Source organism: Sphingomonas aracearum (genome assembly GCF_003345355.1).
GTDB lineage: Bacteria > Pseudomonadota > Alphaproteobacteria > Sphingomonadales > Sphingomonadaceae > Sphingomonas > Sphingomonas aracearum.
In genome coordinates this window covers 1283332-1341002 of the sequence record NZ_QQNB01000001.1, presented here as the reverse complement: position 1 = coordinate 1341002, position 57671 = coordinate 1283332, and the positions used below count along the sequence as shown (strand labels likewise).

The window sequence follows — 57671 nt, the reverse complement described above, 5'->3', positions numbered from 1 at the left end:
CAACCGCTTCCGCCTGTCGCCCGATCACGCCCCCTCGGCCGGTGCGATCATCGGCGTGCCGCTGGGCGAAGGTGCCGGCCGCGTGACCTTCACGCCGTCCGTCACCTGGCAGAGCCGCGTCTATTTCGACGACGACAACGATCTGCCCGGCCTGCAGCAGCCGCCGCGCGCGCTGGTCGCCGACAACCTCCGCGACGAAACGCAAGGGTCGTACGCGCTGGTCAACGGCCGCATCGGCTACGAACTGCCGAGCGGCATCCAGATCGAGGCATTCGTCGAGAACGCGTTCAACAAGAAGTATATCAACGACGCCGGCAACACCGGCGACGGGCTCGGCCTGCCGACCTTCATCGCCGGCAACCCGCGCTTCTACGGCGTGGCGGCGACGTTCCGCTTCGGCGGCCGCCGCTGATGCGCGTTTCGCGCCGCGCCGCGCTCGGCCTGTTCGGGGCCGGCGCGCTCGCTCCGGCTGCGGCGTCGGCCGCCGAGGCGGTCGCGGTCGCCTTTGCCCACGGCGTGGCGAGCGGCGATCCCACCGCGCGCGGCGCGATACTGTGGACGCGCGTCACTCCGCCCGCGGCGCACAATGCGGCGGTGCCGGTCACCTGGCACGTCGCCGAGAACGGCCGCACGGTGGAAACCGGCACGGCCGAGGCCCGCCCGGCACGCGACTTCACCGTGAAGGTGGAGCCGACGACGCTGCGCCCCGGCCGCGACTATACCTATTGGTTCGAGGCGAACGGCATCCGCTCGCCGGCCGGGCGCTTCCGCACGCTGCCGCAAGGGCGCACCGCCGACGCGGTGTTCGCCGTGGTGTCGTGCCAGAACTTTCCCAGCGGCTTCTACAACGCCTATGCGGCGGTGGCGAAGCTGGAGCGGCTGGACGCCATCCTGCACCTGGGCGATTACATCTACGAATATGGCCGCGACGGCTATGGCGGCGCGACGGGCAGGAAGATCGGCCGCGAGGTCGAGCCTGCGCACGAGATCGTGACGCTCGCCGATTACCGCACCCGCCACGCGCAGTACAAATCGGACCCGGACCTCCAGGCCGCGCACGCCCGCGCGGCGATGATCGCGGTGTGGGACGATCACGAAACGGCGAACGACAGCTTCGTCTCAGGCGCCGAGAACCACCAGCCGACGCGCGAAGGCGACTGGGCCAGGCGCAAGGCCGCGGCGATGCAGGCCTATTTCGAGTGGATGCCGATCCGCGATCCGGTCGCCGGGCGCCCGTGGGAGGCGATCAACCGCAGCTTCCAGTTCGGCGATCTCGCCACCGTGGCGATGGTCGAAACGCGGCTTCTGGCGCGCAGCCAGCAGGCCGACCAGCAGGCGAAGGATCCCGCCGCCGTTCTCGCCATCCGCAACGATCCCGCGCGCGAGATGCTCGGGCCCGAGCAGCGCGGCTGGCTGGAGGGCGAGCTTGCCGCCTCGGTGAAGGCGGGCAAGCCGTGGCAGGTGCTCGGCAACCAGGTGGTGATGGCCCGCGTGCCCGGCCCGATCCCCGACCAGCTGCTGCCCGCCGACCGGCTCGCCGCGCTCAACGCCAGCCCCTATGCCGCGCTGGTGGCGCACGCCGTTGCCGGCTACCGCGCCGGCCTGCCGTTCAATCTCGACAGCTGGGACGGCTATCCGCCGGCGCGCGAGCGCCTGTACGAAAGCTTCCGCCGCGCCGGCTCGCGCCCGATCGTCCTGTCGGGCGACAGCCACGCCTTCTGGGCCAATGCGCTCGCCGATGCGCAGGGCCGGCCGGTCGCCAGCGAGTTCGGCACGTCCGGGATCACCAGCCCGTCCAACGGCGATTCGCTCCCCGGCCTGCCGCTCGGCGCGCTGCTGGAGGCGGCCGGCGAGGAGGTCGTGTTCTGCGACCAGAACGCCAAGGGCTTCATCGTCCTGACGCTCACGCCCGAGCGGGCGGTTGCCGATTACCGAGCGGTATCGACGATCCTGGAAAAGGCACACACCGTCTCCACCCTCGCCCGCTTCGAGGTAAGCGCGGCGGATCGAGCGCTGCGCAAGGCCTGATCGAACCCGGGAAGAAATCGGAGCGCCTCCCCGGCGAAGGCCGGGGTCCAGGTGGGAAGGCTTCGGTGACGAAGCGCAACGTGCCTCCCAGACGCTTCCCGACTGGACCCCGGCCTCCGCCGGGGAACAGCAAGCAAGATACGAGTAATTCGGTTCACGCCCCGGTGACCCTGCGCCTCCGCCCATGCGGGGACAGCTGACTACGCCGCCACGGGGAACCGCAGCAGCCGGTCCTCCACCGGCACCAGCGCCTGCGCGGGGCCGCCCAGCGCGCGGCGGATCTCCGGATGATCCACGTCCAGCCCGCCGGTCAGCGCGCCGAAGGCAGGCAGGATCAGCTTGGTCCGCGTTTCCAGGAAGCAGCGCCGCGCCACCGGCTTGCCGCGCACAACAAGGCGCAGCTTCGGGTGGAAATGGCCGGACAGTTCCGGCCGGACCTCGCCGGGGTCGGCTTCGTGGCGCAGCACCAGCCCGTCCACCACCGCCTCGTCCATCACCTCGCCGCCGCAATGATCGACCAGCCCGGCATCATGGTTGCCGGTGATCCACACGAAACGGCGCGACGCGGTGAGCGCGCGCAGGGCGTCCTGCGCCGCCGCGGGCAATCGCGTGCAGCCGGCCGCGTCGTGGAAGCTGTCGCCCAGGCACCAGATCTCGCGCGCGTCGTGCGCGTCGGCCAGCGCGGTCAGCTCGCCCAGCGTCTGCAGGCTGTCATACGGCGGCAGCATCTGCCCGCGCATCGCAAACCAGCTCGCTTTCTCGAAATGCAGGTCGGCGACGAGCAGCGCGGCCCTGGCCGGCCAGAACAACGCGCCCGAGCGCAGCGCGCACAGCTCCTGCCCAGCGAACGAAAAGCGAACCATGGGCGGCGCTATAAACGCCGAATGCGCTTCGGATCAACGGCTTGGGTGCGGCGCAACAAAGGGCTTGCACGCGCGTATCAGGGGCGTAAAGCGCGCCGTCCTTTTCTGGGAAGTCCCCCAATGTCCGCACCGGACGAGTCTTCCACCGTTGACCGGCATCCTGGCCTGCTCGCGCTCACGGTGGGTGCGATCGGGGTGGTGTTCGGCGACATCGGCACCAGCCCGCTTTACGCCTTTCGCGAGGCGCTGAACCTGTCGGCCGCCGACGGCGTGGTGCCGTCCGAGATCCTGGGCGTGCTCAGCCTGGCGCTCTGGGCGCTGATCCTGGTCGTCACGGTCAAGTACGTGCTGTTCCTGATGCGCATGGACAATCAGGGCGAGGGCGGGGTGCTGGCGCTCACCGCGCTTGCCCGCCGGGCGCTCGGCATGCGCAGCCGCATCGCGCTGGTGCTCGGCGCGTCGGGCGCGGCCCTGTTCTATGGCGACGCGATCATCACGCCGGCCTTGTCCGTGCTGTCGGCGGTGGAGGGCCTGCGCACCATTCCGGGCGGCGCGGATGCGATCGGCGAGCACACGATCATCACCATCGCCATCGTCATCCTGGTCGGGCTGTTCCTCCTCCAGTCGCGCGGCACGGCGCATGTCTCGCGCCTGTTCGGGCCGGTGTGCATCCTGTGGTTCCTGGTGATCGGCGGGCTGGGCGTGTGGCACATCGCCGACGAGCTTTCGATCCTGCGGGTGTTCTGGCCCGCCTACGGCGTTTCCTTTCTCGCCAACCACGGCGTGCTGGGCCTGTTCGTGCTCGGTGCGGTGTTCCTGACGGTCACCGGCGCGGAGGCGCTGACCGCCGACATGGGCCATTTCGGCATCCGCCCGATCCGCCTCGGCTGGTTCGCGCTCGTCTTTCCCGCGCTGGCGCTCAACTATCTCGGCCAGGGCGCGCTGGCGCTCTCCACGCTGGAGGCGGCAACGGCGCGCGGCATCAAGTTCCAGAATGCCGACTGGTTCTTCCTGATGGCGCCCGACGCCCTGCGCCCGCTGCTGGTGATCCTGGCCACGCTGGCCACGATCATCGCCAGCCAGGCGGTCATCACCGGCGCGTTCAGCCTCACCCAGCAGGCGATCCAGATCGGGCTGTTGCCGCGCCTGCGCATCCGCAACACCTCCGCGGCCTTTTCCGGGCAGATCTACCTGCCGGCGATCAACTGGCTGCTGCTGGTCGGCGTGCTGGTGCTGGTGGTGCAGTTCCGCACTTCCTCCGCAATGGCCGCGGCATACGGGATCGCGGTGACCGGCACCATGGTGGTCACGACCCTGCTGGCGTACATCGTCGTGCGCCATGTCTGGCGCTGGTCGCGGCCATCGGCGCTGGCGGTGATCCTGCCGTTCCTCACGCTCGATTCGATCTTCTTCGGCGCCAACATCCTGCGCGTGATCGAGGGCGGGTGGGTGCCGCTGGTGGTGGCCGCGGCGATCGGCTTCCTCATTTACACCTGGGTGCGCGGGCGCGGCATCGTGCGCGCGTTCGAGCAGCGCCAGTCGATCCCGCTCGCCGATCTCGCCGCCGCCCTCGCCAAGCGCCCGCCGGAGCGGGTGGAGGGCACCGCCGTGTTCCTTACCGCCAATCCCGAACACGCGCCGGGCGCGCTGCTGCACAACCTGAAGCACAACAAGGTGCTGCACGAGAAGAACCTGATCTGCACCGTGCGCACCGCCGATCGCCCGTCCGTCGCGCCGGAGGACCGGGTGAAGGCCAAGCCGATCGACGACAATTTCGTCGTCATGGTGCTCACCTACGGCTTCATGGAAACGCCGGACGTGCCGCGCGACCTGGGGCTCGCGGCGGCGGCCAAGCAACGTGCGCTCAATCCGGCCAAGATCAGCTACTTCATCGGCCGCAACACGCTGAAGCCCGATGCCGACCAGGGCATGCCGCTATGGCAGGACCGCATCTTCATGTTCCTGCAAAGGAACGCCAGCGACCCCACCGACTTCCTGCGCATCCCGCCGGGCAAGATCCTGGAGCTGGGCGAACAGGTGACCGTCTAGCGCCGCGGCGGCAAGCACCCTAGGCTCTCGCCCACGTCACCCGGGGAGATCCTGCCATGGCCACGCTGCTTGCCGTTCTTTCGCTCGCCGTCGCACCACAGGCGGCCGAGCGCCCCGTGCCCGCCACCCAGGGCCAGGACGCGGTCTGCCTGGCCGCCTTCGCCATGCTCGCCGCCAATCCGGCGGCAAAGGAAGCGGGCACGATGGGTTCGATCTACTTCATGGGCAAGCCCCTCGGCCGCGATCCGGCGGTGGACCTCAAGGCGGTGATGACCCGCACCGCTCCGACGCTGGAGGCCAAGGGGCGGCTCGAGACCGAACTCAAGCGCTGTGCCGCCGAGCTGAAGGCAACCGGCAGCTACATGCAGGCGGTGGGTGGTGCGCTGAAGGCGCCGGCGCCGTAGCGGCTCATCCCGCGAACGCCTTCACCAGGTCGAACAGATAGTCGCGCCCCTCGAACAGCGAGCGCACGCGGATGCGCTCGTTCAGGCCGTGCGTGCCGTTGCCGTCCGGCTCCACGAAGAAGCCGGGCACGCCGTAGACGGGGATGTCGATCGCTTCCAGGAAGATGCCGTCGGTCGCGCCGGTGGACATGGTGGGCACCACCGGCACGTCGGGGAAGTGGCGGGCGGCGACGCTGCGCACCGGGCCGGTGATCTTCGGGTCCAGCGCCGGCGGGATGGCGGTGGGGCGCACCGGCTGGTTCACCGTCACGCGCACCTGCGGCCCCGCCAGCCGCTGCAAGGTGGCGAGCGTGCCGTCCACCGTTTCGCCCGGAAAGATGCGGCAGTTGACGTTGGCGGTGGCGCGTTGCGGCAGCGCGTTTTCCGCATGGCCCGCGTTCAGCAGCGTCGCCACGCAGGTGGTGCGCAAGGTGGAGTGCAGCGCCTTGTCGCGGCTGACGATCGCGTCGGCGGCCTTGTCCTGCGGGTTGGCGAGCAGCCGCGTGATCGCCGCGCCGACCTCCGGCGCCAGCCGCGCGCGGCTCGCCTCGAAGAACGCGCGGGTGGTGTCGGTGAAGCGCACCGGGAACGCATGGCCCTGCACCGCCTTCAGCGCGTCGGCGAGCTGGTAGATCGCATTGTCGGGCACCGGCTGGGAGCTGTGGCCGCCGGGATTGGCGACGGCAAAGGTATAGTTCTGCGCCGCCTTCTCGCCGACCTGCAACGCCATCACCGCGTGTCGCCCGCTCGCATCGTTGCGCCCGCCGCCGCCTTCGTTCAGCGCGAACTCGGCGGCGACCAGGTCCGGTCGGTTCTTCGCCAGCCACTCCGCGCCGTTCCACGCAGAGGTGGTTTCCTCGCCGCAGGTGAGCGCCAGCTTAACCGTGCGTCGCGGCGGCGCCTTGCCCGCCTTCAGCCGTGCCAACGTGTCCACCCAGACGGCGGCCATCGCCTTGTCGTCCACCGCGCCGCGCCCGTAGAGGAAGCCGTTCTCCTCGACGAGCGTGAACGGATCGCGCGCCCAGTCCTCGCGCCTGGCCTCCACCACGTCCAGGTGCGCGAGCAGCAGCATCGGCTTCAGGCTCCGGTCGGCCCCGGGCAGCACCGCGACAAGCCCGCCGTCCTTGGGGTGCTCGGGCACGGCAAAGTAGGTGATGTCCGCCGCGCCGAACCCCGCCGCCTTCAACCGCGCGCCCATCTTCGCCGCGGCCTCGGTGCAGCTGCCGGCGGAGAGGGTGGTGTTCGTCTCCACCAGCTCCTTGTAGGTGGCGAAGAACGCCTGCTGGTCGGGCGTGCGCGTCTGCGCGGTGGCGCCAGCGGACGCGGCGAGCGCGGCCGTCGCCGCCAACCAGAGCCCCTTGGTCATCCCTGCTCCCCCGGCTTGCCGCCCCGCCTACAGGAAGCGGCTGCAGCGGATGTTCAACGCGCCGCAGACGTTCGCCGCATTGGCGGGCCGCGGCAAGGAAAACCGTATCTCGCGGTTGGTGAAATCCACCGTCACCTGGCGGAACATGCGCAGCGTGTTCATGCCCAGCAGCAGGGCCGGCGTGTCCGTCAGGCCGAACCGGGCGAAGGGCGTCGCCTCGGCAAAGGCCACAGCCGCGCCCCCCAACGCCACGCCGCCGATCTGCAGGTCGTTCAGCACCGCCATGTCCCCGAACAACCGCTCGCCGTTCACCGCCAGGAACTCGACCGGTCCGAGCGACGCCGGCGGCTTGCGCGCCAGCCGGCGCAAGGCGGCATTGGCGATCGTCACCGGCGATCCGGTGTCCACGATCACCCGGATGCGCTTGCCCCGCCAGGACGCATCGGTGACGATCAACTGCCCGTACAGGCTCTTGGCGCGCACCACGATCTCGTCCGCGCGCCGGGCCACGCGCCGGCGCGGCGGCGTCGGCGTGAGCTGCATGGTGTCGCGCGCCAGGTCCAGCGTCAGGCTTTGCCCCTGCAGCGCATCGATCCCGAGCATCCCGGCCGCGCCCAGGTTCGCGCGGGCCAGCACCGGCGCCTCGATCCTGCGCGCGGCGAGATCCACCCAGTCCCGGGCGGAGACGGCGAGCGTCGGCACGATCACCGTTTCCACCGGCCCGCTGCCGATCATCGCGGTCATGTTGACCTGACGCCCGGCGGGCAGGCCGAGCTCGGCCGCCAGTTCCCGGCTCAGCACCGAGCGTTCCGCGCCGGTGTCGATGATGAAGTCGAACGGGCCGGCACCGGCGACGCGCACCGGCACGGTCATGCGATCCGCCGCGTCGCCCAGTTGCGTGAAGGCGGTGGGCGCGGGCGGAGCGGCAGGCGGGGGCGCCTCCTGCTGCGCGGCCAGCGGCACCGCCGCCATGAGCAGCGCCGCCGCCAGCGCCGGACGCATCCTCTCCATCGCGGAAGGATGCGCCCGTTCCGGCCCTGTCGCAAGGGCCCAATCTCGGCCGTTCAGTCCAGCCGCATCGCCTCCGCCGCCAGCGCTTCCGCCTCGATCAGCAGCGCGTCGTCCGCGCTGCCCGTCGCCACCCGCTCGCGCCCGATCAGCGTCAGCACCGGCACCGCGAGCGGCGAGACGCGCGGCAGGTCGACATGCAGCATGGTGCCCTGCGCGCGCTCGATCAGGTCGGCCAGCCGCCCCACGTCCGTCATGCGCGCGCGGGCATCCTCCCACGCGGCTTGCAGCAGCAGGTGCGTCGGCTCGTACTTGCGCAGCACGTCGTAGATGAGGTCGGTGGAGAAGGTCACCTGCTTGCCGGTCTTGCGCTTGCCGGGATGCTGCCGCTCCACCAGCCCGCCGATCACCGCCACTTCCCGGAACGCGCGCTTCAACAGGTGCGACTGCTGCACCCAGTCGACGAATTCATGCTCCAGGATGTCGGGGGAAAACAGCGCCGCCGGGTCCGTCACCGGCTTCAGCCCGTAACAGGCGATGGCATAATCGTTGGCGACGAAGCCGAGCGGGCTCAGCCCCGCGCTCTCCATCCGCCGCGTCAGCAGCATGCCGAGCGACTGGTGCGCGTTCCACCCCTCGAAGCTGTAGGCGACCATATAGTGCCGCCCCTCACGCGGGAAGGTCTCCACGAGCAGCTGACCGGGCTCCGGCAGCGAGGAGCGGTAGCGCTGTACCTCCAGCCATTCGCGCACATCGTCGGGAAAGCGCGGCCATTCCGCCGGCTCCGCCAGGAAGCGCCGCACGCGCGTGGCGAGATTGGTGGAGAGCGGCATGCGGCTGCCGCCATAGGTCGGGATGCGCGCGGGCCGGCTGGTCGCGCGGACGATCAGGTCCTCGGTGTCCATGGTCACCACTTCCAGGCTGAGCCCGGCGAAGAAGAAGGTGTCGCCCGCGCTGAGCGTCGCCCCGAACCCTTCCTCCACCTTGCCCAGGCTGCGCCCGTTCTTGAAGCGCACATTGAGCATCGTCGCTTCCACGATGATGCCCGCGTTCAGCCGGTGCTGCGCGACGAAGCTGGGATGGCTCACCCGCCAGGTGCCGTCCGGCTCCTGTGTCAGCCGCTTGAACCGGTCATAGGCCTTCAGCGCATAGCCGCCGTCGCGGATGAAGCCGAGCACGCGGCCGAACAGCTCTTCGGTCAGCGCCGAATAGGGCAGGGCGGAGCGTACCTCCGCCAGCAGTTCCTCCTCGCGGAACGGCGCGGCACAGGCGCACGCCATCACATGCTGCGCCAGCACGTCCAGCGCGCCGGCGCGGAACAGGTCCGGGTCCAGCTCGCCCGCCTCCACCGCGTCCAGCGCGGCGCGCGCTTCCAGATATTCGAAGCGGTTGCCGGGCACCAGCACCGCTTCCGAGGGCTCGTCCAGCCGATGGTTCGATCGCCCGATCCGCTGCAACAGCCGCGACGAGCCCTTGGGCGCGCCCATCTGGATCACGCAGTCCACATCGCCCCAGTCCACGCCCAGGTCGAGCGACGCGGTGGCGACCAGCGCACGCAGCCGCCCCGCCGCCATCGCCGCCTCCACCTTGCGCCGCGCCTCCAGCGAGAGCGAGCCATGGTGGATGCCGATCGGCAGCTGCATCGCGTTCGCCTTCCACAGATCCTGGAAGATCAGCTCGGCGAGACTGCGCGTGTTGCAGAAGATGATGGAGGTGCGGTGCGTCTCGATCTCCGCCATCACCTGTTCGGCGGCGTAGCGCCCCGAATGGCCGGTCCACGGCACGCGGCCTTCCGGCAGCAGGATGGCGATGTCCGGATCGGCGCCCGCCTCGCCCTGCACCAGCGACACCGCGTCGATGTCGCCATCGGGCGCCAGCCACGCACGATAGCCGTCCGCATCGGCAACGGTGGCCGACAGCGCGATCCGGCGCATCTGCGGCGCGATCGCCTGCAACCGCGCCATGCACAGCGCCAGCAGGTCGCCGCGCTTGCCGGTGGCGAACGCATGCACCTCGTCCACCACGATGCGGCGAAGGCCGGCGAACATCAGGAAGCTGTCCGGATAGGACAGCAGCAGCGACAGCGACTCCGGCGTTGTCATCAGGATGTGCGGCGGGCGCGAGCGCTGGCGCGCCTTGCGGTCGGAGGGCGTGTCGCCGGTACGCGTCTCCACGCGGATGTCCAGCCCCATCTCCTCCACGGGCGTGAGGAGATTGCGCTGCACGTCCACCGCCAGCGCCTTCAGCGGCGAGACGTACAAGGTGTGCAGCCCGTCCGTCGGTGCCTCGATCAGCTCGACCAGGCTCGGCAGGAACCCCGCCAGCGTCTTGCCCGCGCCGGTGGCCGCCACCAGCAGCGCGTGGCGCCCGGCGCGATCCTCAGCCAGCATCTCGCGCTGGTGCCGGCGCGGGCGCCACCCGCGGCCGGCGAACCAGTGGTCGAGAACCGGCGGCAGCGCGGGGCTTACGGCGTCGTCGTCCGGTCCTGCGCCGCCTGCTCCTCGTGCATCCGCCGCGTCGCCGCTTCCGTCCGCTCGAACTCGCGTTTCGTCTGCTTGTTGCGCAGCATCGCGAAGGCCAGCGCCGCGATCAGCACGATCGGGCCGATGATCACCACCAGCCCCCAGAATCCCTCCGCCATGCTCCAACTCCTTTGTCACCGTTTCACCCTCCCAACGTTCCATGGGCAGGAGCGATCCGGGAAGCGGGGCAGGGGGAGCGGGAACCGGTGCGTCACCTCATGCATATGGGGAGGATGACAAGGCTTGGCGACTGGGTGGAGCCACATCCCCACGGCATCTACGTCAAGCCGGCCGATGCGTGGATCGATCCGTCCGAGCCGGCGGCGCGCGCGCTCATCACCCATGGCCATGCCGATCATGCGCGCGGCGGCCACGGCACCGTCTGGGCGACGCCCGAGACGCTGGCGATCATGGATGCGCGTTTCTATGCCGGGCAGGACCAGCAGCCGGTCGGCTACGGCGACATCGTGCGGCTGGGCGACGTCGTCGTGTCGTTCGTGCCGGCGGGCCATGTGCTCGGCTCCGCGCAGATCGTGCTGGAGCATCGCGGGGAGACGATCGTCGTCTCCGGCGACTACAAGCGCCGCGCCGACCCGACCTGCGCGCCGTTCGAGCCGGTGAAGTGCGACGTGTTCGTCACGGAGGCGACCTTCGCGCTGCCCGTGTTCCGCCATCCGGAAACCGGCGACGAGATCGACAAGATGACAACCGCGCTTGCCGCCAATCCGCAGCGCTGCGTTCTCGTCGGCGCCTATGCGCTGGGCAAGGCGCAGCGCGTCATCGCCGAACTGCGGCGGCGAGGCTTCGACGATCCGATCTACCTCCATGGCGCGTTGCAGCGGCTGTGCGACCTGTATGTCGAGCTCGGCGTCGATCTTGGCGAGCTGCGCCCCGCCACCGGCGCCAGCAAGGCGGAGCTGGCCGGGCGGATCATCGTCTCGCCCCCGTCCGCGCTCAACGATCGCTGGTCGCGCCGCCTGCCCGATCCGATCACCGCCATGGCATCGGGCTGGATGCGGGTGCGCCAGCGCGCGCGGCAGAAGAATGTGGAACTGCCGCTGATCCTCTCCGACCATGCCGACTGGGACGAGCTGACGGCCACGCTCACCGAGATTTCGCCGCAGGAGGTGTGGGTCACGCACGGGCGCGAGGAAGCGCTGGTTCATTGGTGCATGACGCACCAGATCAAGGCGCGCGCGCTGGCGCTGGTGGGATACGAGGACGAGGACGACTGAGCGCCTTGCCCGCCCGCGCACGGCTAACCGCTGCTTAACCATCGTTGCGCTATTGCTGCCGGTCGGGCGGGAACCGGGGGGTGGAGCGGAGTGGAAATCGCGCAGGTGGTGGGCCGGGCGGCCAAGATGTCGGGGGATCTCGGCATCCGCACGCTGGACCTGCAGGCGGACATCGCCGAGCTGGCGACCCGCGTCACCGAACAGGCCGGCACCATCGAGGCGATCGGCCGCGACGCGGTGCGCCTCGCCAGCGACGGCGCCGACGTCGCCGATGCGGCCGAGGAGGCGCGGCAGAATGCCGGCGCCGCCCGCGCGGTGCTCGACGATTCCAGCCGCCAGCTCTCGCAGGCGACGGGGCAGGTGGTCGAGCTGATCGACCAGGTCAGCGGCATCCATGCCGCGCTCGGCGCCTTCAACGTCGCGCTGGAAACCGTCGGCCAGGTCACCGCCGTTATCAGCCAGATTGCCGCGCAGACGAACCTGCTCGCCCTCAACGCCACCATCGAGGCGGCGCGCGGGCGACGCGGGTCGCGGCTTCGCGGTGGTCGCCAGCGAGGTGAAGAAGCTCGCGCACGAAACCGCCACCGCCACGCAGCAGATCGACGCCTCCGTTCGCGCGCTGACCGGCGAGGCCGGCGGCATGCTCACCCGCATCGCGCAAGGCGTGGAAACCGCGCGCACCGCGCATGGCGGCACCCGCGACATCGAGGGGCTGGTGCTGCGGCTTGGCACGCTGATGCGCGGGCTTTCCGACAACAGCGAGGCGGTGGCCGACCGCATCGGCTCCATGGTGGATGCGGTGGGATCGGTGCGCGCCGGCCTTCATGCATTGTCCGCCGCGTCCTGCGACAATGCCAGCGGGCTGCGCCGCCTGTCCGGCCGCGTGTCAACGGTCAGCGACGATACCAACACGCTGTTGCAGGTGTTCGCCGCCAGCGGCGTGGAGATCCCCGACAGCCCCTATATCCGCTTCGCCCTGTCCGTCGCCGCCGACGTGGCGCAGGTGCTGGAGGCGGGCATTGCCGATGGCCGCATCACCGAGGCGGCGCTGTTTTCGGAAACCTACACGCCCGTGCCCGGCAGCAGCCCGCCGCTGTTCACCCATCCGGTGCAGGCGTTGCTGGTGCCCGCCGCCCGCCCGCACCAGGAGGCGGCGCGCGGCTACAAGGGCTTTTTCGGCATGACCTTCACCGATCGCAACGCGTTCGGCGCGGTGGCGATGCCGGAGCGCGCGGAGGCGCAGCGTCCGGGCGAGGACGCCTGGAATTACGAAAACGCGCGCCAGGGCCTGATCTTCGATTTCCCCGACACCCGCGTGCAGTGCCGCATCACCCAGCCCTTCTGCCTCAAGGCCTATCGCCGCAGCGTGGCGAACGGGGGCGTGCTGCTCCTGAAGCAGGTGATCGCCTCCATCCATGTCCGCGGCCGGCACTGGGGCATCCTGCAATTCGCCTATGAGGACCAGGGCTAAGACCCTGAACCGCTACAGGTCGCGCCGCCCGAAGTTCAGCCGCCGCGTCACGTTGTAGTCCAGCACGGTGATGACGAAGAACGCCGCCGCCTGCTTCACCCGCCGCCACGCGGTCATGTGCGTCTTGTACAGCTCCGGCGTGATCTCCACCGATTGCGCGATCTCCCCGTCCACATAGGCGCGGACATGGTCGGCGAACGCCTTGTCGTCGATGCGCAGCATGATCTCCATGTTCAGGAACATGGAGCGGATGTCGAAATTGGCCGAGCCGACGAACGCCACGTCGTCCACCACGAACAATTTGGTGTGCAGCTTGGTGGGCAGATATTCGAAGATCCGCACGCCCTTGCGCAGCAGCCCGGCATAGGTGAAGCGCGAGGCCCAGATCGCGGCCTCATGGTCGTTCTTGTTGGGCAGCACGATCCGCACCTGCCCGCGCTGGCCGAGCCGGTCCAGCCGGCGCAGCATCGCCGGGTTCGGCGCGAAATAGCCGGCGATCAGGTCGAAGCGGCGCGCGCGGCGCATTTTCTGCCGCATCTGCCGCGCCCAGGGCGACAGGTGCCGGGTCGGCCCGCCCAGCACCCAGCGCGCGCGCCCGGCCGGCTCGCTCCATTGCTTCAGGATGCGCGTGAGCCGGCGCAGCGGCGCCTTCGGCTCCTTGATCCAGTTTTCCAGCGCGTCGTAATAGCCGGTCAGGCGACCCGCGGCAGGCCCCTCCACCAGCAGGCCCAGGTCACGCCACGCCTGCTCGGCCGCCGTGCCGAAATAATCGTCCTCGATGTTGAAGCCGCCGACGATGCAGCGCGGGCTCTCGCTCTCCCCGTCCGCCAACGCCAGCTTCTGGTGGTTGCGCAACAGGTAGCGGCGGCCGAAGCGCGGCTCGAACCGGCACACGTCGCACCCGGCGGCGCGCAGCGGATCGAAGAAGCCGTCGCGCGCCGCCGGCTCGCTGCCCAGCCCGTCGACGATCAGCGACACCTCCACGCCGCGCGCGGACGCGTCCAGCAGGGCCTGGCGCACCTGCCGCCCCGCATCGTCGTCGAGGTAGATGTAATAGAGAATACGCAGCGAGCGGCGCGCGCCGGCGATGAGCTCCAGCAGCCGGCGCAACCGCAAGGGACCGTGATCGATCAGCGTCAGCCGGTTGCCCTCCACGGTGAAGCTCGGCTGCTGCGGCGGGAGGGGCGGGGGCAGGGCCATGCGGCGGGCATGACCGGCGCCCCGGGCACGCGCAACCGCAAAATCTTGACTCCGGCGCCGTGCTTCCCTAGCTGCGGGCCTCCCCTTCATTTTCAGGAAGTGTGCATGGCGCGCGTCACCGTCGAGGATTGCGTCGACAAGATCCCGAACCGTTTCGATCTCGTGCTGCTGGCGGCCCAGCGTGCGCGGCAGATTTCGGGCGGCGCGGAGCTGACCCTCGATCGCGATCGCGACAAGAACCCGGTTGTCGCCCTGCGCGAGATCGCCGAGGAGACGGTGCGCCCGGATCACCTGCACGAGGCGCTGGTCGGCGGCCTGCAGAAGGTGCAGATCGACGACGACGACGAGGTGGATGCCGTGGGCTCGCTCTCGGCCTCGGCCGAAGCGCTCCGCCTCACCGCCGCCGCCCCGCCGCGCAACCAGAATCTGGGTGCCGATTACGAGTGAGGCCCGGGATTAGCGCAGCTAATCCTGGATCAGCCGAACTCCGGACGACGGGCGGCAAGCCCGATCGACGACGCGGCTTCGCCGCGGCGCCGGAAGTGAGGCCCAAGTTCAACGCGTCAGCGTCAGCCGAGGACCGGCCGATATAGCCTGTCCTGAGCGCCTGCCTTGCAGGCAGCCGGACGGCGGCCTCGCCGCGGCGCCGACCCGATAGCCGAAAGGCCGCAGCAGCAATGCCGCGGCCTTTTGCATGCCCCTCTCCGCACTCCTCCGGGAACCCGCCAGCCGCCCCGGGCGATCTACCCCCTCCAAAGGAGGTCGCCCATGCCCGATCAGCCCAGCATGACGCGGCGAGCCGCACGGTGACCCCGCGCTGGCCCGAGCGGCTGTGGATCGTGCGCCACGGCCAGAGCGCCGGCAACGTGGCGCGCGACGCGGCGCTCGCCGCCGGGCTCGACCGGATCGCGCTTTCCGCCCGCGACGTGGACGTGCCGCTCAGCGCGCTCGGTGCCGAGCAGGCGCGCGGGCTGGGCGACTGGTTCGCGACCCTCCCCGAGGGCGAGCGCCCGGACGTGGTCTTCGCCTCGCCCTACCTGCGCGCGGTGCACACCGCCCGGCTGATCCGCGACGCCGGCGGCCTGCAGGGCGACGAGCCGATCTGCATCGACGAGCGCCTGCGCGAGAAGGAGTTCGGCATCTTGGACGGCCTCACCACCGCCGGCATCCGCAATCTCCTGCCCGAGCAGGCCGAGTTCCGGCATCTTCTCGGCAAGTTCTACCATCGCCCGCCCGGCGGCGAGAGCTGGTGCGACGTGATCCTGCGCCTGCGCTCCGTGCTCGACACCATCGCCCTCCACCATGCCGGCCAGCGCGTGCTGATCGTCGCGCACCAGGTGGTGGTGCTGTGCCTGCGCTACATTCTCGAACGGATGGAGGAGGCCGACATCCTCGCCGTCGACGCGCAGGGGGATGTCGCGAACTGCTCGGTCACCGAATATGCGCTGGAGGCCACCGCGGTCCAGGGCGGCCGCCTGGCGCTGGTGCGCTACAATTATCTCGCGCCGGTGGAGCGCAGCGGCACTCCCGTGACGGAGGAAGCCGACCAGCCCAAGGGGATCCGCGGATGAGCGAGCCCGTCCGCCTCACCGGCCGCTGGCTGCACGATCATCCGCTGCCGGGTGTCGGCGCGGGGCTGGACAAGGAGGGGCGCGGCCTTGCCCTGATCGCGGGCGGCTCGCGCTTCGTTCCCGGTGCCCTGCGGCTGACGGCCGAGGCCGCGCTGCGCGCCGGCGCGGGCAAGGTGCGCATCGCCACGGTGGAGGCGCTGGCCGCTCCGCTCGGCGTGCTGGTTCCCGAGGCCGGGATGATCGCGCTGCCCGGCACCGAGGAGGGGGAGATCGATTGCGCCGCCGCCGACCGGCTCGTGGCGCAGGCCGGCCGCTGCGATGCGCTGGTGCTCGGCGGCGGGATGCGGGACACGGACGACCTGCCGCCGCTGATCGGCCGGCTGGTGGAAGCGCTTGGTCCGGGTGCGTCCGCGTTGTTCGACGCCGGGGCGCTGGCCGCGCTGAAGGCGTGTCCGGACGCGGGCCGCCCGCTCGACGGCCGCCTCGTCCTCACGCCCCACCATGGCGAGCTGTCCACGCTGACCGGCGCTTCGGCCGAGGCGATCGACCGCGATCCGGCGGAGCACGCGCTCCGCGCGGCGCAGCGCTTCGGCGCGGTGGTCGCGCTCAAGTCGGACGAGACGTTCATCGCCGCGCCGGACGGAACCTTGCTTCTCTACAGCAGCGATGCGGCGGGCCTGGGCACCGCCGGCTCCGGCGACGTGCTCGCCGGGATCGTCGGCGGCCTTCTTGCCCGCGGAGCACCCGCGCTGGTCGCGACCGCCTGGGGCGTCTGGCTGCACGGCGAGGCGGGCAAGATGGCCGCGGCCGGCATCGGCCCGCTCGGCTTCCTTGCCCGCGAACTCGGCGCCTTTGTCCCCGCCTTGATGGGATCGCAATCGGGCCGCTCCTGAGCGATGCGGCTTTTCTGGCGCGTTTATACTTGACAACACGAACCCATATGGCTATACGCCGCAGCAGTTCAGAACCGCGGCAAGGACCACCGCGAGGCTGAGCGAAAGCAGCCGGTGGTGGTGCCGTCACAAGCACCATGCCCGGCGATCGACCGGCGCGGAGCCATCCGGGACTAAAGTCGGATGTCCGTTCATCAGGGTCGGGGAAGGTTTGAAGACGTCCGGAAGGACGGTGTGGCTAGGTGAGAGCAGCCAGACCATCCTTCCATGCCAGAGCCGGTGCGGCAGAGTACCGGGGGCGTCGCCGATACCCGGCAGATACAAGAAGTCTCGACGCTTCGTAGTGTAGCGAGTGTCTCAAAAGTCGTCGAGCCCCGGGTGCAAAACCGTGGCTAGGACGCGCCGGTCGATCCCTTTCCCCTCGTGTTCACGGGCCGCGTACACGCGCGCCCGCTATTCGTCGTTCGATCCTCCCCGCCCTGCGGGGAGCGGGACCAGCCAAAGGCTGGTGGAGGGGCGTCCCCGCAAGCGCCCCCCCCTCGTCGTTCCGATCCTCACCGCCCCGCGGGGAGGGGGACCAGCCAAAGGCTGGTGGAGGGGCGCCTCCGCAAGCGACCGCCTCCCGTCATTCCGATCCTCCCCGCCGCGCACGCTGCGTTTGCCGTTTGGAACAGCCCCGCCGCGGCGAAGCCGCGTCGTCAGCCGGGAGCTTCGCCCCGCTGGCCGTGGGCCGCTCCGCGACGCGGAGTAGCGGGGCTACTCCGCTGAGCGGCCCTTGAACCCCTGCGCCACCACGTACCATTCGCTGGAGCCCTTGCGGCTCGCCGGCGGCTTGGCGTGCTTCACCGTCGCGAAGTTGCGCTTCATCTCCGCCACCAGCTGCGCGTCCGCGCCCCCGGCGAACACCTTGGCCACATAGGCGCCGCCCGGCACCAGCACGTCCACGGCAAAGGCCAGCCCCGTTTCCACCAGCGCCATGGTGCGCAGCGCGTCCGTCTGCGCGTGGCCCACCGTGTTCGCCGCCATGTCGGACAGGACGAGGTCCGGCGCGCCGCCCAGCGCCTCCATCAGCGCGGCCGGCGCGGCATCGGCCATGAAGTCCATCTGCAGGATCGCCACGCCGTCGATCGGATCGACCGGCAACAGGTCGATCCCCGCCACCGCGGCCTTTGGCACCTTTCGCCGCACCACCTGGCTCCACCCGCCCGGCGCGATCCCCAGGTCGACGATCCGCTTCGCGCCCTTCAGGAAGCCGAACCGCTCGTCCAGTTCGATCAGCTTGTAGGCCGCGCGGCTGCGATAGCCCTCCGCCTTGGCGCGGCGGACATAGGGATCGTTCAGCTGCCGCTCCAGCCAGCGCGTGGACTGCGCCGAACGCTTGCGCGCCGTCTTCACGCGGGTGTGCAGGCCCCCGCCGTCGCGGCTCATGAGTGCGCTCCTTCGGCCGTGCAGCCGGTGCGGCAGGGTTCGAGGTCCATCATCGGGCACTTCCCATCAATCGCTTCAGGATGCCCTCGCGGATGCCGCGATCGGCAACGCCCAGCCGCTCGGCCGGCCACAGGTCCAGGATCGCCTCCAGGATCGCGCAGCCGGCGACCACCAGGTCGGCCCGCTCGGTGCCGATACAGGCAAGCTCGGCGCGCTCGGCAATGTCCATGTGCGACAGGTCCTCGCTGATCTGTCGCATCGCGCTCGCCGGCACGATCAGCCCGTCCACCGCCGAGCGGTCGTAATGCGACAGGCCCAGGTGCACGCTCGCCAGCGTCGTCACCGTGCCCGACGTGCCGAGCAGCCGCGGCCGCCGGAGGTTGCGCGGCAGGCGCGCGGCGAAGCCGGCGAAGCTCTCCTTCACCAGCGCGCGCATCCGGGCGTAATGCGCCAGCCGCTCCGCCTCGTCGCTGCCCCCGCCGGCATGCTCGGTCAGCGACACCACGCCCCACGGCGCCGAATGCCAGTCCAGCACCCGCGGCTCCGCGCCCGACGAATCGATCAGCACCAGCTCGGTGGAGCCGCCGCCGATGTCGAACACCAGGGCAGGCCCGTCGCCCGGCTCCAGCAGCGCATGGCAGCCGAGCACGGCCAGCCGCGCCTCCTCCTCGGCGGAGATGATGTCCAGCCGGATGCCGGTTTCCGCGAACACCCGCTCGGTAAAGGCCGCGCCGTTGGTCGCGCGGCGGCATGCCTCCGTCGCCACCGACCGGGCCAGCGCGACGTTGCGGCGGCGCAGCTTGTCGGCGCAGACCTTCAGCGCGGCGATGGTGCGCTCGATGGCGGCGTCGGACAGCCGGCCGGTCGCGGCAAGGCCCTCGCCCAGCCGCACGATGCGCGAAAAGGCGTCCACCACCACGAAGGCGTCACCCTGCGGGCGCGCGATCAGCAGGCGGCAATTGTTGGTGCCAAGGTCCAGCGCGGCAAACTGCCGTGCTTCCGGCCACCGCTGACGGGGGACCGGGGGCTTGGCGCCGGGTGGAACCGGACGGGCAGGGGACTTGCCCTGCCGGGCCGGCATTCTGGCGGAACGATCCCCCATGCCGGTATACTACTCGCTTGTTCTGTTCTGCCGTCGCGGGAGCTTCCCGTTCGGTGCTTGCCGCCAACGTAGCGCAACCGCAGCCCAGCGCAACCCGCCCCGCGCCTCCCCGGTTGACAGCCCCGCGACACGCGCCTAGAGGCACCCGCCTGATTGCCCGATCCTCTAATGGTAAGAGAGCGGACTCTGACTCCGTCAATCAAGGTTCGAATCCTTGTCGGGCATCCATTTCCCACCCCCTTCCGCTGCACCCTGAAGCGCTCCGGCGACACGCCGCCGCGACGCCGATCTGCCCGCGCCGCGCGCCTGCCCCAATGTGGTTTGCGGCAGTCGCACGCCAGCGGCCACCCGGTCATCGAGGGCGATGACCCGCCGGAAGGCTGGGGCTGGCGCTACCTTGACGTCGAGGAAGTCGACCTGCCGGACAAGACGCCGCAGATCGGCCCCTCCCGCGCCACATCTGACGTCCCCGCGCCGGTCGCGGCACGTCAGCGCACGCGCGGCCGCACGCCGGCGGGCAGCTGGTAGACCGGGCAATAGCGATATTCGGTGCTGCCGCCGTTGCGGCGCAGCCGGAACGTGATCGCGTTGTCCACCGAAACGCTGAACCGGTCGCCGACGCGCGGCGCCGGGCCGGCGCCCGCATCCATGCACGACTGCTCGATCGCATAGGTGGTGCCGCGCTTCGACAGCACCCTGGCCCGGCATGCCCGGCTGTGCGGCGTGGCGAAGCCGCGCCGGTCATAGTCGCGGATGGCCGCGTTGGGCGCGTCCCGGCAGGTCGATCCGCGCGCCACGTAGATGCCGGGCTTCAACGGCACCACGCCGCCCGGCCTGGCGGTCGTATCGACGCTCGCCGAGGCGGCCGTGGCGGTGGCCAGCGCCAGCAATGCCACCCGTCGCGCTGCCGTGATTGCCGTCATGTCCTGTCTCCCGTTCAGGCTATGGTGGGCACGATGCCGCCCTCCACGCGGATCGCGGCGCCGTTGGTGATCGCGCCCAGCGGGCTGGCCAGCAGGGCGACCTGCGCGGCGATCTCGTCGGCCTCGATCAGCCGCCCGATCAGCGACAGCGGGCGCTTGGTGCGGAAGAACTCGGCCTCGCGCTCCGCTTCCGGCGCGTCCTTGTTGTCCACCACCGAGCGGATGAACTCGACGATGCCCTCGGACCGGGTCGGGCCGGGCATCACGGAGTTGACGGTAACGCCGGTGCCCCGCGTCTGTTCGGCGAGGCCCCGGGCGATGGCGAGCTGCGCCGTCTTGGTGGTGCCGTAATGCACCATCTCGCTCGGCACCACGAGCGCGCTTTCGCTGGCGATGAACAGGATCCGGCCCCAGTTCTTCGCGATCATGCGCGGGAAATAATGCCGTGCCAGCCGCGCGCCGCTCACCACGTTCACCTCGAACAGGTGGTGCCAGTCGGCGTCGCTGATCTCGGTGAACGGCCTGGCTTCGTAGATGCCGAGATTGTTGACCAGGATGTCCGCCTCCGGAACGGCGGCGACCAGCTCGGCCGCGCCCTCGGCGGTTGCCGGATCGGCCAGCACCGCGCGCACCGCGCCCGCCGCGCCCACCCGCGCCGCCGCCGCGTCCAGCTTCTCCCGGTTGCGCCCGCAGATCGTCACCGAGACGCCTTCCGCCGCCAGCCGCTCGGCGATCGCCAGGCCGATGCCGGCGGTCGATCCGGTGACCAGCGCGGTCTTTCCCGTCAGTTGAAGGTCCATTCCTGCCTCCCGTCGCCGGATCGCCCGGCCTCGACCGGGGATAGCGCGCTGCCTGAAGCCGGGTTCCGCGGGACGGCCGGGTGGAGGCGCGGCGAGCGCCCCCGTCCGGCGTCAGCTCCGTCCCAGCGCCTGGCCCAGCTCCGCGGCGGCCTGGCGCACCAGCGGCACCAGCTCGGCCATCTGCGCCTCGCCCATATATTGCGCCGCCGCAGCGACGTTGATCGCCGCCACCACGCGCCCGGTTCCGTCGCGCACCGGCGCGGCGACGGAGTGGATATGGTCGGGCGCCGGCCCGTGCTGCAGGACCACGTCGGCGCGCGCCGCCTTGTGCAGGGCCTCCAGCACCTCGGCCGGGCGATGCGCCGCGTCCACCAGCGCCAGCAGGCGGCGCCACTCGGCCTCGCCGTCGTCCAGCATCAGCGCCTTGCCCATGCCCGTTTCCGGCAGCAGCCGGCGCGTGCCCGGCTGGGTGGTCACCGCCACCCGCTCGCTGCCTTGCGTGCGCAGCAGGTGCAGCGAATGGTCGCCGTCGCGCCGGCCCAGGAACGCGCTGAGCCCGGTGCGCTCGGACAGCGCCTGGAGGTGCGGGCGCGCGATGCCCGTGATGTCGGTCTGCTCGCCGGCGCGGTGGCTCAGCCGCAGCAGCGCCGGGCCGCCGCGAAACCGGCCGTTGCCGGCGGGCGAGACGAACCCGCGCCCCGCCAGCGCGGTGACCAGGCGATAGGCGACCCCCTTGGGCAGGCCCGATCGCTCGGTCAGCTCGGCCAGCGTCATCGGCTCGTGCGCGGCGAGTTCCAGCAGGTCCAGCCCGCGCTCCAGCGTCTGCGTGCCCGTCTTGCGCGTGTCCTCGCCGCCATCGGCAACGGCACGGCCGCTCATGCGAACAGGCATGCGCCGGAAGGGAGTTCGGAGTGCATTTGGCGCATGTAGCAGAGCCGGGCCGGGTCCGGCTAGCCGTCGCGGTCAGTCGATGAACGGCTCCACCTGCGTGATCCGCCCGCGCAGAAAGGCGTCGGCGACATGGCGCAACGGCGCCACGTCCACGTCCGACCGGCCCTCGCGCACCAGCGCGGCGAAGCGCGCATAGAGGCCCGGATATTCGCCTTCCAGGTCCGATGCGGGCGGGGCGGCGGCGCCTTGCGGCAGCGTCAGCTCACCGCCGCCCTTGGCCAGCGTCAGCGTGCCGGCGGCGGTTTCCACCACGATGTCCCAGCTTTGCGGACCTTCCTGGCGCAAATCGAGATCCATCGCGATCGGCACGCCCGCCGCATCGCGGAAGGAAACCCGCGCGGCGATCGGCGCGGCGCGGTTCTCCGGCACGTCCAGCTCGGCTTCTTCCACGAAGAACGGGCGCGGCAGGATGCAGGTCGCGATGGACAGCGCGTTGATGCCGGGATCGAACACGCCGAAGCCACCGGGCTGCCAGATCCAGTCCTGCCCCGGATGCCAGACGCGCACGTCCTCGCGCCAGGTGATCGTGGCGCGGGCGATCGCCTTGTCGGCCAGCCAGGCGCGGGCGGGCTCCACCCCGGCGGCGAAGCGCGAATGCCAGCTGGCGAACAGCGTCACCCCCTTTGCCGCCGCCGCTTCGTTCAGCGCCTCCACCTCCGCCAGCGTCGCGCCGGGCGGCTTTTCCAGGAACACGTGCCAGCCCCGTTCGATCGCGGCCAGCGCGATCGCGCGGCGCACCTGCGGCGGGGTGCACAAGGCGACCGCGTCCACCTTCACGTCGCTGGCGGCGAGTTCCTCGATCGAGTGGAAGAACGGCGTGTCGGGCTCGCCTTCCCCATGCCGGCTGACGGTGGCGACTAGCTCGAAATCGGGGTTGCCCGCAATCGAGGGCAGGTGCTGGTCGCGGGCGATCTTGCCCATGCCGATCACGGCGAGACGGATCGGCCCGCTCACAGCGCGCGCACCTTCACCGGCGCGTCAACCGCGACCGCGAGCGGATTGCGCAGCGGCAGCGCGAAGGGCGCCGCCTCGATCTCGAACACGTCGCCGGTCTGTGTCTGCACGCCTTCGGCAAAGGACAGGGTGGCCGTGCCGAAGAAGTGCACATGCACGTCGCCGGGGCGGCGGAACGCGGGATATTTGAAGTGGTGCGCTTCCAGATTGTCGAGGCTGTGCGACATGTTCGCCTCACCGGTCAGGAACGGCTTTTCCCACAGCACGTCGCCGTCGCGGCGGATGCGGCTGGTGCCTTGCAGATCGGGCGGGCAGGCGCCCAGGAGCAGTTCCGGCCCCAGCGCCGCCTGGCGCAGCTTGGAATGCGCGAGCCACAGGTAATTGTGCCGTTCGGTCACATGGTCGCTGAACTCGTTGGCCAGCGCATAACCGAGGCGGAACGGCGTGCCGTCCGGGCCGATCAGGTAGATGCCGGCCAGCTCCGGCTCCTCGCCGCCGTCCTGCGCGAAGGCGGGGCTCGTCAGCGGCTGTTCCGGGCCGACCAGCGACTGGCCGTCGCCCTTGTAGAACCATTCGGGCTGCGCGCCGGCCTGCCCTTCGGCGGGCTTGCCGCCTTCCACGCCTTCCAGGAAGATGCGCATGGAATCGGTCTGCTTGCCCTCCGCTGCCGCCTTGTGCATCGCGTCGCGGCCCGAGGCCGAGCCGAGATGGGTGAGGCCGGTGCCCGCCAGCATCAGCCGCGCGGCGTCCGGATGGTCGATCGCCGGCAGCAGGCGCCCGGCGGCAAGCTCCGCGGCGGGATCGGCGGCTTGGTCACCGACACGCGCCTGCGCGGCCGTGGCGAGGCTCGTGCCCTCCGCGATCGCGGTCAGCGCCAGTTCGCGCACGCTTGCCACGCCGGTCAGGAAGCGGGCACCGGCCGCTTCGGCCAGGATCACGCGGCGGGTGCCGTCGGCCTCCCGGTGCTGCATCAGTCGAAGATGGGTCATGCGAGATCCCTGGTCGCGGAAACGAAGCGCTGCGCATCGGCGGCGATGTCGGCCACCGGCTTGCCCGCCTTGTAGAGGTTGGAGCCGAGGCCGAACCCGTCGGCCCCCGCCGCGCGCCATGCCGGCATGGTCTCGGGCGTGATGCCGCCCACCGCCAGCACCGCCGCGCTCCTGGGCAGCACCGCGCGCTGCGCCTTCAGGAACGCCGGGGAGGCGCCCTCGGCCGGGAACAGCTTCAGCCCGTGCGCGCCCGCCGCCAGCGCGGCAAAACCCTCGGACGGCGTGAAATAGCCCGGCAGGGAGATGCACCCGGCCGCCACGCTCGCGCGGATCACGTCGATGTCGGTGTTGGGCGACACGATCAGCCGCCCGCCCGCCTCGGCCACGCGCGTCACATCGGCGGGGGTCAGCACGGTGCCCGCGCCGATCACCACCCCGGCGCGGTAGCGGGTGGACAGCAGGCGGATGCTTTCCAGCGGCTCCGGCGAATTCAGCGGCACCTCGATCAGGGTGAAGCCGGCATCCACCAGCGCATCGGCGACGGCCGGCGCCTCGTCGGGCGTGAGGCCGCGCAGCACGGCGACCAGCGGACAGGCGGCAAAGGCTTGTTGAAAGAGCGCGGCAGGGTCGGTCATCTGGTCAGTTCCCAAAGGCGGTGGATGCCGGCGGCAAAGGCGGCGTGGCTGTCGACGGAGCTGGAATGCGCGCCCGCGGCGGCGATGGCGACGGCATAGAGATCGGCCAGCGCACCGCTGGCGAGCAGGTGGACATTGCGCCCGCGCAGGTCCTGCGAACCCACGTCCGCCCCGATCAGCAGCCCGCTGGCGAAGCTCGCCGCGGCCTCCGGCTTCAGCGTGCCGAGCAGCACGGCGGCGCGCACCTCGAACAGGGCGACCGGCAGGTCCCGCGCGCCCAGCCCGCGCGCCACGCCGTCGCGGAACGCCGGACCGTCCGCCACCTCGCCGTCCAGCATGCCGGCGAGAATGCCATGCCCGCGCAGCAGCGCGAACAGCTCGCCGGTCATCGCGGTGGCGAAATCGGTGATGCGCCCGCCGGTGACCGTCACCCATTTGTTGTGCGTGCCCGGCTGGCAGAACAGGGCGTCGGCCGGCGCGAGCCCGGCGGCCACCGCGCCCAGCACCTGCACTTCTTCGCCCCGCATCACGTCCGCGCGCGTGCCCTGGAGCAGCGACACGCCCGGCACGATCGCCACGCCCTCCACGCGCACCAGCCGCTCGGCCAGCGTGGCAAGGTCGGCCGGCGCGGCCACATAGGGCGCCTCGCGCCAGCCGCGATTGGAGCCGACCATGCCGGCGGCGATCATCGGCAGGTCGCCGAGGGTCGCGCGCAAGGTCGCGATCTCGCCCGGATAGTCGCCCGCCGACAGCGCCAGCACGCCGGACCCGTCCCGCACTGTGGTCAGCACCGCGCCGTCCGCCGCCATCAGGTAGGCGCGGCGGTTGGTGGTGCCCCAGTCGATGGCGACGAACGCCGGGCTCACGCGCTCTTGCCGTCGATCATCCTGGGGCCGGCTGCACCGTCGCGCAGCTCGGCCGGCAGCAGCGCGGCGGGCAGGTCCTGGTAGCAGACCGGGCGCAAATAGCGGTCGATCGCCAGCGTGCCCACCGAGGTGGAGCGACCGTCCGAGGTGGCGGGGAAGGGCCCGCCATGCACCATCGCATGGGAGACCTCCACGCCGGTCGGCCAGCCATTGGCCAGCACGCGCCCGGCCTTGCGCTCCAGCAGCGGGACCAGCGACGCCGCCGCCGCGTGGTCCGCCTCGTCCATGTGCAAGGTGGCGGTGAGCTGGCCTTCGAGCCCGGCGATCACCGCTTTCAGCTCGTCCAGGTCGCGGCAGCGGATGATGAGCGAGGAGGCGCCGAACACTTCCTCTCCCAGCGCGCGGTCGGCCAGGACGCTCTGCGCATCGGTGGTGAACAGCCGCGCCATCTCCCGCGCCACGCCGTCGCCTTCCAGGCCGCAGGCGATCTGCTCCACGGCGGGGTTGCTCGCCAGCGCCTGCGTGCCCTTGGCGTAAGCGGCGCGGATGCCGCCGGTCAGCATCGGCTGCGGCGCATGCGCGGTCAGCGCCTCGACGGCGGCGCGGGTGAAGGCCTCCAGTCCCTCGCCCTCGATCGCCAGGACGAGCCCGGGATTGGTGCAGAACTGCCCCGCGCCCATCGTCAGCGAGCCGACGAACGCCGTGCCCAGCGCCGCGCCCCGCGCCGCCAGCGCGGCCGGCATGAGCAGCACCGGGTTGATGCTCGACATCTCGGCATAGACCGGGATCGGTACCGCGCGGCCTTGCGCCAGCTTCATCAGCGCCAGGCCGCCGCCGCGCGATCCGGTGAAGCCCACCGCCGCGACCCGCGGATCCTGCACCAGCGCCGCGCCCAGCGCGTTGGCGGGGCCGCGCACATGGCCGAACACGCCCGCCGGCATGCCCGTCTTCTCCGCCGCGCGGCGGATCGCGCCGGCCACCATGTCGTCGGTGCCGGGATGCGCGGGATGGCCCTTCACCACCACCGGGCAGCCCGCCGCCAGCGCCGAGGCGGTGTCGCCCCCGGCGGTGGAAAAGGCGAGCGGGAAGTTGGACGCGCCGAACACCGCCACCGGGCCCAGCGGCACCATGCGCAGGCGCAGGTCGGCGCGGGGCAGGGGCTGGCGGTCGGGCAGCGCCGGATCGATCCGCGCTTGCCGCCAGTAGCCGTCGCGCACCACCTGCGCGAACAGCTTCAGCTGGCCGACGGTGCGCCCGCGCTCGCCGGTGAGCCGCGCGACCGGCAAACCGCTTTCCCGATGCGCGCGCTCGATCAGCGCGTCGCCAAGCGCCACGATCTCCTCGCCGATCGCCTCCAGGAAGGCAGCGCGCGTCTCGGGATCGGTGGCGCGATAGGCGTCGAACGCAGCGTCGGCGGCGGCGCAGGCGGCGTCCACATCGGCCAGGCTGCTGATCGGATAGCTGGGTTCCAGCGGCGCGCCGGTGGCGGCGTCCACGCCCTGGAAGGTGGTGGTCGGATCGGCCTCGCTCACTCGCTGCATCCTGCTTCTGTCTGACTTATTCTGCGCTATAGGCAGGCAGACGGAATGCCACAAGGCTGGGAGAGAGTGATGACGGACGTGCGCACGGTTTGGAGCGGCAAGGCGTTGCTGGGCGAGGGGCCCTGCTGGGATGCGGGCCGCGGCGTCCTGTGGTTCGTGGACATCAAGAACCGGCGCGTGCACCGCCTCGATCCGGCGAGCGGCGAGGCACGCTCGTGGGACGCACCGGCGCAGGTCGGCTGGGTGCTGCCGGCGCAGGACGGCGGACTGGTCGCCGGGCTGCAGACCGGGCTCGCGCGCTTCGATCCGGAAACCGGCGCGTTCACGCCGCTGGCCGATCCGGAGCCGCATCTGCCGGGCAATCGGCTCAACGACGCCACCGTCGCGCCGGACGGATCGATCTGGTTCGGCACCATGCACGACAGCGAGGAAGCGGAAAGCGGCCGCGTGTATCGCTTCGACGGCCGCGACATCGCCGACAGCGGCATCGCGCCGGTGACGATCACCAACGGCCCGGCGCTCTCGCCCGATGGCACGATCCTGTACCATGTCGATACGATCGCCGGCGTGATCCATGCCGTGCCGGTGGAAGGCGGGCAGGCGGGCGAGCCGCGCGCGTTCGCGCGCATTGCGCCGCAGGACGGCAACCCGGACGGGGTGAGCACCGACTCGGCGGGCAATGTCTGGGTCGGCCTGTGGGGCGGCGGCTGCGCCCGGCTCTACGCGCCGGACGGCAGCTTGCTGCGCGAGGTGAAGCTGCCTGCCGCCAACATCACCAAGGTGGCGCTGGGCGGCGCGGATTTCCGCACCGCTTATGCGACCAGCGCCAGCATCGGCCTGCCCGAGGGAGAGGATGCGGGCGAGGCGGGCAACGTCTTCACCTTCCAGGTCGAGGTGCCCGGCCGCCCGCTGCCGCTGGCTAAGCTCGCTTAGCCGCTCCCGTCGCCCCGGCCCCGTGCCGGGGTCCACCGCTCCGAGAACGCAACCGCCCGCGGCTCCGGCGGAGAAGTGGCCCCCGGAACAAGTCCGGGGTGACGAAGAGGAACAGGTCGCGACACCGCCCGTCGGGGTGATGTCGCCCTATTCCGCCGCCGCCACTTCCGGCGCGGCCAGCTCGTGGGTCACCCTGCTGCCCCACAGCGCATAGGCAAGCACCACCACCTCGCACGCCATGGTGAGGAAGAACGAGTTCTGCAGGCCGTAGCGGTCGGCCAGCCAGCCCTGCACCACCACCAGCGCGCCGCCGGCGATCGCCATGATCATCAGGCCGGAGCCTTCCTCCGTCAGCGGCCCCAGTCCCTTGATCGCCAGCGTGAAGATCGTCGGGAACATGATCGAGTGGAACAGGCCGACGAGGATCAGCGCGTACATCGCCAGCGGCCCGGTGGTGAAGGTCGCGGTGGCGACGACCACCAGCGCCCCGAAGGCGAACACCGCCAGCACGCGCTCCGCCGGGATCGTGCGCATGATGAAGCTGCCGGCGAACCGCCCGACCATCATCCCGCCCCACAGCAGCGCGAGATAGCGCGAGGCCTGGTCGTGGGTGATCGCGGTCATCTGCGGCTGCGACACGAAGTTGATGAACAGGTTGGCGACGCCGATCTCCGCCAGCAGGTAGGCGATCATCGTCGGAATGCCGAGCACCAGGTTGCGGTGCTTCCACAGCGACTGCTGCCTGCGCTCCGCCTTGGCGGCGCGCTGCGTCGAGGCGCCCAGCGCGGGCAGCGGAAAGCGCGCGATGATAACCGCGAGCACCACCAGCACGATCGCCACCAGCACATAGGGCAGGATCACCGACTGCGCGTCGGCGAAGCGCTCCGCCTGGCTCAGCTGCACGCCGGCATCGGCGGTGCCGCTGCGGCTGCGCCCCAGGATCAGATAGCCGGCGAACAGCGGCGCCAGCGTGGTGCCGAGCGAGTTGAACGCCTGAACGAGGTTCAGCCGCGACGATCCCGTCTCCGGCGGGCCGATCACGGTGACGTACGGATTCGCCGCGACCTGCAGCAGCGTGATGCCGCTGGCGATGACGAACAGCATCGCCAGCGTCACGCCATAGGAGGGCAGGCTCGCCGCCAGCGTCATGCCCAGCGCGCCCGCGGCCATGATGAGCAGCCCGGTGACGATCGAGCGCTTGTACCCGACCCGCTCGATCAGCTTGGCCGAGGGGATCGAGGCGAAGAAATAGGCGATGAACCACACGCTCTCGATCAGCGTGGTCTGGGTATAATCCAGCTCGAACACGCTGCGCAGGTGCGGCAGCAGCACGCCGTTGATGACGGTGATGAAGCCCCACATGAAGAACAGCGAGGCGAGCAGGCTGAGCGCCTTGCCGTAGGACGTGCCCGGCGGGGCGGCGGTGCCCGCACTGGGGGTGGAGGCCATCGGTCCCGGCATCATTCTCTCCTTCGCCCCGCGCACCGGCGGGTTGCGCTGCTTCGATATGTCAGACTATATTTGCGCCGTTCGCATGGTCAATGCGAAAGGCGGGAGGGGTATTCCATGCGATTGTTGCTGACGGCCTGTACGGCGCTTCTCGTCTCCTCGCCAGCCTTGGCCGCCACGGCGACGCGCGCGGCGTTCGGCCAATTGTCGGACGGGACCGCGATCGAGACGGTGACGCTGACCGGCGCGAACGGCGTCAGCGCGCGGATCATGACGCTGGGCGCGACGCTTCAGGCGCTGAACGTGCCCGATCGCACCGGCAAGGTGGCGGACGTCACGCTCGGCTATGACGATGCGAGGAGCTATGTCGACAAGCCCAATTACTGGGGCCAGACGATCGGCCGCTATGCCAATCGCATCGCCGGCGGCCGCTTCATGCTGGACGGCAAGCCCTACCGGATCACGCTCAACGACAAGACCAACAGCTTGCACGGCGGCACCAGGGGCTTCGACAAGGCCGTATGGACGATCGCCTCGGTCAAGGCGGGCGGAGCCGGGCAGGCCGCCGCCGTGACCATGACGCTGACGAGCCCGGACGGCGACCAGGGCTATCCCGGCGCGCTGAAGGTTTCCGTCACCTACACGCTGGACGACAAGGGCGCGCTGACCATCGACTTCGACGCGACCACGACGAAGCCGACGATCGTCAACATGACCAATCATGCGCTGTTCAACATGGCGGGCGAGGGCTCCGGCATCGGCGTGTTCGGCCAGCGGCTGACCATTCCCGCCGCGCGCTACACGCCGGTGAACGCCACCCTGATCCCGACCGGCGAGCTGAAGCCCGTTGCCGGCACCGTGTTCGACTTCACCCGCGGCCGCCTGCTGTCGGACGGCATGCGCGACGGCCGCGATCCGCAGATCGTGACGGGCCGCGGCTGGGACCACAATTGGGTGCTCGACAAGGGCGCCACGCAGGAACCCGGCCTTGCCGCGCGGCTGGAGGACCCCGCCTCCGGCCGCGTGCTGGAGGTGCTCACCACCGAGCCGGGCGTCCAATTCTATTCCGGCAACTTCCTGGACGGCACGCTCGTCGGCAAGTCCGGCCATGTCTACCGCATGGGCGACGGGGTCGCGCTGGAGCCGCAGAAGTTTCCGGATACCCCCAACCAGCCCGCCTTCGGCTCGGCGCGCGTCAATCCGGGCAAGCCCTATCACCACCGCATGATCTATCGCGTCTCCGTGGCGCGCTGAGGAATTTACCCGTGACCGACCAACCCAAGCTCCGTTCCCGCGCCTGGTTCGACAATCCCGACAATATCGACATGACCGCGCTCTATCTGGAGCGCTACCTGAACTTCGGCCTGAGCCTGGAGGAGCTGCGTTCGGGCAAGCCGATCATCGGCATCGCGCAGACCGGCTCGGACCTCTCGCCCTGCAACCGCCACCACCTCGTCCTCGCCGAGCGCGTGCGCGCCGGGATCATCGAGGCCGGCGGCATTCCGCTCGAATTCCCGGTCCACCCGATCCAGGAAACCGGCAAGCGGCCAACGGCGGGGCTCGATCGCAACCTGGCCTATCTCGGCCTGGTGGAGACGCTGTACGGCTATCCGCTCGATGGCGTGGTGCTGACGATCGGCTGCGACAAGACGACCCCGGCCTGCCTGATGGCCGCGGCGACGGTGAACATCCCGGCCATCGCGCTGTCGGTCGGCCCGATGCTCAACGGCTGGCACAAGGGCGAGCGCACCGGATCGGGCACCATCGTGTGGAAGGCGCGGCAGCTGCTCGCCGCGGGCGAGATCGACGACAACGAGTTCATCCGCCTCGTCGCCTCCTCCGCGCCCTCGACCGGCTATTGCAACACCATGGGGACGGCGACGACGATGAACAGCCTCGCCGAGGCGCTGGGCATGTCCCTACCGGGCCAGGCGGCGATCCCCGCGCCCTATCGCGATCGGCAGGAGGCCGCCTGGCGCACCGGCAAGCGCATCGTGGAGATGGTCGCCGAGGACCTGAAGCCCTCCGACATCATGACGCGCGAGGCGTTCCTCAACGCGATCGTCGTCAATTCGGCGATCGGCGGCTCCACCAACGCGCCGATCCACCTTCAGGCGATCGCGCGCCACTTGGGCGTCGAGACCAGCTGGGCCGACTGGCAGGAGCATGGCCACCCGGTGCCGCTGCTGGTGAACCTGCAGCCCGCCGGCGAGTATCTCGGCGAGGATTATTACCGCGCAGGCGGCGTGCCGGCGGTGGTCAACCAGCTCCTGCAACAGGGGCTGATCCACGAGGGCGCGCTTACCGCCAACGGCCGGACGATCGGCGAGAACTGCCGTGGTGCGGCGATCGAGGACGAGAAGGTGATCCGCCCCTTTGCCTCGCCGCTGAAGGAAGAGGCGGGCTTCATCGTCCTGTCGGGCAATCTGTTCGATGCCGCGATCATGAAGACCAGCGTGATCTCCCCCGAATTCCGCGACCGCTACCTGTCCAACCCCGACGATCCCGATGCGTTCGAGGGGCCGGCCGTGGTGTTCGACGGACCGGAGGACTATCACCACCGCATCGACGATCCCGCGGTGGGCATCACGCCCGAAACCCTGCTGTTCATGCGCGGCGCCGGCCCGGTCGGCTATCCCGGCGCGGCCGAGGTCGTGAACATGCGCCCGCCGGCCTATCTCATCACGGAGGGCGTGCATGCGCTGCCGTGCATCGGCGACGGCCGCCAGTCGGGCACCAGCGGCAGTCCCTCCATCCTCAACGCCTCCCCGGAAGCCGCGGCGATGGGCGGCCTTGCCCTCCTGCAAACCGGCGACCGCGTGCGCATCGACCTGAAGCGCGGCACCGCCGACGTGCTGATCCCCGACGCGGAGCTGGCCGAGCGCCGCGCCGCGCTGAAGGCGGACGGCGGCTATCGCTACCCGGCCTCGCAGACGCCGTGGCAGGAGATCCAGCGCGCGGTGGTCGGCCAGATGAACACCGGCGCGATCCTGGAAGGCGCGGAAAAGTACCAGCGCATCGCGCAGACGATGGGATTGCCGCGCGACAACCACTGACCTTCCGCTCCCCTCCCGGACAGGGAGGGGAGTGATCAGTCGATCAGCCGCGCGCCGCGCTCGAAGGTGAGATAGCGCCAGGCCCATTGGATCATCACCAGCGTCCGCCGCTCGAACCCGATCAGCAGGTAGACGTGCACCAGCGCCCAGAGCAGCCACGCCGGCAAGCCCTTCAGCCGCCACTTGCCCCAGGTATAGACTGCGGCATGCCGGCCGATCACCGCAGTGTCGCCCTTGCTGCGGTAGCGGAACGCGCGCGGCACGGCGCGGGTGCGCAGCTCCTTGCCGAGGAACCGGCCCTGTTGCTGCGCGACCTGCGCCAGGCCGGGCAGGGGCGCGCCGTCCTGCTCCAGCAGCGCCACGTCGCCCAGCGCGAAGATGTCCTCCTGTTTCTCCACCGCCATGTTCGCGGCGACGCGGATGCGCCCGCCCCGATCCTCCGTGCCGCCCAGCCAGTTGGCGCCATCGGCTGCGCGCGTGCCTGCGCCCCAGATCACGGTTGCGGCGGGCAGCCGCTCGCCGTGCAGCTGCACTCCCGCCTCGTCGATCGCCTCCACCCCGCAGCCGAGCCGCACCTCCACGCCCAGCCGCTCCAGCGCCCGCGCGGCATAGCGGGCGAGTTCTTCCGGAAAGGCGGCGAGCAGCTTGGGTCCGGCTTCCACCAGCACCACCCTGGCCTGCGCGGGATCGATGCGGCGGAAGTCGCCGGAAAGCGTGTGCCGCGCGAGTTCGGCAACCGTGCCCGCCATTTCCACCCCGGTCGGGCCGCCGCCGACCACCACGAAGGTCAGGAGCCGGCGGCGCTCGTCGGGATCGTCGCTGCGCTCGGCATCCTCGAACGCGCGGAGCAGCCGCGCCCGGATCGTGCGCGCGCTGGCCAGCGTCTTGGGGGCGGGCGCCGTTTCCGCCCAATCGGAATGGCCGAAATAATTGTAGACCGAGCCGGTGGCGAGAACGAGCTGGTCATAGGGCAGCGCCCCGCCGTCGGCGAGCCGCACCCGCTTCTCCGCCACGTCGACGCCGGCCACCTCGGCGAGCAGCACTTCCACGTTCTTCGCGCGCGACAGCACGCGGCGAATCGGCACCGCGATGTCCGCCGGCGACAGCGCCGCGGTGGACACCTGGTAGAGCAGCGGCTGGAACAGGTGGTGGTTGCGCCGGTCCACCAGCGTCACGTCCACCTCGGCTCCGGCCAGGGCGCGCGCGCAGGCCAGGCCGCCAAAGCCCCCGCCGACGATCACGATGCGGCGGCGACGGGGTGAGTGATCGGGCATGCTGGCTCCTCCGGCTGCCACCCGAACGGTTGAGTGCGCAACAGGATGCCTCAGCCGTCCAGCGCCGCCTCCGTATCGGCCTGCGCCTGGCGGATCAGCGTCGCGGTGGCCGCGTTGGCCGCCGCCTCGTCGCCGGCGGCGATCGCCTCGAACAGCGCGCGGTGCGCCGGCATGGGATCGCGCGGCTGGCGGCTCGCGCGATACTTGAAGAACGTGGTCCAGCGCACGGCGGCGGCGATGCTGCTGGCCAGGCCGAGCAGCAGCTCGTTGCCGGTCGCCTCCAGCAGCACGGTGTGGAATTCCTGATCGGCCGCCTGGCCTTCGGGCGTGGCAAGGCCATGCATCCCCATCCGTTCCAGCGCATGGCCGAGCCGCGACAGCTGCGCGCCCGTGCGATGCCGCGCCGCGAGTTCCGCGGCGGCGGGCTCGACGATCAGCCGGAGCTCGAACAGGCTGCGCACGAAGCCGGGCGGCGGCGTGCCCTCGAACATCCAGGCGAGCAGGTCCGGGTCGAGCAGGTTCCAGTGCACCCGCTCGCGCACCCGGGTGCCCGCCTTGGGCCGGCTTTGCAGCAGCCCCTTGGCCGACAGCATGCGCAGCGCCTCGCGCACCACGCTGCGCGAGATGCCGCGCCGCTCGGCGATCTCCACTTCGCCGGGCAGCAGGGTGCCGGGCGGATGCGTGCCGGTGACGATGGCCACGCCCAGTTCGCGGGAGAGCAGCACATGCTGGGGATTGCGCCGCGTGGCCGTCACCGGATCGGTTCTCCTTCGAAACGCCCATCCTAGGCATGCGCGCAACGCACGGCAACGCCGCGTCTTGTCCCGCTTGTCGAAACACCAACCCAGCAAATGGAAGGACGTTGCGCTGCCGGATGGGTCGGGATATGTCTGAGTTAAGGAACAGGGAGAGATGCGATGGGGCGAGCGATGCGGGGCATGATGGCATGTGCGGCGGCGGCGTTGATGCTGCCGGCGGGTGCGGGCGCGCAGACCGCGCCGCCCGCCGCGCCCGCGCCGGCCGTGTCGCAGGCGAGCATCGCCATTCGCGGCGACCAGCCGGGGCCGACCTATGACAAGCGCATCTTCACCCAGTTCGCCGAGCATCTCGGCAACGGCATCTATGGCGGCCTGTGGGTCGGGCCGAAGTCGAAGATCCCCAACACGCGCGGCTTCCGCAACGATGTGGTCGCCGCGCTGAAGGAACTGGCGGTGCCGGTGATCCGCTGGCCGGGCGGCTGCTTCGCCGACGAATATCACTGGCGCGAAGGCATCGGCCCGCAGGCGAAACGCCCGGTGAAGATCAACACGCATTGGGGCGGCGTGACCGAGCCGAACACGGTGGGCACGCACGAATTCATGGACGTCACCGATCAGATCGGCGCCGTCGCCTATGTCTCGGGCAATGTCGGCGCGGGTAGCCCGCGGGAAACCGCCGAGTGGCTGGAATACATGACCGCGACCGAAGGCTCGCTGGCGGAGGAGCGTGCGCGCAACGGCCACAAGGCGCCGTTCAAGGTGCCCTATTTCGGCATCGGCAACGAGCTGTGGGGCTGCGGCGGCACCATGCGCGCCGAATATGCCGCCGACGAGACGCGGCGCTACGCCACCTTCGCCAAGGTGCCGCGCGGCACGCCGCTGACCAAGATCGCCTCGGGCGCGAACGGCGCGGACACCAACTGGACCGAAGTGATGATGCGCGAGACAAGGCGGCAGGTGAACGGCCTGTCGCTGCATTACTACACCGTGCCCGGCGGCTTCGGCACCATGAAGTCCTCCACCGACTTCAACGAGGCCGACTGGGCCGAGACGATGTCGCTGACGCTCAAGATGGAGGACCTGCTCACCCGGCACGGCGCGATCATGGATCGCTACGACCCGGAGAAGAAGGTGTTCCTGGCGGTGGACGAATGGGGCACCTGGTACCATGACGATCCGGGCACGCACCCCGGCTTCCTGCGCATGCAGAACACGCTGCGCGACGCGGTGGTCGCGGGCATCAACCTCAACATCTTCGCCGCGCACGCCGATCGGGTGAAGATGACCGCCATCGCGCAGATGGTGAACGTGCTGCAGGCGATGATCTTCACCGATGGCCCGCGCATGGTCCGCACGCCCACCTACTGGGTGTTCCACATGTACAAGCCGTACATGGACGGCACGGTGCTGCCGATCTCCGTTTCCTCGCCGACCTACACCCAGGGCAAATATGCGATGCCCTCGGTCAGCGCCTCGGCGGTGCGGGGCACGGACGGGCTGGTGCATGTCGGCCTGACCAACCTCGACCCCAACAGGCCGGCGGAGGTGTCGGTGTCGCTGGCCGGGCTGACCACGGGCAGCGTGTCCGGCCAGGTGCTGACCGCCCCGACGATGAACGCGCTGAACGACTTCGACACGCCGGACACCGTGCGACCGGTCGCCTTCACCGGCGCGCGGATGGCAGCCGGCGGCACCATGACGGTGACCCTGCCGGCCAAATCGGTCGTGATGCTCCAGCTGCGGTGAAGCGGCTGGCCCTTGCGGCGGCGGGGCTGATCGCCGCCGCCGCTCCCGCGCAGACCGTGGTGCAGGTGGAGGCCAGTGCGCCGCCGCCCGCACTGCGCAGCGACCAGCTGCACATGGGCATGGGCATGGGGCGGGGGCCTGGCGGGACGATCGGGGTCAACAACCTCTATCTCACGCGGGACGGCCGGCCGTTCGTGCCGGTGATGGGCGAGTTCCACTTCACCCGCACCCCGGCGGCGGAGTGGGAAGAGGAACTCCTGAAGATCAAGGCGGCGGGGGTGACGATCGTCTCCACCTACGCCATCTGGAACCAGCTGGAGCTGGCGCCCGGCCGGCTGGACTTCACCGGCAATCGCGACCTGCGCCACTTCGCCGAGCTTTGCGCCCGGCACGGCCTGATGCTGTTCCTGCGCCCCGGGCCGTGGGCGCATGCCGAGGCGCGGTTCGGCGGCATCCCCGACTGGGTGGTCGCTCGCACCCGCCCGCGCAGCGACGATCCGGCCTATCTGGCCGAGGTGGAGCGGTTCTGGCGCGGGCTCTACGGGCAGGTGCAGGGCCTGCTGTGGAAAGACGGCGGCCCGATCGTCGGCGTGCAGATCGAGAACGAATACAATCTCACCGGCGAAGGCCGGGGGCGGCAGCATATCGCCACGCTGAAGGCGCTGGCGCGGCGCATCGGCTTCGACGTGCCGCTCTACACCGTCACCGGCTGGGACCACACCGTGTACCCGCGCGGCGAGGTGCTGCCGGTGATGGGCGGCTATGTGGACGAGCCCTGGTCGGCGAAAACGGTGCCGCTGCCGCCCAAGGAGAACTACGTCTTCCGCTTCGCCAGCCGGGTAAGCGGCGATCTCGGCGCGCAGACCCAGTCGCGGGCGCGCGGCGATGCCGAGGACGACACCGCCGACACGCCGTTCCTGGGCGCCGAATATGGCGGCGGCGTGCCGGTGATGTACCGCCGTCGCCCGATCGTCTCGCCGATCGACATCGCCGCGGCGGTGAACACGCAGCTCGGCTCCGGCGTCAATCTGCTCGGCTATTACATGTTCCACGGCGGCGCGAACCCGCTGGCGAACGGCCGTACGCTGGAGGAAACGCAGGACAGCGGCGGGTATAACGACGTGCCGGCGATCGGCTACGACTTCCAGGCGCCGCTCGGCCAATATGGCGAGGTGAACCCGGTGAGCGGGGCGCTGCGCCCGTTCCACTATTTCCTGGCGGCGTACGGCGATCGGCTGGCGACGATGACGGCGCGCGCGCCCGCGGTGCAGCCGGGCGGCAATGGCGATCTCGCCACGTTGCGCTGGTCGGTGCGCTCCGATGGACAGCGCGGCTTCCTGTTCGTCAACAACCATGTCCGCCAACAGGCGATGGCGACGCAGGCGAACGTGCGCTTTCAGGTGAAGCTGGCCGGCGAAACGGTGACCTTGCCCTCGCGCGGCGTGACGGTGCCGGGCGGCGCCAGCTTCTTCTGGCCGGTCGAAATGGACCTCGATGGCGCGCGCCTCGCCTGGGCGACGGCGCAGCCGCTGACCCGGCTGGAGGAGGCGGGCGGCCCCATCCACGTGCTGGCGGCGACGCTGCCGGGCAAGGTGGAGCTGGCGTTCGCGGGCGACACCGTTTCGCGCCTGTCGGTGCCGAGCCGGCGCGAGGGCGGGCGGGTGATCGCCGAGGTGCTGCCGTCACGGCGCGCGATCCGGGTGACGCTGGCGAACGGCCGAACGGTGCGTCTGGCGGTGCTGGCGGCGGCGGACGCGCGGCGCGCCTGGGTCGGCGATCTGGCGGGGCGGCGGCGGCTCGTGCTGACGGCGGCGGAGGCGTTCTTCGACCGGGACCGCCTCGTCCTGCGCCAGCGCGGGGCCGAGCGCTTCGAGGTGGCGATCTTCCCCGCGGCCGACGTGTCGGCGAGCACGCCGCTGTCGCATGGCGGCGACATCTACCGCGCGACCGTGCGCGGGACCGCGGCGGCGGCGCTCCCCGTCCGGCAGGTCCGCGCTGCGGGCGAAGCGCCGCCGGTGCGCATCGGCGGCCCGGCCAGGGCCGCGATGCAGCCCTTGCCCGAAGCGCATCGCGCGGCGGCGGCGTGGACGTTCACCGTGCCACGAACCGCCGCCGCCGGGTTCCTCGAGATCGACTATCGCGGCGACATCGGCCGGCTGTTCGACGGCGCGGACATGCTGGACGACGCCTTCTGGGACGGGCGCGTGTGGCGGGTGGGCTTGAAGCGCTTCGCCGACCGGCTCGGCCGGCCATGGACGCTGAGCGTGCTGCCGCTGCGCAGCGACGCGCCGATCTATCTCGACGAAAGCGCCCGCCGGCAGGTTCCCGCCAGCGGCCAGATCGCGGAGCTGCGCAGCGTGCGGCTGGTGCCGGAGCGCGAACTGGTGCTGACGGCGCGCTGATCCCGCTTCATGCCGCCCCGGCGCAGGCCGGGGTGGTGTCTCAGCCCGCCAGCCGGATCACATGCAGGAAGCGGGGCCCGTGTGCGCCGCGCACATAGGTGCCCTCGATATCGGTGGTGCCCGACACGCCGGTGACCCAGTAATGCGCGCGCGGCTGCGCGCCGGGCAGGGCGGCCTCCTCCAGCTGCGCCACCACTTCGGGCACCACGACCAAGTGGTGCAGCGCGAGGAAGTTGGGCAGCATGGGCGCTTCCGGGCTCGTCTCGAACACCAGCGAGCCGGTCTCCGCAACGCCGAGCCGCGCGACCGCCAGCACGGCAAGCTCGTCCGGCGCGGCGCTGTCGTGCAGCGTGAAACCGCTCCAGTCGAGCGCACGGAGGCGCGGGTCGGGCGGCAGGCACAGCACCGGCGGGATGCCCTGTTCGGCGAAGTAGCGGCGGACGGTCTCCGGCAGGGCGGTCCAGTCGGCGACCCGCTCGTAGCTGGCGGCAACGCTGGGCACCGCAAGGCGCTCGGCGAACACCGCCTCCACCTGCGCAGGGTCGACCGCCGGCCGCTCGGGTGCGAGCAGCAGCGCGGCGGCCTCGGCCCGGATCACCTCGGCCGGGGTCTTGCCGGTCAGGCGCGACAGGATGGCCTCGCGCGCGCTCATCGGCGGCGTCCCTTGCGATACTGCGCCATGAAGCTTTCCGCGGCAGGCTTGGGCAGGTCGCGATACCGCGTCCAGCCGCCGGCCATCGGCACCTTGCGCAGCCAGCCGCCGCGGCCCATCGCGCGCAGCGACTTCAGCGCGGTGGCGGTGGCCGCGCGATAGAGCTTGGGGCGCTGCGCGAACCACGCCCACAGGTCGATGCCCGCGCGGGTCGCCTTCGGCTCCAGCCCCTCGCGCCAGCTCTTTTCGCGCCAGCCGCGCAGCAGGGTGGGCAGGGGGATGTTGACGGGGCAGACCTCCTGGCACTTGCCGTTCAGCGTGCAGGCATTGGGCAGGTCGCGCGTCTTCGCGAGCCCATCGATCGCGGGCGTCAGCACGGCGCCCATCGGGCCGGGATAGGTGCCGCCATAGGCATGGCCGCCGATCTGCCGGAACACCACGCAATGGTTCATGCATGCGCCGCAGCGGATGCAGCGCAGCATCTCGGCGAGCCCTTCCTCGCGCATCGCGGTACGGCCGTTGTCGACCAGCACGATGTGCATCTCTTCCGGCCCGTCCCGGTCGCTCTCGCGCTTCGGCCCGGTGTAGAAGGTGGTGTACTGCGTCAGCGCCGCGCCCGTCGCCGACCGGGCGAGCAGCCGCAGCAGGTGCACGGCATGGCCCATGGACGGCACGATCTTCTCGATCCCGGCGGTCACGATCTGCAGGCGCGGCGGCACCAGCGACAGCTCGGCATTGCCCTCGTTGGTGACGGTGCACACCGCGCCGCTGTCCGCCACCAGGAAGTTCGCGCCGGAAATGCCCACGTCGGCCGACAGCATGCCCTCGCGCAGGTGGCGCCGGGCGCTCTCGGCCATGGCCGCGATCGTCTCCTCCGCATGCGGATCGCGGTGGCTGCGGCGGAACAGTTCGGACACCTGCTCGCGCGTCTTGTGCATGGCCGGCCAGATGATGTGCGACGGTCGCTCGCCCGACAGCTGGATGATATGCTCGGCCAGATCGGTCTCGACGCGGGCGATGCCTGCTTCGGCCAGCGCATGGGGCAGGCCGATCTCCTCGCCCAGCATCGACTTGGAGCGGGCCACGCTTTTCGCCCCCGCCTGCCGGCACAGGCCGATGACGATGTCGCACGCCTCCTGCGAGGTGCGCGCCCAGTGGACAACGGCGCCGGCGGCGACCGCGTTCGCCTCGAACTGTTCGAGATAATGGCCGAGATTGGCGACCACATGGTCCTTGATCGCCGCCGCGCGGGTTCGCGCCGCCTCGAAGTCCGGAAAGGCCTCCACCGCCACCGCGCGCTTGGCCTCGGCAGTGCCCGCAGTACGCTCGACGGCGATCTTCAGGATAGGATCGTGCAGCGCGGCGGCGGCGCGCGTCTTGAACGCCGCCTGCGGCTCGTGGGCGCTCATGCGTCCTCTCCGATGGCCGGGCCGTCGCCCATGCCGGCGAGCACCTCCACCGTGTGGAACGCGCGCACGGCCGAGCCCTCGCGGTGGAGCTTGCCCGCCATGTTCATCAGGCAGCCGAGATCGCCCGACAGCAGCAGGTCCGCTTGCGCCGCGTCGATCGCCGCCGCCTTCTCGCCGACGATCGCATTGGAGATCGCCGGATACTTCACGCAAAAGGTGCCGCCGAAGCCGCAGCACGTTTCCTCGCCGGCCAGCGGCTTGAGCGAGAGGCCCTCCACCGCGCCGAGCAGCCGGCGCGGCTGGCGCTTGATGCCGAGTTCGCGCAGGCCGGAGCAGCTGTCGTGATAGGTGGCGGTGGCGGGCAGGGCGACGTCGTCCGGCCGCCAGCCGCGCACCTCGTCCAGATAGGCGAGGATCTCGTAGGTCTTCGCGGCCAGCGCCCTGGCGCGCGGCAGCCACTTGGCGTCATGCTCCAGGATCTCGGGGTAGTGCACCCGCATCGTCGCCGCGCAGGAGCCGGAGGGCACGACCACCGCGTCATAGCCTTCGAGCAGCGCAATGTTGCGCCGCGCCATCTTCTCGGCGGTCTTGCGGTCGCCGGAATTGAGCGCGGGCTGGCCGCAGCAGGTCTGCGCCTCGGGCACGACCACGTCGCAGCCTGCCGCCTCCAGCGTGGCGAGCGCGGCGAAGCCGATCCGCGGCCGGATCAGGTCCACCAGGCAGGTGACGAACAGCGCGATCCTGGGCTGGTCGGCCATGTCAGACTCCATGGCGCTGGAAGAAGGCGGCGGTGAGGTCCGGCCACATCGCCACCGCCGGCTTGTCGGCGCCCAGACCGAAGCCGTGCCCGCCGGATTCCAGCAGGTGCAGCTCCACCGGGCTTTTGCGCGCGAGCAGGGCCTCCGCCATCAGCATGCTGTTGCGCCAGGGCACGGCGGTGTCGTCCAGCGCGTGGACCAGCACGGCGGGCGGCGGCGTGGCGATCACGTTCTCCTCCAGCGAATAGGCGGCGATGCGGTCGGCCGGTGCGTCGATGCCGAGCAGTTGCTCGCGCGAGCCCTGGTGGGCAAGCGGGTCGCGCAGGGTGATGACGGGGTAAATGAAGGCGGCGGCGTTCACGAGCGGGGACTGGCGGTCGATCGCGTCGATCGGCGCGGCGATCTGCCTCGGCGCGCGGGTGGAGAGCCAGGCGGCGAGATGCCCGCCCGCGGAGAAGCCGGCCACGCCGATCCGCTGCGGGTCATAGCCCTCGCGCCCCGCCATCGAGCGGATGGTGCGCACGGCGCGTTGCGCGTCCTGCAAGGGCACGTCGCTGCCCGCCGCCCATCGGTCGGCCGGCAGGCGGTAGAGCAGGACGAAGCAGGTATAGCCCGCCTCCGCGAAACGCCGGGCGACCGGGAACCCTTCATTGCCCATCGACACGAAGCGATAGCCGCCGCCCGGAAGGAGCAGCATCGCCGCCCCGTTCGGGCGCGCGGGCTTCAGCATGGACAGCGTCGGCATGGTGACATGCTCGACCGTGTAGTTGCCGTCGGCGGTGGCCGGCTGGCGCTCGACCTGCTTCTGCACGGCCGTCACCCGTTCGCCGCCGGGCGGCTTGCCCGGCCAGAGCGGCATCGTGCGGAAGGCGGCCGTGCCTTGCGCGCGGGCGGGAAGGGACGCGGAGAGCGGCAGCGCTCCGGCTGCGGCGAGCACCGCGCGGCGATCCAGACCCTGCTTCACGCGCCGTTTCTCTCGCTTGAGTCTGCGTTTGACGCGGGCATTTCCATCAACTAACAACCTATCTCATAAAGTGAGACGTTGCCAAGCCAAATGGGGCAAACGGCTCACGGGGGGAGGGCTCGGCGCCATTTGGGCCTGTTCCCACCCTGGCGACAAGGGAGCAAGCAGGTGCCGATCGCACAATTGCCGAAGATCAAGCATGTTCGTGCCTTCACCGTGCGCGGGGGCGGGGCCGATTATCACGACCAGGGCGAAGGCCACTGGATCGACAACCACATCGCCACGCCGATGAGCCGCTACCCCGAATATCGCCAGTCGCGCCAGAGCTTCGGCATCAACGTGCTCGGCACCCTGGTGGTGGAGATCGAGGCCGAGGACGGCACGATCGGCTTCGCGGTGACCACCGGCGGCGAGCCGGGCTGCTATATCGTGGAGAAGCACCTCGCCCGCTTCCTCGAGGGCCGGGCGCCCACCGATTACGAGAAGATCTGGGACCAGATGTACTTCTCGACCCAATATTACGGGCGCAAGGGGCTCGTCATCAACGCGATCTCCGGCGTCGACCTGGCGCTGTGGGACCTGCTCGGCAAGCTGCGCGGGGAGCCGGTCTACCACATGCTCGGCGGCGCGGTGCGCGACGAGCTGCAATTCTACGCCACCGGTGCGCGGCCGGATGTCGCCAGGGAGCTGGGCTTCATCGGCGGCAAGATGCCGCTGCACCACGGCCCGGCGGAAGGGCTGGAGGGCCTGCACAAGAACATCGCCGAGCTGGCCGACATGCGCGCGAAGGTGGGTGACGATTTCTGGCTGATGTGGGACTGCTGGATGGCGCTGGACGTGGACTATGCCACGCGCCTCGCCATCGCGGCGCACGAGCATGGCCTGAAATGGATCGAGGAAGCGATCAGCCCCGACGATTACTGGGGCTATGCGCAGCTCAAGAAGAACGTGCCCACGGGCATGCTGGTGACCACCGGCGAGCATGAAGCGACCCGCTGGGGCTTCAGGATGCTGATGGAGATGGATTGCTGCGACATCATCCAGCCGGACGTGGGCTGGTGCGGCGGCGTGACGGAGCTGCTGAAGATCAGCGCGCTGGCGGATGCCAACGGCAAGCTGGTCGTGCCGCACGGCTCGTCCGTCTACTCCTACCATTTCGTCATCACCCGCCACAACTCGCCCTTTGCCGAGTTCCTGATGATGCATCCCGGACCGACCGAAGTGGTGCCGATGTTTAGCCCCCAGCTGCTCGGCGAGCCGGTGCCCGAGAATGGCCGCCTGCGCGCCTCCGCGCTGGACCAGCCGGGCTTCGGCGTGGAGCTCAATCGCGAGATCGCGATGCACCGTCCCTACACGCATTGATTTCCCCAGGAGCCTTCCCATGAAACTCTGCCGCTATGGCCAGCCGGGCCAGGAAAAGCCGGGCGTCGTCGATACCGATGGTACGCTCCGCGATCTGTCCGGCGTCGTGGCCGACCTGACGATCGAGACCCTGCCGCAGGCGCTCGCCGCCGATGTGGCGTCGCTTCCTGCCGTCGAGGGCAACCCGCGCATCGGCGTGCCGATCGCCGGCATCGGCAAGATCGTCGCGATCGGCCTGAACTACCGCGACCATGCGATCGAATCCGGCCTGCCGATCCCGACCGAGCCGGTGATGTTCATGAAGGCATTGTCGTCGCTTTGCGGTCCGAACGACGACGTGGTGCTGCCGAAAGGCTCGACGCACGGCGACTGGGAAGTCGAGCTGGGCGTCATCATCGGCAAGACCTGCCGCTACACGCCCCGGGACGAGGCGCTCGACAAGGTGGCCGGCTATACGCTGGTCAACGACGTGTCGGAGCGGTTCAACCAGAAGGAGCGCGGCACGCAATGGTCCAAGGGCAAGGGACATGACACCTTCTGCCCGACCGGCCCGTGGCTGGTGACTCCGGACGAGGTGGGCGATCCCCAGGACCTGGACATGCGCCTCGACGTGAACGGCGAGCGCATGCAGACCGGCAACACCAGGACGATGATCTTCGCGGTGGACGAGCTGATCTCCTACGTGTCCGAATATGTCACGCTCTATCCGGGCGACCTGGTCATCACCGGCACCCCGCCGGGCGTGGGCGAGGGCAAGAAGCCGGAGAAGATCTTCCTGAAGGCGGGCGACGTGATGGAGCTGTCGATCGCCAAGCTCGGTACGCAGAAGCAGAACGTGGTCGAGTGGCGCCATCTGGGCGAGGGGAAGCTGGCATGAGCGTGTACGAAGGTCGCTTTTCCGGCCGCTGCGCGGTCGTCACCGGCGGCGCGTCGGGCCTGGGCAAGGACGTGGCGAAGCGCATCGTCGCCGAGGGCGGCAAGGCCGTGCTGTGGGACATGAACGCCGAGGCGCTGGACGCCGCCAAGGCCGAGACGGGCGCCACGCACGTGGTCGCGCTGAACGTCGGCGATAGCGATGCGGTGGTCGCCGCGGCCAAGGCGTCGGCGGAGGCGATGGGCAAGATCGACATCCTGGTCTGCTCGGCCGGGATCACCGGGGCGACCGCGCCGGTGCACGAATATCCGATCGACAGCTGGCTGCAGGTGGTGAACGTCAACCTCAACGGCCTGTTCTACTGCAACCGTGCGGTGGTGCCCTACCTGCTCGAGAACGGCTATGGCCGGATCGTCAACGTGGCCTCGGTCGCCGGCAAGGAGGGCAATCCCAACGCCTCCGCTTACTCTGCGACCAAGGCGGCGGTGATCGGGCTGACCAAGTCGCTCGGCAAGGAACTGGCCGGCAAGGGCGTGATCGCCAACGCGCTGACCCCGGCGACGTTCGAGAGCCCGATCCTCGCGCAGCTGCCGCAGAGCCAGGTGGACTACATGCGCTCCAAGATCCCGATGGGGCGGCTGGGCGAAGTGCATGAATCGACGGCGATGGTGTGCTTCGCCGCCAGCGAGGAGTGCAGCTTCACCACCGCCGCGACGTTCGATACGTCGGGCGGGCGCACCACGTTCTGATACGATAGGCACGGGGCAGTCCACGCCGTTCGTCCTGAGTAGCCGCTGAGCGCAGCGAAGTGGCGTATCGAAGGACAAGTGGCATGGCGTGTCCTTCGATACGGGTCTTCGCTGCGCTCAGCCCCTACTCAGGAGGAACGGGGTAGGAGCGAGTGCAGGGGCGGCCGAAGTGGTCAGGAGAGGCCGCATGATCCCGTTTGTCGATGCGCACATCCACCTGTGGGAGCTGTCGCGGCTTCGCTACGCCTGGCTCTCGCCGCCCTTCGCCGATGACGGTCCCAACGGCAGCGTGGAGGCGATCGCGCGGGATTATGCGCCAACCGACTACCGCGCCGACCTGGCCAAGTGGAACATGGTCGGCGCGGTGCATGTCGATGCCGGCGCCGATGCCGCCCATGCCCTGCTCGAGACCGAATGGCTGGAAGGGCTTGCCGAGGAAACCGGCCTTCCCACTGGCCTCGTCGCCTATGCCGCGCTGGACGGCGCCGACGCGGCGGACGTGCTCGCCCGGCAGGCGGCACATGGCAGGGTCAAGGGCATTCGTCAGATCGTCAATTGGCATCCCCATCCGCAGCGCACCTACGGCCCGCGCGACGTGACGCGGGACGAGGCCTGGGCGGCGGGCTATGCGCTGCTCGGCCGGCATCGCCTGTCGTTCGACCTGCAATGCTATCCCGGCCAGATGCCGGGCCTCGTGCCGCTGCTGGAGCGACACCCGGAAGTCCCGGTGATCGTCAACCATCTGGGCATGCCGGTGTTGAGCGATGCGGACGGGGTGGCCGACTGGCGGCGCGGCATGGCGGCGCTGGCCGCGCTGCCCCATGTCGCGGTGAAGCTTTCCGGCTTCGGCTTCCTCAAGCGGAACTGGCAGGCGGCGGATATCCTGCCGTTCCTGGCCGAAACGGTGGACCTGTTCGGCACAAACCGCTGCCTGTTTGCCAGTGATGTCCCCACCGACAAGCTCTTCGCCAGCGTCGACCAGACGATGGAGACGCTGGGCCGGTTTGCCGCGGGCTTCTCCGAGGACGAGCAGCGCGATTTGTGGGGCCGCAACGCCAACCGCCTCTACCGGCTGGGTCTGGACCTGTGAGGCGCCTGCTCGCGCTTCTGGCCGCCGCCCTGCTGTCGGCCGCGGCGCCCGCGCCGCAAGCCGCTGAGGCGCCGCTGGTGATGACGGCGATGCACCTCCACGATCCGTGGATCGTCGCCGACGCGGGCACCCGCACCTATTACCTGTTCACGCGCAACGAAGCGACGATGACCGGGGAAAGGCGGCTCGGCACCATGGTCTATGCCAGCCGCGACCTGAAGCATTGGACCAGGCCGAAGCTCGCCTTCGTGCTGCCGGACGGCCTGTGGGCGAAGGCCGGCAGCTGGGCGCCCGAAGTGCACCGGTGGAAGGGGAAATGGTATCTGTTCACCACCTTTCACGATCCGGCGGCCAAGCTGGGCAAGAACGGCACGCGCGAGACATACCGCCGTGGCACGGTGCTCGCCGTCGCCGACAGGGTCGACGGCCCGTACAAGCTGGTGCGCGGCGGCGAGCCGATCGTCGACCCGAAGCTGATGACGCTCGACGGCTCGCTCTATGTCGATCCGAAGGGCAAGCCGTGGCTCGCCTACGCGCATGAATGGTGGCAGACGACGGTGGGCACGATCGAGGCGGTGCCGCTGACCGACGAGCTCGCCGCCGCCGGCCCGCCGCAATTCCTGTTCCGTGCCAACGAGGCGCCCTGGGCGGTGGGGCAGAAGCAGCCCAACGGTGACACGGTGTTCGTCACCGACGGGCCGGAACTCTACCGGTCGAAGACGGGCGAGCTCCTCATGCTGTGGTCCAGCTACGGCACCAAGGGCTATGTGGAGGCGCAGGCGCGGTCGAAATCGGGCACGCTGGCGGGGCCGTGGGAGCAGCTCGGCACGCTGGTGGAGCGCGAAAGCGGCCATGGCATGCTGTTCCGCACGTTCGACGGCAAGCTGATGATGATCCTGCACCGGCCGTTCAATTACGCGCTCGGCAAGCTCTACGAGATGCGCGACGATGGCGACCGGCTGAGCGTGGTGCGCGAGGCGGTGGAGCTGGACGGCGAGGCCTATCCCACGCACCCGTGCGTGGCGGGCCATTCCTCCTTCGACGGCGCGCATCCGGGATGCTGAACGCCTCTTCGGTCCGCCCCCTCGACGGCGCGCCGCTGGCGGCGGGGGCGGTGACGTTCGACGCCGCGGTCGCCGATCCCGCGCTGGCGGTGGTCACCGCCGTCGCCCAGCCGCTGCTGCTCGAATTCGCACCAGAGCAGCCCAACGGCCGCGCCATGCTGGTGCTCGGCGGCGGGGGCTATGTGCAGCTGATGGCCGGGCGCGAAGGCGTGCAGGTCGCGCGCTGGCTGAACGCGCTCGGCTATCATGCCTGGGTGCTGATCCACCGCTTTCCCGACGCGGCGAACGGGCCGGCCGCGCCGCTGGCGGACGCGCTGGCGGCGATGCGGCTGCTGCGGGAAGCGCACGGTTCGGTCGGGGTGGTCGGCCTGTCCTCGGGCGGCCATCTCGCCGCCTGTCTGGCCGCGGAAACGCCGGCGGAGTGGGGCCTCGTCTCTGATGCCGCCACCCGCCCCGACGTGCTGGTGATCGGCTATGCCCCGATCTCCACCAACGCCGCCGGTCGCACGATCGTGGCCGACAAGCCGCCGCTGCCGCCCGCCGAGAAGCAGGCGATGTACGACCGGCTGCAACCCGACGCGCAGTTGCTGGCGGGGCCGCCGCCCGCCTTCCTCGTCTATAGCGGCAACGACCCGGTGGTGCCGGTCGAGAATGCGCGCCGCCTCCACGCCGCCTGGGAGCGGCAGGGCGGCGCGGCGGAACTGCACGTCTTTGCCGATGCGCCGCACGGCTTCGCGCTGGATACGCCCGGGCTGCCGGTGTCGCTCTGGCCGGACCTGTGCGCGGCCTGGCTGCGGCAGGCGGGCTTTCTGTAGCGTTCAGGCCGGCGGAGTTTCGTCCGCGGAGGGCGCCCAGCGCAGGCGCACGGCGCCGCCTGCCGCTCCCGAGCTCGCCGATCCGCCGCGGCTGACGATGCCGTCCGCCACGGCGCGCCGCTGCGCCAGCGTTCCGCCGTCCACCAGCAGCGCGCGGTTCAGCCGCTGCGACGCCCAGGCGACGGCGTCCAGCGCGCTTCCGTCGAGCACGCCTTGGGTGAAGGTCATCGGCGGCAGCGGCGTGTCCGGCGGTGGCGCGAGGCGGATCGTCCATTGCGGCAGCGCGCGCGCCGCCCGTTCCTCCAGCGCGCGATAGCCGGCCAGCGGCAATCCGGGCAGCGGCGCCGCCGTGGCGGCCAGCGTCTGCCCCTCCACCCGGATCGCACCGGGTTCGACCCCGGCGATCAGCGCGAGATCGGCCACGGCCGCCCGCTGGCGGTCTCCTTCCGCGGAGCCGGCGGAATTGCTGGCGCGGGCGATCTGCGCCGCTTCCACCCCGTTCCCGTCCGGCGCGACGCGCAGCTGATCGACATGCACGTCGACCCGCTGGTCCAGCCGCTCCCGCAGCGAGGCCGCGAGCACCCGGTCGGCAGTGGGATCGAGCCGCGGTGTCAGCACCACGGCGCGAATGCGGATCGGCCGCGCGGAATAGTCGATGTCCAGCTGACCCAGGCGCGAGGCGTCCGGAAACCGCTCGCCGATCGTGTCGCGCACCTGCCGCTGCGCCACGGCTTCGAAGGCGATCTGGCGTAGCGCGGCGCCGAGCGGGAGGGACAGGAGCCCGAGCGCGGCGACGAACAGGATCAGCTGCCATCCGGTATGCTGCGGCGACAGATGGCTGCCAAAGCCGTAGACGCGCGCGACCAGCGCCGCGGTGAGCGCAATGGTGATCGCATTGGTCACGAACAGCAGCAGCGCGCCGGTGAACACCGTCCAGTTGGCGGTGGCGATCCCGAAGCCGACCACCACCAGCGGGGGCATCAGCGCGATGGCGATGGCCACGCCCACCACCGTGCCGCCCCGGCCGCGGATCAGGGCATAGGCTCCGGCGATTGCCGACAGCAAGGCAACCAGCAGGTCGAACAGGGTCGGCCGGGTGCGTCCGGCGATCTCGCCGGTGATCGTCTGGATCGGCGACAGCGTGACGCACAGCACCGACAGCGCAACCGCGATCGCGGCGCCGGCGATCAGCGCGGTGGCGCTGCGGCGGATCTCGTGCGCATCCACCGTGGCGATGCCGAAGCCCAGGCCGATGATCGGCATCATCAAGGGCGACAGCAGCATCGCCCCGATCAGCACCGCCACCGACGGCATCAGCAGGCCGAGGAGGGAAATGGCCGCCGAGATGATGATCAGAAAGGCATAGCGCCCCGACCAGCCCGAGTCCGCCGCGATCTGGCGCAGCACCGCGTCGTGATCCACGCCGCCGACCACCCACAGGCTCCACCAGCGACGCAGCCTGGATCGATCCTGCAGGTGTGTGGCCGCCATGGTTTCGTGTCACTCCGCCGGGGAAAGCGGGCGACCTAGGACATCCGCGCCGCGGCGGCGAGCCCTCGGGCGGTCAGCGGCGGGCCGGAGCGGGCGGAACGAGCCGCACACGAGCGGGGGCGTTGCGATCGACGGTGAGCTGCCCGGCCACCTCCTTCAGCTCGGCGATCTGCAGCACGCTGCGCCGCTTCCGGTCGGGGTTGGCCTGCGCCTCCGCCTCGCCGTCCTGATGGACGAAATAGACGATGTACGCGCGGTCGCCGGCGACGATCACGTCGGGGTGCTGGCCCTTGGCACGGTCCGTGGGGGCGATGCCGGGCTCGGCCAGCAGGTAGCCGGGCTGGCGCGTCCAGCGCTCGCCATCGGCCGAGGACAGGACCAGCAGACCCTTCCAGGCGTCCGACACCAGCCACCAGCGACCACGCCAGCGAAAGGCCTTGGGGCCTTCGCCCGGCGTGTCGGTGAGCCGGTCCTTCACCGTCCAGTGGACGAGGTCCGTGCTGTCGGCGGTGCGGATCGCCTTGTTCATCCGCTCGTCGTTGAAGAACAGGCGGAAGCCGCCGCTCTGAAGGGCGACGACGCTGGCGTCGATCACCCGGTCCGAGCCGAGTTCCACCCGCTCGCCGCAGGTCCAGCGCTTGAGATCGGGACTGGTGAGGTGAACGAGAAAGCGCGGCGCGTTCCAGTCGCGATAGATGCCGGGAACCACCGTCACCCACATGTGCCACTGGCCGTCAAACCGCTCCACGTCCGGCGCCCACAAGGTCGCGCCGGTGCACGATGCCGGGATCGCCGCCGTGCCGCCGTAGCGCCAGTGCGCGCCGTCCTGCGACCGGGCAATGCCGATCACGGTGCCGTGCACCCAGCGCACGTCCCTGGCATCCTCCATGGCCAAGTCGGCGCGGCGGCTGGTGTAGAACATCACCCATTCACGCGTCTGCGGATCGTAGACGGTGGACGGGTCCGCTGCGCCGTCATGCACCGGATCGCGGAACAGCGGTTTGGGCGCAAGGGCACCGGCTTCCGCCGGTTGGGCGGCGACCGCGCCAGCTTGGGCAAGCGCCAGCAGGGCGGCGGCGAGCGCGATCACTTCTGCGCGTTCGCGACCGGGTTGTTGCCCCATAGCCGGTCATAGGACCAGCCGGACAGGTCCTCCACGACCGCCGCGTTCTCCGGCGTGGTCGGCGTCCGCGCGCCGGCGCGGAAATGCTCGATCTCCTCCAGCAACACCGCATGGGTGCGCGGGTTCAGGCGGAAGCGGGTGGAGACGAACATGCCGAACAGCAGCATGGCGATCGTCCCCGCGCCCATCACGCCGACGATGCCGGCGAGGGCCGAGGGGCTCTGCGTGGTCGCCTTGGACACGAAGCCCGATGCCTGCATCACCTGGCCCACCAGGATAACGGCAAGCGCCTGGCTCATCTTGCGCACGAACGTCATCACGCCGGCGAACGCACCTTCGCGGCGGCGGCCGGTGACGATCTCGTCCACGTCCGCCATGTAGTTGTAGGTCGCCCAGGGAATGTAGTTCAGCGCGCCGCGGCCCAGCCCGGCGAACACCACCGGCAGCCAGAACAGCGAGGAGGTGGCGGTGTAGCCTGCGGCATACATGATGAGGAAGATCGCCACGCCCAGGCCGAAGCTGATCGCCGCCATGCGGTAGGCGGCCGAGGGCGAGAGGCGGAGCGCGAAGTTGATCGCCAGGATCACCGCGACGAACTGGACGATATAGGTCACGCCCACCAGCTGCGAGACGATGGCGGTGGAGCCGGCCAGCGCGAAGATCACGAAATAGGTGAAGGCCGCGTTGTAGATGTCCTGACTGATATAGCCGCCCAGATACATGCCCAGGTGCAGGCGGAACGCGCGGATGCGCAGGGTGGAGAACAGGTTGCGGTACAGCGCCTTGAACGCGGCGCCCAGCGTCGGCTTGTCGCCGGCCTCTTCCTCGTCCAGCCCCTTGGGCCGCTGCCGCTCCCAGCTGAAGGCATAGAGCAGGCCTGCCGCCGCCATGAACAGGGCGGAGAAGATGATGCCCATGTAGAGATAGGTGTCGGGATCGTCCGGCCCCAGCCGCGCGATCAGCGCGCCGGGCAGGAACGCCGCGCCGATGGCCGACAGCTGGCCCAGGAGGATGCGCGCGCCGGCGAACTTGGCCTTGGTGCGGTAATCGGTCGCCATCTCGCTGGCGAGCGTCTCGTACGGGATGATCTCCATCGCATAGACCATCTCGAACAGCACGTAGGTGACGAGATAATACCAGAAACCCTGGCCGGCGACCCACATGATCGCGAAGGAGGGCAGCAGCGGGATCGCGGCCAGGATGAAGAAACGCCGCCGCCCGAACTTCCGCCCCAGCCAGGAGCGGCCGATATTGTCGGACAGGTGCCCGATCATCGGGCTGGTGAACGCATCCAGCACGCGCGCCACGCCGAAGATGATCGTCGCCTGCACCGCGGACAGTCCGCAGAAGCTGGTATAGAAGATCAGGATCCAGGTGGAGATGACCGCCATGGAGCCCGCGCCGAGCACGTCGTTGGAGCCATAGGCGGCCAGGTTGTACCAGCGGACGGGGCGGCTAGGCGCGGTCGGCAGCACGGGGCGGGCGGCGATGGGGTCGGTGGCCATGGGCTATCCTCGGGCCTGTTCCCCGGCGAAGGCCGGGGTCCAGTTGCGGTGTAGGTAGTTGGCGGGCGCCGCGCCTTGCTCACGTCTCTTCGCCCAACTGGACCCCGGCCTTCGCCGGGGAACAGCGTTGCGGGTCGTCAGATATACGTGCGCAGGAACTCTCCCAGCGCGATGAGCGCGAGGCTCTGGCCATAGGGCATCGAGGTGAGCGCGATGTCCTTGTAGAATTGCTGGGTGTCGCCCATCGCGGTGCCGAAGCTGACCTGTTTCAGCTCGCCCGCCTCGTCGATATTGTCGAGCACCCCCTGCACCGCCTTGAGGCCGATCGCCTCATAGTGACGGGGCAGATAGCCCTTCCGCACCGACTTCAGGATGCCGTAGGCGAAGCCGGCGGTCGCCGAGGCCTCAAGGTAGCTGGTCGGGTCGACGATCAGCGTGTGCCACAGGCCGCTTGCGTCCTGCGTCTCGGCCAGCGTCTTCACCTGTGCCGCCAGCGTGTCGATCAGGAAGCTGCGGAACGCGTCGCCGGGCTGGAGGTCGAGGATCTCGATGATTTCCGGGATCGCGATCGTCACCCAGCAATTGCCGCGCGCCCACAAGGCTTCCGCGAAATTGTGCCGGCCGTTGAAGTCCCAGCCATGGAACCACAGGCCCGTCTTCTTGTCGAACAGGTACTTGATATGGACGAGGAACTGGCGCTTGGCCTCCTCCACATAGTGCGGGCGATTCAGCAGCAGGCCGATCTTGGCCAGCGGCAGGACCGACATCATGAGGGTGTCGTCCCACATCTCGCCCGGATTCTCGTCATTGTAGACGATGTGCTGGAAGCCGCCTTCCTCCGTCTTGGGCAGGCCGTCGGGCGCCATCAGCCATTCGGCCCAGGTGTCGAGATAGGGGATGTAGCGCGGGTCGCCTTCCAGCTCGTACAGGTAGGCCAGCGTGATGAACGGCGCCATGGTGTTGATGTTCTTGGTCGGCGTGCCCTCGGCGAACCGGTCCTCAAACCATTGCTTGATGATGTCGAGCGCCTTGATGTCGCCGGTCTGCTCGTAATAGCGCCACATGCCGAACAGGCCGACGCCGTGGGTCCATTCCCAGCCGGCCCAGCCCTTGGTGTCGATGATGCGGCCGTCTTCCAGGTGGAGCAGGAACTCGCCGGTCTCGTCCTTGATGTTGACGAGGTTGTCCATCAGCTTGTCGATGGCGGTGGTGACGTCTGCACGCGGCACGGCGTGGTTGAGGGCGGCCAATTACTTTCTCCTGTTGGTCGGGCGCGAAGGGACGAGGCCGTAGTCGCGCGCCATGTGGCGGTAGAGGGTGGCGAAATCGGGGTTCAGGTCGTAGCGGCCGCCATGGCCGGCGGGCGGCTTCTGCGGCTGCACCGAGGGCGCCGCACCGGGGGCTTCGGCGGCGTTGATGCCCTGGGCGAGCAGGTCCGGACGCGGGCCTTCGCCGGCGGGCTTGCCGTCCTTCAGGAAGATCGCTTCCTGATGCCGCGTCGGTTCCCAGATGTAGCTGCCCCAGCCGTGGCGGCGGGCATGGACGAGGTCGTTCACGTACCGCTTGCGCGACGAATATTCGAGCGCGAGGAAGCCGATGCCGGGATAGCGCCGCTCGAACTCGGTGAAGGTGCGCTCCCAGTCACCCTGCGCCGCCTGCTGGTAGCAGGAGAAGCCGATCGCGTCGGGCGCGACGCCGCGGGCGCGGAGATTGTCGGTCCAGTGCTGCACGATCGGCCAGTGGCGGCCGAGATGGTTGTGCAGCGCGATCTGCGCGCGCGGCGCGGCGGCGCGGGCGCCGGCGATGCCGGCCTTCAGCAAGGCGGCGAACTGGTCGTAGCCTCCCGCTCCGGCGACGTTGAGGTGCACGGCGTCGGTCTGCGGATTGCCGGTCGGGACCGTCAGCGCGACCCGGCCGTCCGGCCACAGCATGCCGAAGGTGGTCTCGTTGCCGATCACCACCAGATCGGGCGCCGCCCCGCCGCGCTCCAGCGTCGCCAGCGCATCGGCGGTGTAGGTGCGGACGCGCTCGACCAGTTGCGGGAACGGCAGTTGCGCCCAGGCGGCGGGCTTGTTCTGCTTCTGCGGATCGGCCCAGTCGTCCGAATAATGCAGCGTCAGCGTGAAGTGGAGGCCCGCCGCCTTGATGCGCCGGCCGAACGCAAGCGTGTGCTGGAGGTCGCACCACGGACCGCCCGGCTTGCGCCTGCTATAGCCATTGGCCGGATCGACAAAGGTGCGCAGCTTGATCGCGTTGAAGCCGGTGTCCTTCAGGATGGCGAGCGGATCGCGCTGGCGCCCGTCCTGCCAGTAGGTCGCGCCCTCCGCCTCGTCCTCCGGGATCCACGACACGTCGGCGCCGAGCAGGTACGGGCCGGGCCGGATGCCGCCGGGCGCGGCGCGCGCCGGGAGCGCGGCGGCGAGCGCCCCCGCGCCGGCGAGTGCGCCGAACCGGCGGCGGGTGAGCGCGCCGCTCACCTGGCTGCGGCCAGCTTGGCAGGGGCCGCCACCATGCGGACCGGCACGCCGCCGCGCACGTTGCGCATCGTCACCAGCCTTACCTGCTCCAAGCCGTCACCGGGCCGCCCGTCCGAGGTGACGGCCAGCGCGACGCTGTTCGCGCCGTGATGGTTCAGGATGCCCTCCGGGATCGGGAACACGCGCTGCGGGCCGACATGGGCGATGAACTGGCCCATGTTCCAGCCGTTCACGAACATCAGCACGCGGTAGCGGCCGGGCGAGCGCGGCGTGGCCGTGTCGCCGAACGCCAGCCCGATCGTCGCGTCCTGCCCCTTCGGCACGTTCAGGTCGAAGCGGGCGCGGTACCAGGTGGTGCCGGCGAGCGACCCGCCGGGCAGGCCGGCCGGCTTCCAGGCGGCATCGTCGAAGCCGGGCAGGTGCCAGCCCATCCGCTCGCCATATTGCCCGCCATTGTTGGCCGGCCCGCGGGCGGGATCGGGCAGGTCTTCGCCGCCCTGCTTGCCCTGGATCTTCCACGCGATCGGCACCGCAAAGCTGCGCCCGCCCGGTGCCTCCAGCGAGGCGGAAACGAGGCCGCGCGCTTCCTTGTGGAAGTCGTCCGAGTCGAGGTCCCAGTTATGGCCGTTGTTGCGGACCATGACCGCCAGCACATGCTCGCCGGGCGCGCTCGCCGCATCGCCCAGGTCGAAGCGGGCGAGGCCGGTGGTGATCGGGCGCGGCAAGCCGGAAGGCAGCTCGTCCTGGCCGACGAACTTGCCGTCCAGGAACACCTGCACCATGCCGGAGCCGCCGCCGCCATAATAAAGCGCCAGGCTCCTCGCCTCGGCCGAGCCGGTGAAGCGGCCGCGGTACCAGACGTCGCCGTCATGGAAGCCATACGGGTCCATCCCCATCGTCGGCTGGCCGTCCGGCTTGGCGGTGATGGTGGCGGCACTGCGGCCGTCGATCGCCTGCCAGCCGCTGTCGTCGAACGCCGGGTTCGTCTCCGGCGCGCCCGCGGCGGTGCGCCATCGGGTCAGCGCGGGGAGGGTGACGGGGGCGGGGCCGGCCACCGGGCGCGCGGCGATGCGGCTGCTGCCGATGCCCAGCGGCTTCATCGCGACCGGCGCGCCGTTCCAGGTGACCTTGCGCGCGGCGGCGGGTGCCCAGAGTTCGAGCAGCGTTTCGGCGCTGGTGTCGCCGGTCAGCGCCACGGTGCCGCCCTTCGTGCGGGCGGTGCGGACGAGCGCCGGGCCGTTGACCAGCACGTCGCTGCCCGCCGGGTGCCAGAAGCGTACCGCCGCGCTTTCCTGTGCAAGGATCAGCGTCAACGGCGGGCGGCCGCCGCCGGTGACGCGCACCACGGCGCGGCCCTTGCCGGCGAAGCCGGTGCGCATGTCTTCCGACGACGGCGTGTAGCGCAGGCGCAGGTCGCCGGTTGCGGCGTCGAAGTCGGTGGTCGCCATCCCCTCCACGATCTCGGTCTGCGGCCGCGAGGTGTAGCGCAGCACGGTTTCGCCGCGCTCGCCATCGCGATTGTAGAGCAGGATCACGTCCTCGCCGTCGATGCGGGCGGCCGTCTGCAATTCGGAGGTGGAATAAACGAGGCGCTGGCCGCCGAGCGTCACGCCCGCCAGCAGCCACTTGGCATCGAAGCCGTTGAGGCGCAGCGGCAGCGTGTAGCGGCCGTCGGGCAGGTCTGCGGTCACGGTGAAGCTGTCGTCGCTCGTGCCGTTGGACGGCTTGTGCGTGACGAGCAGGAAGCGCGCGTCGGTTTCCGGCGACTTGTTGTGATAGACCTGGATGGCAGGGGAGGAGATCGTCACCGCACCGGCCGGCACCATCCCCGCCATGTCGGGCACCGCGGCGATCAGCCCGGCCAGCTGTTTGAGCTCCTCCGCCTTTTCGCGGACTTCGCGCACCTCGGAGATGGCCGAGCCGTAATCGTAGGAAGTGAACACCACCGGCGCCGGCAGCCAGCCCCAGCTGGTGCCGCCATAGCCCATGTAGAAGCTCTGGATGCCGATGCCGTTGGCGAGGTTGGTACCGTAGAACACGCGCTGGAAACGCTTGCCGCGCTGGATCGCGTTGCATTCGTAGCCGCCGTTCGAGCCCCAGTAATCGAACCAGCCGCCGCCGAATTCGGCAAGGAAGCCGGGCGTGTCGGGCGAGGCGGAGGCGCCGCCCTTCGCGCCGCCCGGGCCGTAATAGCCCCAGTCCGGCGCCGCGCTCCCACGCATCGGCTTGCCAGCGACGGTGCAGGTGCCGCCGGGATAGCCGTCGAACGCGTACATGTCGTTGGGGCCGTGGACGACGTTCTCAACCTTCGAGCTCTCGGGAGCCCAATAGCCATTGCGGCCTTGGTCGTTGTGGAAGATCGGCACGGTGATGCCGTCCGCCTTGGCCTTGGCGAACAGGTGATCCATGTAGCGGGCTTGCGCCGGGGTGGTCAGCGCCAGCTCGTTCTCGATCTGGTGGAGGATGACGCTCCCACCATTGTTGATCTGGTGGCGGGCGATGATCGGGTTGATCTGGTCCAGCCACTCGTCGACCGCGGCGAGATAGGCGGGGTCGTCGGTGCGGGCACGGGCGCGCTGGTTGACCAGCCAGCCGGGAAAGCCGCCGCGCGACAGCTCTGCATTCACGTATGGGCCGGCCCGGGTGATGACAAACAGGCCTTCCTGCTCGGCCATCGTCAGCAGGCGATCCATGTCGCGGATGCCGGTGAAATCGTACACGCCCTGCTTGGGCGAATGATACCCCCAGTCGAAATAGACCGCGACGGTGTTGAAGCCGCTGGCCTTCATCTTCTGAAGGATGTCGCGCCACAGGTCCGGCGAGGGCAGGCGGAAGGGGTGCATCTCGCTCGACCAGACCACCAGGCGCTTGCCGTCGATCAT

At 70.3% G+C, this 57671-nt stretch carries 49 protein-coding genes, 1 tRNA gene and 1 pseudogene (2 of these 51 only partly in view); 22 read left to right on the top strand and 29 right to left on the bottom strand.

Going from position 1 to position 57671, the window contains the following annotated elements; translation table 11 throughout:
• Both DVW87_RS06400 and DVW87_RS06395 read left to right on the top strand, forming a co-directional pair.
• Positions 1-412, top strand: partial view of a TonB-dependent receptor gene (locus DVW87_RS06400; protein ID WP_114686837.1) — the 3' portion only. Its footprint begins 2123 nt before the window's first position; 412 of the gene's 2535 nt are visible here — the last part of the coding sequence; its start codon lies off the left edge, out of view; it ends in the stop codon at positions 410-412.
• The gene (locus DVW87_RS06395; protein WP_114686836.1) at positions 412-2028 is read left to right on the top strand and encodes an alkaline phosphatase D family protein; all 1617 of its coding nucleotides are present in this window, start codon (positions 412-414) and stop codon (positions 2026-2028) included. Before DVW87_RS06400 ends, DVW87_RS06395 begins: the two co-directional genes overlap by 1 nt.
• Positions 2029-2228: 200 nt before the next feature.
• Here the strand turns inward: DVW87_RS06395 and pdeM are convergent, their stop codons facing one another.
• Entirely contained in the window at positions 2229-2891 is a 663-nt protein-coding gene (pdeM, locus tag DVW87_RS06390) for a ligase-associated DNA damage response endonuclease PdeM (protein ID WP_114686835.1), read from the bottom strand.
• Between the two features lie 120 nt (positions 2892-3011).
• Between pdeM and DVW87_RS06385 the strand changes: the two genes are divergently transcribed.
• Together DVW87_RS06385 and DVW87_RS06380 are read left to right on the top strand one after the other, a co-directional pair.
• Positions 3012-4940, top strand: coding sequence for a potassium transporter Kup (locus tag DVW87_RS06385; RefSeq protein WP_114686834.1), 1929 nt, complete (start codon positions 3012-3014; stop codon positions 4938-4940).
• 56 nt (positions 4941-4996) lie between these two features.
• Complete coding sequence (locus tag DVW87_RS06380; protein ID WP_114686833.1) at positions 4997-5344, top strand: hypothetical protein; 348 nt, start codon at positions 4997-4999, stop codon at positions 5342-5344.
• A 4-nt stretch (positions 5345-5348) separates the two neighbouring features.
• Here the strand turns inward: DVW87_RS06380 and DVW87_RS06375 are convergent, their stop codons facing one another.
• From DVW87_RS06375 to DVW87_RS18035, 4 genes are read right to left on the bottom strand one after another with little or no spacing between them, the layout of a single operon-like run.
• Positions 5349-6749 (bottom strand): M20/M25/M40 family metallo-hydrolase, encoded by a 1401-nt coding sequence (locus DVW87_RS06375; RefSeq protein WP_114686832.1) that lies wholly within the window; start codon positions 6747-6749, stop codon positions 5349-5351.
• Positions 6750-6776: 27 nt separating this feature from the next.
• A complete protein-coding gene (locus tag DVW87_RS06370) occupies positions 6777-7760 on the bottom strand; it encodes an aspartyl protease family protein (protein WP_114686831.1) in 984 nt (327 codons plus the stop codon).
• A gap of 53 nt (positions 7761-7813) precedes the next feature.
• Positions 7814-10213, bottom strand: coding sequence for a ligase-associated DNA damage response DEXH box helicase (locus tag DVW87_RS06365; protein WP_114687116.1), 2400 nt, complete (start codon positions 10211-10213; stop codon positions 7814-7816).
• Positions 10214-10221: 8 nt separating this feature from the next.
• Positions 10222-10398 carry a hypothetical protein gene (locus DVW87_RS18035; RefSeq protein ID WP_181814766.1) on the bottom strand — a complete coding sequence of 59 codons (177 nt, stop codon included), beginning with the start codon at positions 10396-10398 and terminating at the stop codon, positions 10222-10224.
• A 114-nt stretch (positions 10399-10512) separates the two neighbouring features.
• On the opposite strand from DVW87_RS18035, the gene DVW87_RS06360 reads away from it, so the two are divergent.
• Both DVW87_RS06360 and DVW87_RS06355 read left to right on the top strand, forming a co-directional pair.
• Entirely contained in the window at positions 10513-11514 is a 1002-nt protein-coding gene (locus DVW87_RS06360) for a ligase-associated DNA damage response exonuclease (protein ID WP_114686830.1), read from the top strand.
• Between the two features lie 126 nt (positions 11515-11640).
• Positions 11641-12985, top strand: a pseudogene (locus DVW87_RS06355) (methyl-accepting chemotaxis protein).
• A 12-nt stretch (positions 12986-12997) separates the two neighbouring features.
• Here the strand turns inward: DVW87_RS06355 and DVW87_RS06350 are convergent.
• Positions 12998-14185 carry a phospholipase D-like domain-containing protein gene (locus DVW87_RS06350; RefSeq protein WP_114686829.1) on the bottom strand — a complete coding sequence of 396 codons (1188 nt, stop codon included), beginning with the start codon at positions 14183-14185 and terminating at the stop codon, positions 12998-13000.
• A gap of 105 nt (positions 14186-14290) precedes the next feature.
• On the opposite strand from DVW87_RS06350, the gene rpoZ reads away from it, so the two are divergent.
• The 3 genes from rpoZ to DVW87_RS06335 all read left to right on the top strand — a co-directional run bounded on the left by rpoZ (position 14291) and on the right by DVW87_RS06335 (position 16649).
• Entirely contained in the window at positions 14291-14632 is a 342-nt protein-coding gene (gene rpoZ / locus DVW87_RS06345; RefSeq protein ID WP_114686828.1) for a DNA-directed RNA polymerase subunit omega, read from the top strand.
• Between the two features lie 359 nt (positions 14633-14991).
• Positions 14992-15756, top strand: a complete 765-nt coding sequence (locus tag DVW87_RS06340; RefSeq protein WP_239017788.1) for a histidine phosphatase family protein — start codon at positions 14992-14994, stop codon at positions 15754-15756.
• Positions 15753-16649, top strand: a complete 897-nt coding sequence (locus DVW87_RS06335; protein ID WP_114686826.1) for an NAD(P)H-hydrate dehydratase — start codon at positions 15753-15755, stop codon at positions 16647-16649. Before DVW87_RS06340 ends, DVW87_RS06335 begins: the two co-directional genes overlap by 4 nt.
• 756 nt (positions 16650-17405) lie before the next feature.
• Here the strand turns inward: DVW87_RS06335 and DVW87_RS06330 are convergent.
• Entirely contained in the window at positions 17406-18077 is a 672-nt protein-coding gene (locus DVW87_RS06330) for an RlmE family RNA methyltransferase (RefSeq protein WP_114686825.1), read from the bottom strand.
• A 49-nt stretch (positions 18078-18126) separates the two neighbouring features.
• Positions 18127-19179: a Ppx/GppA phosphatase family protein gene (locus tag DVW87_RS06325; protein WP_181814734.1), complete on the bottom strand. Its 1053-nt coding sequence runs from the start codon at positions 19177-19179 to the stop codon at positions 18127-18129.
• Positions 19180-19333: 154 nt separating this feature from the next.
• Here DVW87_RS06325 and DVW87_RS06320 point away from each other — a divergent pair.
• Positions 19334-19407 (top strand) — tRNA-Gln (locus tag DVW87_RS06320).
• Between the two features lie 93 nt (positions 19408-19500).
• The gene (locus tag DVW87_RS06315) at positions 19501-19707 is read left to right on the top strand and encodes a hypothetical protein (protein ID WP_114686823.1); all 207 of its coding nucleotides are present in this window, start codon (positions 19501-19503) and stop codon (positions 19705-19707) included.
• On the opposite strand, the gene DVW87_RS06310 is transcribed toward DVW87_RS06315, so the two are convergent.
• From DVW87_RS06310 to DVW87_RS06275, 8 genes are all read right to left on the bottom strand, one after another.
• Positions 19668-20102 carry a hypothetical protein gene (locus DVW87_RS06310; RefSeq protein WP_147276223.1) on the bottom strand — a complete coding sequence of 145 codons (435 nt, stop codon included), beginning with the start codon at positions 20100-20102 and terminating at the stop codon, positions 19668-19670. The two genes, DVW87_RS06315 and DVW87_RS06310, sit on opposite strands and share 40 nt — an antisense overlap.
• Before the next feature lie 14 nt (positions 20103-20116).
• Entirely contained in the window at positions 20117-20902 is a 786-nt protein-coding gene (locus DVW87_RS06305; protein WP_114686821.1) for an SDR family NAD(P)-dependent oxidoreductase, read from the bottom strand.
• A 111-nt stretch (positions 20903-21013) separates the two neighbouring features.
• Positions 21014-21781, bottom strand: coding sequence for an IclR family transcriptional regulator (locus DVW87_RS06300; RefSeq protein ID WP_181814733.1), 768 nt, complete (start codon positions 21779-21781; stop codon positions 21014-21016).
• Positions 21782-21865: 84 nt separating this feature from the next.
• On the bottom strand, positions 21866-22807 hold the full coding sequence (locus DVW87_RS06295; protein WP_114686819.1) for a Gfo/Idh/MocA family protein: 942 nt from the start codon (positions 22805-22807) through the stop codon (positions 21866-21868).
• Complete coding sequence (araD1, locus tag DVW87_RS06290; protein WP_114686818.1) at positions 22804-23796, bottom strand: AraD1 family protein; 993 nt, start codon at positions 23794-23796, stop codon at positions 22804-22806. The genes DVW87_RS06295 and araD1 overlap by 4 nt, the downstream gene beginning before the upstream one ends.
• Positions 23793-24431 carry a 2-dehydro-3-deoxy-6-phosphogalactonate aldolase gene (locus tag DVW87_RS06285; RefSeq protein WP_114686817.1) on the bottom strand — a complete coding sequence of 213 codons (639 nt, stop codon included), beginning with the start codon at positions 24429-24431 and terminating at the stop codon, positions 23793-23795. The genes araD1 and DVW87_RS06285 overlap by 4 nt, the downstream gene beginning before the upstream one ends.
• Entirely contained in the window at positions 24428-25297 is an 870-nt protein-coding gene (locus DVW87_RS06280) for a 2-dehydro-3-deoxygalactonokinase (protein WP_114686816.1), read from the bottom strand. Before DVW87_RS06280 ends, DVW87_RS06285 begins: the two co-directional genes overlap by 4 nt.
• A complete protein-coding gene (locus tag DVW87_RS06275; RefSeq protein ID WP_239017787.1) occupies positions 25294-26829 on the bottom strand; it encodes an aldehyde dehydrogenase (NADP(+)) in 1536 nt (511 codons plus the stop codon). Before DVW87_RS06275 ends, DVW87_RS06280 begins: the two co-directional genes overlap by 4 nt.
• 78 nt (positions 26830-26907) lie before the next feature.
• Here DVW87_RS06275 and DVW87_RS06270 point away from each other — a divergent pair, with 78 nt between their 5' ends.
• Positions 26908-27771 (top strand): SMP-30/gluconolactonase/LRE family protein, encoded by an 864-nt coding sequence (locus DVW87_RS06270; RefSeq protein WP_239017786.1) that lies wholly within the window; start codon positions 26908-26910, stop codon positions 27769-27771.
• Between the two features lie 147 nt (positions 27772-27918).
• Here DVW87_RS06270 and DVW87_RS06265 read toward each other — a convergent pair whose 3' ends face one another.
• Positions 27919-29232 (bottom strand): sugar MFS transporter, encoded by a 1314-nt coding sequence (locus tag DVW87_RS06265; RefSeq protein ID WP_114687115.1) that lies wholly within the window; start codon positions 29230-29232, stop codon positions 27919-27921.
• Between the two features lie 105 nt (positions 29233-29337).
• On the opposite strand from DVW87_RS06265, the gene DVW87_RS06260 reads away from it, so the two are divergent.
• On the top strand, positions 29338-30474 hold the full coding sequence (locus tag DVW87_RS06260; RefSeq protein WP_114686813.1) for an aldose epimerase family protein: 1137 nt from the start codon (positions 29338-29340) through the stop codon (positions 30472-30474).
• Between the two features lie 11 nt (positions 30475-30485).
• The gene (locus DVW87_RS06255; RefSeq protein WP_114686812.1) at positions 30486-32276 is read left to right on the top strand and encodes an IlvD/Edd family dehydratase; all 1791 of its coding nucleotides are present in this window, start codon (positions 30486-30488) and stop codon (positions 32274-32276) included.
• A gap of 35 nt (positions 32277-32311) precedes the next feature.
• Here the strand turns inward: DVW87_RS06255 and DVW87_RS06250 are convergent, their stop codons facing one another.
• Both DVW87_RS06250 and DVW87_RS06245 read right to left on the bottom strand, forming a co-directional pair.
• The gene (locus DVW87_RS06250; protein ID WP_114686811.1) at positions 32312-33550 is read right to left on the bottom strand and encodes an NAD(P)/FAD-dependent oxidoreductase; all 1239 of its coding nucleotides are present in this window, start codon (positions 33548-33550) and stop codon (positions 32312-32314) included.
• Positions 33551-33600: 50 nt separating this feature from the next.
• Complete coding sequence (locus tag DVW87_RS06245) at positions 33601-34305, bottom strand: FadR/GntR family transcriptional regulator (protein WP_114686810.1); 705 nt, start codon at positions 34303-34305, stop codon at positions 33601-33603.
• Positions 34306-34467: 162 nt separating this feature from the next.
• Here DVW87_RS06245 and DVW87_RS06240 point away from each other — a divergent pair, with 162 nt between their 5' ends.
• Both DVW87_RS06240 and DVW87_RS06235 read left to right on the top strand, forming a co-directional pair.
• Entirely contained in the window at positions 34468-36054 is a 1587-nt protein-coding gene (locus DVW87_RS06240; protein ID WP_239017785.1) for an alpha-N-arabinofuranosidase, read from the top strand.
• Positions 36051-38456, top strand: coding sequence for a beta-galactosidase (locus tag DVW87_RS06235; protein ID WP_239017784.1), 2406 nt, complete (start codon positions 36051-36053; stop codon positions 38454-38456). Before DVW87_RS06240 ends, DVW87_RS06235 begins: the two co-directional genes overlap by 4 nt.
• Positions 38457-38496: 40 nt before the next feature.
• On the opposite strand, the gene DVW87_RS06230 is transcribed toward DVW87_RS06235, so the two are convergent.
• Genes DVW87_RS06230 through DVW87_RS06215 form a run of 4 tightly spaced genes read right to left on the bottom strand, consistent with a single transcriptional unit; the run spans position 38497 to position 42239 of the window.
• Positions 38497-39108, bottom strand: a complete 612-nt coding sequence (locus DVW87_RS06230; RefSeq protein ID WP_114686808.1) for a LutC/YkgG family protein — start codon at positions 39106-39108, stop codon at positions 38497-38499.
• Complete coding sequence (locus DVW87_RS06225) at positions 39105-40517, bottom strand: lactate utilization protein B (protein ID WP_114686807.1); 1413 nt, start codon at positions 40515-40517, stop codon at positions 39105-39107. Before DVW87_RS06225 ends, DVW87_RS06230 begins: the two co-directional genes overlap by 4 nt.
• On the bottom strand, positions 40514-41275 hold the full coding sequence (locus DVW87_RS06220; RefSeq protein ID WP_114686806.1) for a (Fe-S)-binding protein: 762 nt from the start codon (positions 41273-41275) through the stop codon (positions 40514-40516). Before DVW87_RS06220 ends, DVW87_RS06225 begins: the two co-directional genes overlap by 4 nt.
• A 1-nt stretch (position 41276) precedes the next feature.
• Entirely contained in the window at positions 41277-42239 is a 963-nt protein-coding gene (locus DVW87_RS06215; RefSeq protein ID WP_239017783.1) for an alpha/beta hydrolase, read from the bottom strand.
• A 168-nt stretch (positions 42240-42407) separates the two neighbouring features.
• Here DVW87_RS06215 and rhmD point away from each other — a divergent pair, with 168 nt between their 5' ends.
• The 6 genes from rhmD (at position 42408) to DVW87_RS06185 (ending at position 48193) form a co-directional block, all read left to right on the top strand.
• A complete protein-coding gene (gene rhmD, locus DVW87_RS06210; protein WP_114686805.1) occupies positions 42408-43601 on the top strand; it encodes an L-rhamnonate dehydratase in 1194 nt (397 codons plus the stop codon).
• A gap of 19 nt (positions 43602-43620) precedes the next feature.
• Positions 43621-44478 (top strand): 2,4-didehydro-3-deoxy-L-rhamnonate hydrolase, encoded by an 858-nt coding sequence (locus tag DVW87_RS06205; RefSeq protein WP_114686804.1) that lies wholly within the window; start codon positions 43621-43623, stop codon positions 44476-44478.
• Positions 44475-45224: an SDR family NAD(P)-dependent oxidoreductase gene (locus DVW87_RS06200; protein WP_114686803.1), complete on the top strand. Its 750-nt coding sequence runs from the start codon at positions 44475-44477 to the stop codon at positions 45222-45224. Before DVW87_RS06205 ends, DVW87_RS06200 begins: the two co-directional genes overlap by 4 nt.
• A 187-nt stretch (positions 45225-45411) precedes the next feature.
• Entirely contained in the window at positions 45412-46314 is a 903-nt protein-coding gene (locus DVW87_RS06195) for an amidohydrolase family protein (protein ID WP_114686802.1), read from the top strand.
• Positions 46311-47378 (top strand): glycoside hydrolase family 43 protein, encoded by a 1068-nt coding sequence (locus tag DVW87_RS06190; protein WP_239017782.1) that lies wholly within the window; start codon positions 46311-46313, stop codon positions 47376-47378. The genes DVW87_RS06195 and DVW87_RS06190 overlap by 4 nt, the downstream gene beginning before the upstream one ends.
• Entirely contained in the window at positions 47372-48193 is an 822-nt protein-coding gene (locus DVW87_RS06185) for an alpha/beta hydrolase (RefSeq protein WP_114686801.1), read from the top strand. The genes DVW87_RS06190 and DVW87_RS06185 overlap by 7 nt, the downstream gene beginning before the upstream one ends.
• 3 nt (positions 48194-48196) lie before the next feature.
• Here DVW87_RS06185 and DVW87_RS06180 read toward each other — a convergent pair whose 3' ends face one another.
• From DVW87_RS06180 to DVW87_RS06155, 6 genes are all read right to left on the bottom strand, one after another.
• Positions 48197-49684 carry a DUF389 domain-containing protein gene (locus DVW87_RS06180; RefSeq protein WP_114686800.1) on the bottom strand — a complete coding sequence of 496 codons (1488 nt, stop codon included), beginning with the start codon at positions 49682-49684 and terminating at the stop codon, positions 48197-48199.
• Between the two features lie 73 nt (positions 49685-49757).
• Complete coding sequence (locus DVW87_RS06175) at positions 49758-50774, bottom strand: glycoside hydrolase family protein (protein ID WP_239017781.1); 1017 nt, start codon at positions 50772-50774, stop codon at positions 49758-49760.
• Positions 50771-52312: an MFS transporter gene (locus DVW87_RS06170; RefSeq protein WP_239017780.1), complete on the bottom strand. Its 1542-nt coding sequence runs from the start codon at positions 52310-52312 to the stop codon at positions 50771-50773. The genes DVW87_RS06175 and DVW87_RS06170 overlap by 4 nt, the downstream gene beginning before the upstream one ends.
• Positions 52313-52449: 137 nt before the next feature.
• On the bottom strand, positions 52450-53562 hold the full coding sequence (bglB, locus tag DVW87_RS06165; RefSeq protein WP_239017779.1) for a beta-galactosidase BglB: 1113 nt from the start codon (positions 53560-53562) through the stop codon (positions 52450-52452).
• Positions 53563-54789, bottom strand: a complete 1227-nt coding sequence (locus DVW87_RS06160) for a glycosyl hydrolase 53 family protein (RefSeq protein ID WP_114686798.1) — start codon at positions 54787-54789, stop codon at positions 53563-53565.
• Positions 54786-57671, bottom strand: partial view of a glycoside hydrolase family 35 protein gene (locus tag DVW87_RS06155; RefSeq protein WP_114686797.1) — the 3' portion only. 138 nt of this gene lie beyond the right edge of the window; 2886 of the gene's 3024 nt are visible here — the last part of the coding sequence; the start codon falls outside the window, past its right edge — the gene reads right to left on this strand; the stop codon is at positions 54786-54788. The genes DVW87_RS06160 and DVW87_RS06155 overlap by 4 nt, the downstream gene beginning before the upstream one ends.

Excerpts from the sequence above, each read along its gene's own strand:
- DVW87_RS06395 (WP_114686836.1), top strand. The coding sequence starts at position 412 with ATGCGCGTTTCGCGCCGCGCCGCGCTCGGCCTGTTCGGGGCCGGCGCG.
- pdeM (WP_114686835.1), bottom strand. The coding sequence starts at position 2,891 with ATGGTTCGCTTTTCGTTCGCTGGGCAGGAGCTGTGCGCGCTGCGCTCG.
- DVW87_RS06385 (WP_114686834.1), top strand. The coding sequence starts at position 3,012 with ATGTCCGCACCGGACGAGTCTTCCACCGTTGACCGGCATCCTGGCCTG.
- DVW87_RS06380 (WP_114686833.1), top strand. The coding sequence starts at position 4,997 with ATGGCCACGCTGCTTGCCGTTCTTTCGCTCGCCGTCGCACCACAGGCG.
- DVW87_RS06375 (WP_114686832.1), bottom strand. The coding sequence starts at position 6,749 with ATGACCAAGGGGCTCTGGTTGGCGGCGACGGCCGCGCTCGCCGCGTCC.
- DVW87_RS06370 (WP_114686831.1), bottom strand. The coding sequence starts at position 7,760 with ATGGAGAGGATGCGTCCGGCGCTGGCGGCGGCGCTGCTCATGGCGGCG.
- DVW87_RS18035 (WP_181814766.1), bottom strand. The coding sequence starts at position 10,398 with ATGGCGGAGGGATTCTGGGGGCTGGTGGTGATCATCGGCCCGATCGTG.
- DVW87_RS06360 (WP_114686830.1), top strand. The coding sequence starts at position 10,513 with ATGACAAGGCTTGGCGACTGGGTGGAGCCACATCCCCACGGCATCTAC.
- DVW87_RS06350 (WP_114686829.1), bottom strand. The coding sequence starts at position 14,185 with ATGGCCCTGCCCCCGCCCCTCCCGCCGCAGCAGCCGAGCTTCACCGTG.
- rpoZ (WP_114686828.1), top strand. The coding sequence starts at position 14,291 with ATGGCGCGCGTCACCGTCGAGGATTGCGTCGACAAGATCCCGAACCGT.
- DVW87_RS06335 (WP_114686826.1), top strand. The coding sequence starts at position 15,753 with ATGAGCGAGCCCGTCCGCCTCACCGGCCGCTGGCTGCACGATCATCCG.
- DVW87_RS06330 (WP_114686825.1), bottom strand. The coding sequence starts at position 18,077 with ATGAGCCGCGACGGCGGGGGCCTGCACACCCGCGTGAAGACGGCGCGC.
- DVW87_RS06325 (WP_181814734.1), bottom strand. The coding sequence starts at position 19,179 with ATGGGGGATCGTTCCGCCAGAATGCCGGCCCGGCAGGGCAAGTCCCCT.
- DVW87_RS06310 (WP_147276223.1), bottom strand. The coding sequence starts at position 20,102 with ATGACGGCAATCACGGCAGCGCGACGGGTGGCATTGCTGGCGCTGGCC.
- DVW87_RS06305 (WP_114686821.1), bottom strand. The coding sequence starts at position 20,902 with ATGGACCTTCAACTGACGGGAAAGACCGCGCTGGTCACCGGATCGACC.
- DVW87_RS06300 (WP_181814733.1), bottom strand. The coding sequence starts at position 21,781 with ATGAGCGGCCGTGCCGTTGCCGATGGCGGCGAGGACACGCGCAAGACG.
- araD1 (WP_114686818.1), bottom strand. The coding sequence starts at position 23,796 with ATGACCCATCTTCGACTGATGCAGCACCGGGAGGCCGACGGCACCCGC.
- DVW87_RS06285 (WP_114686817.1), bottom strand. The coding sequence starts at position 24,431 with ATGACCGACCCTGCCGCGCTCTTTCAACAAGCCTTTGCCGCCTGTCCG.
- DVW87_RS06270 (WP_239017786.1), top strand. The coding sequence starts at position 26,908 with ATGACGGACGTGCGCACGGTTTGGAGCGGCAAGGCGTTGCTGGGCGAG.
- DVW87_RS06265 (WP_114687115.1), bottom strand. The coding sequence starts at position 29,232 with ATGCCGGGACCGATGGCCTCCACCCCCAGTGCGGGCACCGCCGCCCCG.
- DVW87_RS06260 (WP_114686813.1), top strand. The coding sequence starts at position 29,338 with ATGCGATTGTTGCTGACGGCCTGTACGGCGCTTCTCGTCTCCTCGCCA.
- DVW87_RS06250 (WP_114686811.1), bottom strand. The coding sequence starts at position 33,550 with ATGCCCGATCACTCACCCCGTCGCCGCCGCATCGTGATCGTCGGCGGG.
- DVW87_RS06240 (WP_239017785.1), top strand. The coding sequence starts at position 34,468 with ATGGGGCGAGCGATGCGGGGCATGATGGCATGTGCGGCGGCGGCGTTG.
- DVW87_RS06230 (WP_114686808.1), bottom strand. The coding sequence starts at position 39,108 with ATGAGCGCGCGCGAGGCCATCCTGTCGCGCCTGACCGGCAAGACCCCG.
- DVW87_RS06225 (WP_114686807.1), bottom strand. The coding sequence starts at position 40,517 with ATGAGCGCCCACGAGCCGCAGGCGGCGTTCAAGACGCGCGCCGCCGCC.
- DVW87_RS06220 (WP_114686806.1), bottom strand. The coding sequence starts at position 41,275 with ATGGCCGACCAGCCCAGGATCGCGCTGTTCGTCACCTGCCTGGTGGAC.
- DVW87_RS06205 (WP_114686804.1), top strand. The coding sequence starts at position 43,621 with ATGAAACTCTGCCGCTATGGCCAGCCGGGCCAGGAAAAGCCGGGCGTC.
- DVW87_RS06200 (WP_114686803.1), top strand. The coding sequence starts at position 44,475 with ATGAGCGTGTACGAAGGTCGCTTTTCCGGCCGCTGCGCGGTCGTCACC.
- DVW87_RS06195 (WP_114686802.1), top strand. The coding sequence starts at position 45,412 with ATGATCCCGTTTGTCGATGCGCACATCCACCTGTGGGAGCTGTCGCGG.
- DVW87_RS06185 (WP_114686801.1), top strand. The coding sequence starts at position 47,372 with ATGCTGAACGCCTCTTCGGTCCGCCCCCTCGACGGCGCGCCGCTGGCG.
- DVW87_RS06180 (WP_114686800.1), bottom strand. The coding sequence starts at position 49,684 with ATGGCGGCCACACACCTGCAGGATCGATCCAGGCTGCGTCGCTGGTGG.
- DVW87_RS06170 (WP_239017780.1), bottom strand. The coding sequence starts at position 52,312 with ATGGCCACCGACCCCATCGCCGCCCGCCCCGTGCTGCCGACCGCGCCT.